The sequence below is a fragment of the Candidatus Fukatsuia endosymbiont of Tuberolachnus salignus genome, assembly GCF_964030845.1.
Taxonomy (GTDB): Bacteria; Pseudomonadota; Gammaproteobacteria; order Enterobacterales; family Enterobacteriaceae; genus Fukatsuia; species Fukatsuia symbiotica.
In genome coordinates this window covers 1,153,432-1,210,768 of the sequence record NZ_OZ034983.1, presented here as the reverse complement: position 1 = coordinate 1,210,768, position 57,337 = coordinate 1,153,432, and the positions used below count along the sequence as shown (strand labels likewise).

General features: G+C 45.1%; 59 protein-coding genes, 1 tRNA gene and 6 pseudogenes (1 of these 66 cut by a window edge). 31 read left to right on the top strand and 35 right to left on the bottom strand.

The features are described from left to right. Positions 1-325 precede the first annotated feature (325 nt). Positions 326-1,768, top strand: coding sequence for a hypothetical protein (locus tag AAHH42_RS05920; RefSeq protein WP_342221857.1), 1,443 nt, complete (start codon positions 326-328; stop codon positions 1,766-1,768). 197 nt (positions 1,769-1,965) lie between these two features. On the opposite strand, the gene AAHH42_RS05915 is transcribed toward AAHH42_RS05920, so the two are convergent. The 7 genes from AAHH42_RS05915 to AAHH42_RS05885 form a co-directional block, all read right to left on the bottom strand. Beyond that, positions 1,966-2,454 carry an antiterminator Q family protein gene (locus AAHH42_RS05915; RefSeq protein ID WP_342221856.1) on the bottom strand — a complete coding sequence of 163 codons (489 nt, stop codon included), beginning with the start codon at positions 2,452-2,454 and terminating at the stop codon, positions 1,966-1,968. Continuing rightward, complete coding sequence (locus tag AAHH42_RS05910) at positions 2,451-2,813, bottom strand: RusA family crossover junction endodeoxyribonuclease (protein ID WP_342221125.1); 363 nt, start codon at positions 2,811-2,813, stop codon at positions 2,451-2,453. The genes AAHH42_RS05915 and AAHH42_RS05910 overlap by 4 nt, the downstream gene beginning before the upstream one ends. A 34-nt stretch (positions 2,814-2,847) precedes the next feature. Beyond that, on the bottom strand, positions 2,848-3,813 hold the full coding sequence (locus AAHH42_RS05905; RefSeq protein WP_342221124.1) for an ATP-binding protein: 966 nt from the start codon (positions 3,811-3,813) through the stop codon (positions 2,848-2,850). Further along, positions 3,725-4,603, bottom strand: coding sequence for a helix-turn-helix domain-containing protein (locus AAHH42_RS05900; protein WP_119797011.1), 879 nt, complete (start codon positions 4,601-4,603; stop codon positions 3,725-3,727). The genes AAHH42_RS05905 and AAHH42_RS05900 overlap by 89 nt, the downstream gene beginning before the upstream one ends. Positions 4,604-4,613: 10 nt before the next feature. Next, positions 4,614-5,318, bottom strand: coding sequence for a phage antirepressor KilAC domain-containing protein (locus tag AAHH42_RS05895; protein ID WP_425286325.1), 705 nt, complete (start codon positions 5,316-5,318; stop codon positions 4,614-4,616). 54 nt (positions 5,319-5,372) lie between these two features. Then, entirely contained in the window at positions 5,373-5,816 is a 444-nt protein-coding gene (locus AAHH42_RS05890) for a YmfL family putative regulatory protein (protein ID WP_342221230.1), read from the bottom strand. A gap of 67 nt (positions 5,817-5,883) precedes the next feature. Beyond that, a complete protein-coding gene (locus tag AAHH42_RS05885) occupies positions 5,884-6,111 on the bottom strand; it encodes a helix-turn-helix domain-containing protein (RefSeq protein WP_342221229.1) in 228 nt (75 codons plus the stop codon). Positions 6,112-6,224: 113 nt separating this feature from the next. Here AAHH42_RS05885 and AAHH42_RS05880 point away from each other — a divergent pair, with 113 nt between their 5' ends. From AAHH42_RS05880 to AAHH42_RS05800, 17 genes are all read left to right on the top strand, one after another. Then, a complete protein-coding gene (locus AAHH42_RS05880) occupies positions 6,225-6,911 on the top strand; it encodes an XRE family transcriptional regulator (protein WP_342221228.1) in 687 nt (228 codons plus the stop codon). Between the two features lie 551 nt (positions 6,912-7,462). Beyond that, on the top strand, positions 7,463-7,786 hold the full coding sequence (locus tag AAHH42_RS05875; RefSeq protein ID WP_342221227.1) for a hypothetical protein: 324 nt from the start codon (positions 7,463-7,465) through the stop codon (positions 7,784-7,786). 295 nt (positions 7,787-8,081) lie between these two features. Next, positions 8,082-8,417 carry a hypothetical protein gene (locus AAHH42_RS05870; RefSeq protein ID WP_342221226.1) on the top strand — a complete coding sequence of 112 codons (336 nt, stop codon included), beginning with the start codon at positions 8,082-8,084 and terminating at the stop codon, positions 8,415-8,417. Between the two features lie 21 nt (positions 8,418-8,438). Further along, entirely contained in the window at positions 8,439-9,122 is a 684-nt protein-coding gene (locus tag AAHH42_RS05865) for an ATP-binding protein (protein ID WP_342221225.1), read from the top strand. Then, positions 9,119-9,760, top strand: coding sequence for a DUF669 domain-containing protein (locus tag AAHH42_RS05860; protein ID WP_342221224.1), 642 nt, complete (start codon positions 9,119-9,121; stop codon positions 9,758-9,760). The genes AAHH42_RS05865 and AAHH42_RS05860 overlap by 4 nt, the downstream gene beginning before the upstream one ends. A 562-nt stretch (positions 9,761-10,322) precedes the next feature. Continuing rightward, on the top strand, positions 10,323-11,042 hold the full coding sequence (locus AAHH42_RS05855) for a reverse transcriptase domain-containing protein (RefSeq protein WP_342221855.1): 720 nt from the start codon (positions 10,323-10,325) through the stop codon (positions 11,040-11,042). Positions 11,043-11,348: 306 nt separating this feature from the next. After that, positions 11,349-13,028 carry a recombinase family protein gene (locus tag AAHH42_RS05850; protein WP_342221151.1) on the top strand — a complete coding sequence of 560 codons (1,680 nt, stop codon included), beginning with the start codon at positions 11,349-11,351 and terminating at the stop codon, positions 13,026-13,028. Next, the gene (locus tag AAHH42_RS05845; protein WP_342221150.1) at positions 12,976-13,662 is read left to right on the top strand and encodes a group II intron maturase-specific domain-containing protein; all 687 of its coding nucleotides are present in this window, start codon (positions 12,976-12,978) and stop codon (positions 13,660-13,662) included. The genes AAHH42_RS05850 and AAHH42_RS05845 overlap by 53 nt, the downstream gene beginning before the upstream one ends. A gap of 152 nt (positions 13,663-13,814) precedes the next feature. Further along, positions 13,815-14,435, top strand: a complete 621-nt coding sequence (locus AAHH42_RS05840) for a lambda exonuclease family protein (protein WP_342222025.1) — start codon at positions 13,815-13,817, stop codon at positions 14,433-14,435. A gap of 110 nt (positions 14,436-14,545) precedes the next feature. Further along, positions 14,546-15,493 (top strand): Rpn family recombination-promoting nuclease/putative transposase, encoded by a 948-nt coding sequence (locus tag AAHH42_RS05835; RefSeq protein ID WP_342221853.1) that lies wholly within the window; start codon positions 14,546-14,548, stop codon positions 15,491-15,493. A 356-nt stretch (positions 15,494-15,849) separates the two neighbouring features. Next, positions 15,850-16,566, top strand: coding sequence for a Rha family transcriptional regulator (locus AAHH42_RS05830; RefSeq protein WP_342221852.1), 717 nt, complete (start codon positions 15,850-15,852; stop codon positions 16,564-16,566). A 130-nt stretch (positions 16,567-16,696) separates the two neighbouring features. Next, positions 16,697-16,960, top strand: coding sequence for a transcriptional regulator (locus tag AAHH42_RS05825; RefSeq protein ID WP_342221016.1), 264 nt, complete (start codon positions 16,697-16,699; stop codon positions 16,958-16,960). Between the two features lie 399 nt (positions 16,961-17,359). After that, positions 17,360-17,998, top strand: a complete 639-nt coding sequence (locus tag AAHH42_RS05820; protein ID WP_342221851.1) for a helix-turn-helix transcriptional regulator — start codon at positions 17,360-17,362, stop codon at positions 17,996-17,998. A gap of 11 nt (positions 17,999-18,009) precedes the next feature. Next, the gene (locus tag AAHH42_RS05815; RefSeq protein WP_342221145.1) at positions 18,010-18,153 is read left to right on the top strand and encodes a hypothetical protein; all 144 of its coding nucleotides are present in this window, start codon (positions 18,010-18,012) and stop codon (positions 18,151-18,153) included. Positions 18,154-18,257: 104 nt separating this feature from the next. Continuing rightward, the gene (locus tag AAHH42_RS05810) at positions 18,258-18,455 is read left to right on the top strand and encodes a hypothetical protein (protein WP_119797247.1); all 198 of its coding nucleotides are present in this window, start codon (positions 18,258-18,260) and stop codon (positions 18,453-18,455) included. Between the two features lie 260 nt (positions 18,456-18,715). Beyond that, positions 18,716-18,946 carry an excisionase gene (locus tag AAHH42_RS05805; RefSeq protein ID WP_119797246.1) on the top strand — a complete coding sequence of 77 codons (231 nt, stop codon included), beginning with the start codon at positions 18,716-18,718 and terminating at the stop codon, positions 18,944-18,946. Beyond that, positions 18,921-19,979, top strand: coding sequence for a site-specific integrase (locus tag AAHH42_RS05800; protein WP_119797245.1), 1,059 nt, complete (start codon positions 18,921-18,923; stop codon positions 19,977-19,979). The genes AAHH42_RS05805 and AAHH42_RS05800 overlap by 26 nt, the downstream gene beginning before the upstream one ends. Positions 19,980-20,277: 298 nt before the next feature. Here AAHH42_RS05800 and AAHH42_RS05795 read toward each other — a convergent pair. Next, positions 20,278-20,352 (bottom strand) — tRNA-Arg (locus tag AAHH42_RS05795). A gap of 322 nt (positions 20,353-20,674) precedes the next feature. Here AAHH42_RS05795 and AAHH42_RS05790 point away from each other — a divergent pair. From AAHH42_RS05790 to AAHH42_RS05765, 6 genes and pseudogenes are all read left to right on the top strand, one after another. Next, a pseudogene (locus AAHH42_RS05790) lies at positions 20,675-21,007 on the top strand (helix-turn-helix domain-containing protein); the annotation flags it as partial. Between the two features lie 222 nt (positions 21,008-21,229). Then, positions 21,230-22,204 carry an IS110 family transposase gene (locus tag AAHH42_RS05785; RefSeq protein ID WP_342221038.1) on the top strand — a complete coding sequence of 325 codons (975 nt, stop codon included), beginning with the start codon at positions 21,230-21,232 and terminating at the stop codon, positions 22,202-22,204. Positions 22,205-22,221: 17 nt separating this feature from the next. Then, a pseudogene (locus AAHH42_RS05780) lies at positions 22,222-22,965 on the top strand (integrase core domain-containing protein); the annotation flags it as partial. Between the two features lie 571 nt (positions 22,966-23,536). After that, positions 23,537-23,728 carry a hypothetical protein gene (locus tag AAHH42_RS05775; RefSeq protein ID WP_162860021.1) on the top strand — a complete coding sequence of 64 codons (192 nt, stop codon included), beginning with the start codon at positions 23,537-23,539 and terminating at the stop codon, positions 23,726-23,728. Positions 23,729-23,862: 134 nt separating this feature from the next. Continuing rightward, a complete protein-coding gene (locus AAHH42_RS05770) occupies positions 23,863-24,738 on the top strand; it encodes a hypothetical protein (RefSeq protein ID WP_342221850.1) in 876 nt (291 codons plus the stop codon). Positions 24,739-25,225: 487 nt separating this feature from the next. After that, positions 25,226-26,049, top strand: a protein-coding gene (locus tag AAHH42_RS05765; protein ID WP_240313793.1) for an IS5 family transposase whose coding sequence is annotated in 2 segments (ribosomal slippage) — positions 25,226-25,613 and positions 25,613-26,049 — 825 coding nt in all. Because the reading frame shifts where the segments join, the coding sequence is not laid out codon by codon here. A 377-nt stretch (positions 26,050-26,426) separates the two neighbouring features. Here the strand turns inward: AAHH42_RS05765 and AAHH42_RS05760 are convergent. Further along, positions 26,427-28,400 (bottom strand): recombinase family protein, encoded by a 1,974-nt coding sequence (locus tag AAHH42_RS05760; protein ID WP_342221849.1) that lies wholly within the window; start codon positions 28,398-28,400, stop codon positions 26,427-26,429. A 306-nt stretch (positions 28,401-28,706) separates the two neighbouring features. Next, positions 28,707-28,895, bottom strand: a complete 189-nt coding sequence (locus tag AAHH42_RS05755) for a hypothetical protein (protein ID WP_342221848.1) — start codon at positions 28,893-28,895, stop codon at positions 28,707-28,709. On the opposite strand from AAHH42_RS05755, the pseudogene AAHH42_RS05750 reads away from it, so the two are divergent. Continuing rightward, a pseudogene (locus AAHH42_RS05750) lies at positions 28,896-29,337 on the top strand (recombinase family protein); the annotation flags it as partial. It abuts the gene before it with no gap. 35 nt (positions 29,338-29,372) lie between these two features. Here AAHH42_RS05750 and AAHH42_RS05745 read toward each other — a convergent pair. From AAHH42_RS05745 to AAHH42_RS05725, 5 genes and pseudogenes are all read right to left on the bottom strand, one after another. Then, positions 29,373-30,116 (bottom strand): annotated as a pseudogene (locus AAHH42_RS05745) (integrase core domain-containing protein); the annotation flags it as partial. Between the two features lie 17 nt (positions 30,117-30,133). Next, the gene (locus AAHH42_RS05740) at positions 30,134-31,108 is read right to left on the bottom strand and encodes an IS110 family transposase (RefSeq protein WP_342221038.1); all 975 of its coding nucleotides are present in this window, start codon (positions 31,106-31,108) and stop codon (positions 30,134-30,136) included. A 232-nt stretch (positions 31,109-31,340) separates the two neighbouring features. After that, complete coding sequence (locus AAHH42_RS05735; protein ID WP_342221038.1) at positions 31,341-32,315, bottom strand: IS110 family transposase; 975 nt, start codon at positions 32,313-32,315, stop codon at positions 31,341-31,343. Positions 32,316-32,521: 206 nt separating this feature from the next. Further along, positions 32,522-35,305 (bottom strand): phage tail tape measure protein, encoded by a 2,784-nt coding sequence (locus tag AAHH42_RS05730; RefSeq protein ID WP_342221039.1) that lies wholly within the window; start codon positions 35,303-35,305, stop codon positions 32,522-32,524. Then, a complete protein-coding gene (locus AAHH42_RS05725; RefSeq protein ID WP_342222024.1) occupies positions 35,302-35,502 on the bottom strand; it encodes a DUF1799 domain-containing protein in 201 nt (66 codons plus the stop codon). The genes AAHH42_RS05730 and AAHH42_RS05725 overlap by 4 nt, the downstream gene beginning before the upstream one ends. Between AAHH42_RS05725 and AAHH42_RS05720 the strand changes: the two genes are divergently transcribed. After that, a complete protein-coding gene (locus AAHH42_RS05720) occupies positions 35,453-35,593 on the top strand; it encodes a hypothetical protein (RefSeq protein WP_342221040.1) in 141 nt (46 codons plus the stop codon). The two genes, AAHH42_RS05725 and AAHH42_RS05720, sit on opposite strands and share 50 nt — an antisense overlap. A 19-nt stretch (positions 35,594-35,612) precedes the next feature. On the opposite strand, the gene AAHH42_RS05715 is transcribed toward AAHH42_RS05720, so the two are convergent. From AAHH42_RS05715 to AAHH42_RS05660, 12 genes and pseudogenes are all read right to left on the bottom strand, one after another. Then, positions 35,613-35,924: a phage tail assembly chaperone gene (locus AAHH42_RS05715; RefSeq protein ID WP_072551181.1), complete on the bottom strand. Its 312-nt coding sequence runs from the start codon at positions 35,922-35,924 to the stop codon at positions 35,613-35,615. Positions 35,925-35,933: 9 nt separating this feature from the next. After that, on the bottom strand, positions 35,934-36,500 hold the full coding sequence (locus tag AAHH42_RS05710; RefSeq protein WP_342221847.1) for a phage tail protein: 567 nt from the start codon (positions 36,498-36,500) through the stop codon (positions 35,934-35,936). A gap of 202 nt (positions 36,501-36,702) precedes the next feature. Further along, a complete protein-coding gene (locus tag AAHH42_RS05705) occupies positions 36,703-37,053 on the bottom strand; it encodes a type II toxin-antitoxin system ChpB family toxin (RefSeq protein ID WP_162860101.1) in 351 nt (116 codons plus the stop codon). Beyond that, complete coding sequence (locus tag AAHH42_RS05700; protein WP_119797406.1) at positions 37,050-37,304, bottom strand: AbrB/MazE/SpoVT family DNA-binding domain-containing protein; 255 nt, start codon at positions 37,302-37,304, stop codon at positions 37,050-37,052. Before AAHH42_RS05700 ends, AAHH42_RS05705 begins: the two co-directional genes overlap by 4 nt. A 143-nt stretch (positions 37,305-37,447) precedes the next feature. Then, positions 37,448-37,855, bottom strand: coding sequence for a phage tail terminator-like protein (locus tag AAHH42_RS05695; RefSeq protein ID WP_342221846.1), 408 nt, complete (start codon positions 37,853-37,855; stop codon positions 37,448-37,450). After that, complete coding sequence (locus AAHH42_RS05690) at positions 37,852-38,307, bottom strand: hypothetical protein (RefSeq protein WP_119797405.1); 456 nt, start codon at positions 38,305-38,307, stop codon at positions 37,852-37,854. Before AAHH42_RS05690 ends, AAHH42_RS05695 begins: the two co-directional genes overlap by 4 nt. Before the next feature lie 144 nt (positions 38,308-38,451). Then, positions 38,452-38,802 carry a hypothetical protein gene (locus tag AAHH42_RS05685; RefSeq protein WP_342221845.1) on the bottom strand — a complete coding sequence of 117 codons (351 nt, stop codon included), beginning with the start codon at positions 38,800-38,802 and terminating at the stop codon, positions 38,452-38,454. A 4-nt stretch (positions 38,803-38,806) separates the two neighbouring features. Beyond that, a complete protein-coding gene (locus AAHH42_RS05680; RefSeq protein ID WP_342221843.1) occupies positions 38,807-39,286 on the bottom strand; it encodes a DnaT-like ssDNA-binding protein in 480 nt (159 codons plus the stop codon). 1 nt (position 39,287) lies between these two features. Further along, the gene (locus tag AAHH42_RS05675; RefSeq protein WP_342221842.1) at positions 39,288-39,458 is read right to left on the bottom strand and encodes a hypothetical protein; all 171 of its coding nucleotides are present in this window, start codon (positions 39,456-39,458) and stop codon (positions 39,288-39,290) included. Positions 39,459-39,632: 174 nt separating this feature from the next. Next, the gene (locus tag AAHH42_RS05670; protein WP_072551134.1) at positions 39,633-40,583 is read right to left on the bottom strand and encodes a hypothetical protein; all 951 of its coding nucleotides are present in this window, start codon (positions 40,581-40,583) and stop codon (positions 39,633-39,635) included. A gap of 229 nt (positions 40,584-40,812) precedes the next feature. Further along, positions 40,813-41,960, bottom strand: a pseudogene (locus AAHH42_RS05665) (P22 phage major capsid protein family protein). 34 nt (positions 41,961-41,994) lie between these two features. Further along, positions 41,995-42,747: a DUF6651 domain-containing protein gene (locus tag AAHH42_RS05660; RefSeq protein WP_119797167.1), complete on the bottom strand. Its 753-nt coding sequence runs from the start codon at positions 42,745-42,747 to the stop codon at positions 41,995-41,997. Between the two features lie 318 nt (positions 42,748-43,065). Between AAHH42_RS05660 and AAHH42_RS05655 the strand changes: the two genes are divergently transcribed. After that, the gene (locus AAHH42_RS05655) at positions 43,066-43,596 is read left to right on the top strand and encodes a glycoside hydrolase family 3 N-terminal domain-containing protein (protein WP_342221841.1); all 531 of its coding nucleotides are present in this window, start codon (positions 43,066-43,068) and stop codon (positions 43,594-43,596) included. Positions 43,597-43,715: 119 nt separating this feature from the next. Here the strand turns inward: AAHH42_RS05655 and AAHH42_RS05650 are convergent, their stop codons facing one another. From AAHH42_RS05650 to AAHH42_RS05625, 6 genes and pseudogenes are all read right to left on the bottom strand, one after another. Further along, positions 43,716-45,224: an IS4 family transposase gene (locus AAHH42_RS05650; RefSeq protein ID WP_342221840.1), complete on the bottom strand. Its 1,509-nt coding sequence runs from the start codon at positions 45,222-45,224 to the stop codon at positions 43,716-43,718. Beyond that, positions 45,225-45,350: a transposase gene (locus tag AAHH42_RS05645; RefSeq protein ID WP_342222023.1), complete on the bottom strand. Its 126-nt coding sequence runs from the start codon at positions 45,348-45,350 to the stop codon at positions 45,225-45,227. Positions 45,351-45,615: 265 nt separating this feature from the next. Next, the gene (locus tag AAHH42_RS05640; protein WP_342222022.1) at positions 45,616-45,984 is read right to left on the bottom strand and encodes an IS630 transposase-related protein; all 369 of its coding nucleotides are present in this window, start codon (positions 45,982-45,984) and stop codon (positions 45,616-45,618) included. A 638-nt stretch (positions 45,985-46,622) separates the two neighbouring features. Further along, complete coding sequence (locus AAHH42_RS05635; RefSeq protein ID WP_072550862.1) at positions 46,623-46,847, bottom strand: hypothetical protein; 225 nt, start codon at positions 46,845-46,847, stop codon at positions 46,623-46,625. 809 nt (positions 46,848-47,656) lie between these two features. Next, positions 47,657-47,806 carry a hypothetical protein gene (locus AAHH42_RS05630; protein WP_162859968.1) on the bottom strand — a complete coding sequence of 50 codons (150 nt, stop codon included), beginning with the start codon at positions 47,804-47,806 and terminating at the stop codon, positions 47,657-47,659. A gap of 274 nt (positions 47,807-48,080) precedes the next feature. Then, positions 48,081-48,418: pseudogene (locus AAHH42_RS05625) on the bottom strand (transposase); the annotation flags it as partial. Between the two features lie 489 nt (positions 48,419-48,907). Here AAHH42_RS05625 and AAHH42_RS14760 point away from each other — a divergent pair. The 4 genes from AAHH42_RS14760 to AAHH42_RS05605 are packed head-to-tail and all read left to right on the top strand — an operon-like array spanning position 48,908 to position 54,073. Next, complete coding sequence (locus AAHH42_RS14760) at positions 48,908-49,810, top strand: type I restriction-modification system subunit M N-terminal domain-containing protein (RefSeq protein ID WP_425286315.1); 903 nt, start codon at positions 48,908-48,910, stop codon at positions 49,808-49,810. 2 nt (positions 49,811-49,812) lie between these two features. Further along, on the top strand, positions 49,813-50,343 hold the full coding sequence (locus tag AAHH42_RS05615) for a hypothetical protein (protein ID WP_072550864.1): 531 nt from the start codon (positions 49,813-49,815) through the stop codon (positions 50,341-50,343). A 45-nt stretch (positions 50,344-50,388) separates the two neighbouring features. Further along, the gene (locus AAHH42_RS05610) at positions 50,389-53,148 is read left to right on the top strand and encodes a DEAD/DEAH box helicase (protein WP_342221839.1); all 2,760 of its coding nucleotides are present in this window, start codon (positions 50,389-50,391) and stop codon (positions 53,146-53,148) included. 37 nt (positions 53,149-53,185) lie between these two features. Next, positions 53,186-54,073 carry a hypothetical protein gene (locus AAHH42_RS05605; protein ID WP_342221838.1) on the top strand — a complete coding sequence of 296 codons (888 nt, stop codon included), beginning with the start codon at positions 53,186-53,188 and terminating at the stop codon, positions 54,071-54,073. 11 nt (positions 54,074-54,084) lie between these two features. On the opposite strand, the gene AAHH42_RS05600 is transcribed toward AAHH42_RS05605, so the two are convergent. Together AAHH42_RS05600 and AAHH42_RS05595 are read right to left on the bottom strand one after the other, a co-directional pair. Next, positions 54,085-54,978: a DMT family transporter gene (locus AAHH42_RS05600; RefSeq protein ID WP_342221837.1), complete on the bottom strand. Its 894-nt coding sequence runs from the start codon at positions 54,976-54,978 to the stop codon at positions 54,085-54,087. A gap of 120 nt (positions 54,979-55,098) precedes the next feature. After that, positions 55,099-57,337: the 3' portion of a hypothetical protein gene (locus tag AAHH42_RS05595; RefSeq protein ID WP_342221836.1), read on the bottom strand. 533 nt of this gene lie beyond the right edge of the window; the window shows 2,239 of its 2,772 coding nt (coding positions 534-2,772); the start codon falls outside the window, past its right edge; the stop codon is at positions 55,099-55,101.

The window sequence follows — 57,337 nt, the reverse complement described above, 5'->3', positions numbered from 1 at the left end:
ATGGGTATTAAATATGAAAATTGAATAAGAATTATTTTGTAAAATTATTAGAAGCTGCTGACGTTTTATCATATAAAATTGAAAAATAAGTGAAATAGCCGATATGATTTTTTTATAAAAAATATCAGCAACCCATAGATAAATATTGCGTATAAGATATTTTATATTTAAATGTAAATAAGGTATTTGAAATAATAATTTTTTCTATTAAAATCGGTCAAATTATTATTGTTCAATCTCTTTAGTCATCATCGTATAAATATGATTAATTTTTAATTTAATTGAACAAAATATTATCATCCATTTAAAAATAGAGAACATCTTCATGCCAGCTGGAATCACAAATTACGGTGCTCCATACATTCAATTTTCGAGTACAGAACAAGCTACCGTCACAGCAAGTACAAAATTTTGGAAAGATTTACAGGATCTTTTCCCAGAAGAGTGTGATCAGATATATCTCGATATTATTAAATCTGATATTGATAATCTACTTAAGAACACGCTCGATTCAAAAAATTTTTACCTAACACAAGACATAGATCTAGATGTCTATAGTTTATCGACTAATAAACTAAAAGATTTCGCATTCGATAAGACTACGATAGAAAAATTCCAACAGCTTTTTTTACAAACACTACGTGATCGTGGCTGGAATGGAACACTCACAGACAGATTACAAAATGGAGAATTGCTAGCCTTATCCTTAGATAGTACTCCCACTTATCATTTTCAAGATACACAGGGTACAGAACATATGGATTGGAGCTCAGTTTTTTGTGACCAGTTTGGTACCCCTAGTCAGACATCTACTCCACAAGGAACCACATCTTATCCCAACCCCTATAGTTCAGGTGCTTTTGAAGCAAGAAGCCTCTTCGCACGAGAAGAGATTGTTGATATGTCATCAGGAGGTTCGTCAGAACCAGGACAGTGTTATAATAGTTTTTCTCAAACACAAAGGTCACCCAGCTTTGTGCCTAGTGTTATTTCGAGTCCACTTCGCCAAGGAACATATCCTCAACAAGCAATGTGTAATGTAAGCAGTGAAGATGCTGCTCGTCATCTCGATACAAAATTTGGAACGCATTCCTATGGTCCTACGAGTCAAATAGAAACCACCTCTGTAGGCAGGCAAACATCTTATTTCAATGATGGACGCGGCGTCTGTTATCCAGTAATCCCTGAAATACCGCATTCTCCCGATGCATTATCAGAGATTCTCTCTGCTTTAAGGATACCATCAACCCAGCATCATGGTAGCAATAGTTCGCAAATACAAGAGCCATCCAACTCTGTATCTAGTGTGATTTCGAATTCACTCAGCCAAGATGCATACCGCAAAGCGAGTAGGAAACATTCTGCTCATTATCGCTATAATACGAGTAGACCGGCTCCCTATAGTTTTACGCGCAAAGCCAGGCTAACGGACTTGACTCCGAACGTTCAAAATCTTATTGAAAGACTGTGTCATATTTCACATGAATCTTCCAGCCTAGACCCATTACTTATTGAAGAACTTAAGCAATTAGATAGAGAACAGCTATTCCTAGTTTTTTCGGCATGGAGTGATAAAATGTTTCCAAAATGGTGGAAACAGCATGTACAGCTTGTTCGTCAACAGAGTAATAATGCGCCTACCCTCGATGAAAAAATGAAAGTATATCCCAGGACGTTCAGAATAGCGCTCGATTATTTTCGACCTGAATTAAAGGAAGCCAGACAATACATAGCAGCTAAGTCTCACGAATATACTGTTAGACAATAGGCACGCGTAGACGAAATATAATAGAATCGTCTCATCTTTAGTCTGTTGTAGTAACTCAAAACTTAATCTGGCAATTATCAGTTATCTATGCAGGTGTTTGTCAGATTAAATCGCAATTAACGGTTTGGTGTAATTAATGCAGATACGGCAAGGTACCCTGCGATACTGGCTCATTGGCTCAAGGATGTCAATATGTTCTATGCAATTTTCTTGATTTTAGCGACAGGTTTACGGCTAATGAAAGCAGATTGCAAGGGGTGATACAACATCCATATCACAGCCTCAAGTATCTCATCCACTTCCCGCCGACAGGTAGCCAACGAAGGTTTCTTGACTCTGTCTCCTGCCCGTCCGCTCATTTTGCGTGGTGGGGCACATTGGTGATAATAATTGGCAATCGCGCGCCTTGATATGCGTTGTACGTAGTAACTGAGCAATATGCCAAAGGCCTTGTTATCTACAGGTATCACCGTATCCACCACCCGAGAAATCAACAACCCGTCATCATCATTACACATTGGCCTGGTAGGATTTTCTTGCTGCTTTTTTGTCGCCATACAGTGGGCGATGAGGCTACTCTGTGGCTTCTCCAATCGACCGCTGTATACCCAGGCTCCCCAGCGTTCCAGCCAGCTGTTAACCCAGTGATACTGCTCATTATTGAGCCTAAGTTGTGTGACGTTCATGCTGCCTCCTGTTCCGTTATGATTATCTCCCTCCTGCCGCCTTGCACCTGTTCACCCCGAATGATGTGCAGGTCATCAATCACACTGTCATCGGCAATCATGCCCGCGTGTACCAAGGCATCCAACGGTGCCTTTAGCAGATTATCTAAATCGCGTTTCCTGCGGTATGGGACATGAACTCGTACCTTGACACGAAGTTTGCTTTTTAGGCACAGGGTAAGCCCCTTACGTGCAATTAACGCAATAACCTCGGTACGGTACTGCCTGCCCTGTTTGCTGATGTAATGTCGGCCTCTGGCATGTCGCCAATAGGTATTCACTGTCGGCGGGTAAGGCAGCACTATTCGATATTCATTCATGTTTCATCTGTCTCTACTGGCGCCGGTTGATGTGTTATGCCGTCCTGACCCGATAGCTCTCCCAGGTAAACGCCAAAGTACAACCGCCACCTTCGTTCATTCTGTCCAGTACTCGCTCACCGAGGTAAGTCGTTAAGTCTTCTTTCGGCAAATTGCTCAGCAGCAGCGTCGGTTTCATGTTTTCATAGCGGGTGTTGATGATTTCAAATAAAATCAGCTTTTCGGCCTCACTGCCAAACTGCACACCGATTTCATCGATAATCAACATGTCGACACCGGTGTAGTGCTTAATCACCTCGGATTCGGTTTGGGTGGCGTCTTTCGCCCAGGTGCTCTTGACCTCTCGAGTAATACGTAGCGCGGATGTCAGAACAACCGAGGCGTGGTGTGTCGTAATGATGTGTTTAGCAATCGCAACCGCCAGATGATTTTTTCCTGTCCCGGGTTTGCCGCACATCACCAACCCACCGCCTTGCGCTAAACGCTCATGCCATTTTTGTGCATAGGCCTGGCATACCTTCTGGCAACGCAAGGATTCAGCATTAATCGGCTGATAAGACTCAAAACTGGCAGTGGTAAAGCGCGCAGGGATACCCGTCTGGCTCAGCAAATTTTTAATCAATTGGGCCTGATTTCGCTGCTGGTCTGAGGCGATATTCTTTTTCAATACGGTGATTTTTTCGTGTAAACACGCCGGACAGTCCGTTTTCTGTTGCACGTTGGCAAAGCCCTGCAGGGTTCGACAGCGTTGTTCAAAAGCCCCGTGTTGTGGGCAGAGGACCTCTGCTACATCAACCCGAACCCCTGCTATTTCCTTCAGCGGGGCACGGGCACTTTTCAACCGGTCTTCAAGAAAAGTGAGGTCTTGCTGCTGACGCGAATTTTCTATTTTTTCAATGACATTCATCACATTACCCTTCCATCCACGCCGGAAATACCGTGGTGCCGTAGTCTTTTTTGGCGAAGCGGTCGCCAGAAACCCGTTTGAAGGTGGTGCCATCCACTGCCCGTTTGTTCTGGTAATTCAGTTTCTGACTGGCGGTGCAAAACCAGCTTTTAGGCGTGTCGTGACGAAACTCTAAATCCAATCGTGTCAGCTCGTAGACCAAGTCCAAATGCGGGAATAGCGTTTGCCAGCTGTCGAAATCTTGCGGGGTCAGGCGGATTATCTTCCCTTCGAAGGCGTAACGGCTCGCTAGGCTGGTCTGAGTGTCAACGTGAGGGGAATTACGCTGAGCAGGAAAACAGTCAGGGTGGGGGATGGGGTCTTCTCGCTTGGCAGGACACTCATCGACTTTGATTGCACAAATTTTGCTCGCAGTTGGGGTGTTAGGTTCTATGACAGGTTCTATGACTGGTTCAAAAGAATGACTGATTCTGGGTGTTCCTGATTCACCCCTTCCTGGTGTTCCAGATGCGCTACCCCGTGTGCCAGATACTCCACCCAGCGTTCTTGATTCACCAGGAGGTGAACCTGTATCCTCCCCGGGTGACTTATTTTCACCCTTCACTTTTGGGGCATTGTTTAACGTCAAATGATAAACATTCGATTTATTCACGCCCTGCTCATTTTTACGATATTCAATCCACAGCAAGCCGTCTACTGCCAACTGGTGAAGATGTTTTTGTACCGAGCGATCTGTCATTTCACACTGATGAGCGATATAGGGCACTGACGGCCAGCATTCGCCTTGGTCGTTGGCATTATCAGCCAATTTGAGTAAAATCAGTTTTCTCAGCGGATTCCCCACTTTGATACTCATGGCGTGTGTCATTAATTTCATACTCATTGTCTATTCCCTATGCCGCGTTTGTGATCGTTTTCAATAAGCCTGCTTCACATAGCTTTTTTGTTAGCCACGCTTGGCCCTTGCCGGTCAGTAGCGGGGTGAAGGTGATTTTCATCCCGTGCTCCGTCTCGATGGGCGTTTCTCTGAAGGTGAAATAGTCCCGCTCCAGGTACTCCTGTCGAGGCACATTTCTGCGAGAAGGAATACCCATTAGCACGTGATTTTTGCGTAACCAAACAAACAATTTGTTGGGACGAAGGCCCATCAGCTTGGCAAAATTGCCCACCAGAATGCCACTGGCTTCGCTCACACGGTCGGCGAAATCTATCTTAGGGGCAGCCCGTGCTAACGGGTTTTCTAGCCGTTGGCGTCGCTCAACCTCTTGCGTTAATGTTTTCAAGGCTGATAAATAATCGACCGGTAAAAACGAGTAGGCCGCTTTCTCTTCCAGTTGCTGCCAACGATCGACTACGCGGGCGGTAAATTCAGGGGAGAGTTGGGCGACCACCACATAGCTATCACGTTTACCTACCCTGTATTCAAAAACGTATTGGTCTGATTGATTTTTAACCTCCTCCATTGGAGGAAGTCTGATAATCCCCTTTTCAACCAAGCGCTCAATGGCTCTTTTCACATTGTCGTGACGAGACTCCACTAAACCGGCTATCTCTCGACTCCCCATGCTGGGGTTGACTGCGTTTGATAATGGGTTCACCATCACTCCGTATGTTTGTGTAGGGCGACTGCCTGGTCCGCCGCCGCAATGTCTTTACTTACCGTAAACCTGCAGCGTGGCACGAACTTCACCGTCTCGTGTTGCGATGTGTTTACGGTGGGCATCCAGAATCTTTTGTTGGGCTTGTTCATTAATCTCCCCGTGCTCCCTAATCGCATCAAGAATTAACTGGTCGACAGCACTGCGTTTGACTGCTGTGTTCAGGCTCATGTGGTGCAGTTCCACGGTGTCCACCTCCGCAGAAGGTGCAGGTACGACGATGGCATTCGATCGTGCAGCAAAATATTCCGCAACCCAGGTTGACTCACTCAGTGTTTGCAGTGCTACCAATTCATCGACGCTGAAAAATCGAGCACCTTTGTTCTCATACAAGTGATTGTTAAATTTAGATTCAGACATCCCTAAATACGCCGTAGCAACGGCGCGTCCGCCTGTCACTCGCTCACACATCCGGTTAATTAATGCGCGTTTGTCCATAATTTATCCTATTCCTTATTGGGTTATACTTTTGTTTGCGTTATGAGAGCATGGCGTCACGATGAGATCAGGCCGCTTCGTCTGGATGTGGAAAAAGGTCGGGCAAATCCGGGCGAATTTGGTAAGCCTGAATGACACCCTGAGTGGCCTCTACCAAAGGTTTAACATTTTTAGGGGCCACTTTTGACTTACCATACAACCACTTCTGTACCGCAGATTGAGTCACACCACAGGCTTTAGCGAGTCTCGTTTGAGTCCCTACAAGGGTAATTGCGGTTTTAATTACTACGTTCATATGAATCACCTTTATTGTTTTCAATGACTAATATAATACCCTGGTTATACAAAAGCAACCTCTTTAGTTGTTTGACGGTTAATGACTGAAGTTGTATTTTTAATGGTATGAAAATGACGTTTGCACAACGAGTTAAACATGCGATGAATGTGGAAGGGTTAACCCAAGCCTCTCTCGCCGTGAAGGCGGGTCTTTCACAAGCCGCCATCCAAAAAATTACATCAGGAAAGAGCCAGCGCTCGAGAAAGCTGCTGGATATTTCGCGTGTGCTTAGAGTTCGCCCTGAATGGTTAGGCGACGGTGTGGAGCCTATGAAGGATAAATGGGTTCAAGAAGGAATAAGGTTTGAAAGGATACACATTGATGACCCAACGAGTCCAGTTAGCGAAAATGAGTATGAATTTCCTCTTTATGGTCGCATGGAGCGGCTGCTGATCCCCAGAGATAAGGGACGAGAGGATATGCTAAAAATGATTCGATTACCTATGGACATCGCTGTAAAAACTAAAACCACCCTGACTAATTCCGTCGCTATACTGGCACCTGATTCAAGTATGTGTCCTACCATTCAAGAAGGCGCAATTGTTGCTGTTGACGAGAGCATCACGGAGATCAAGAACGGCAAAATATATGCCGTATCTGTCGGTGGTCTCTGCATGTTGAGGATACTCTATGCTTTACCCAATAATATGGTGAAGATGCGCGGCCTAAATCAAAATGAATATCCAGATGATACGGTGTTGCTTAGTGACGTTAAAATCTTGGGAAAAGTTTTTTACACTGCCAGCATAATTGATTAATCAGAGGATACCCTGCCTATTTGTGCAGGGTTTTTCATTGGCAGTCTATCAAACATTCACACACTCCGTCGCTAAACCTTTAACACATTGTCGATCGGTTCTTTTCCACTGACGATCTATGAATTCACCCCGACCTTTCCTCGATAGATACTCTTCATTCTACACTTTTATACCTGATTACTCGGTATGATCAGTTATAGCTCAATATTTTTAAAATAAAAAACTACTTTAAAAACAACTACATATTACTTTAATCACTCAAATTAACACTTTGGTGATTGACATTTATATAACCAGGGTATTAAATACTGTATATCAACACGGCAAACACTAACGCGAAGCAGGCAAGGAAAGCCCATGAAGTAGCCGTCCGAGGCGTATGAAAATCGGAATGATTCGCGAAATAGAATACCCGCTTTACCCCGCTCAAGCGGATGCTCTTTAACAATTTGGGATTTGGTAGCACTGACAAAGTGCACCCTGGCGTTTACCCGTTGGTTTCTGAATAGGTTGTGTCACCAGCTTATCCAGAAATCAATCGGAGGTAAGTTATGGCAACGATTATTTACCCGCCATCGAAACGCAAGGCAACGTATGGCGGTAATGCCAAATACCGCAGACATCAACGCCGTAAAGCACAGGCTATCTCTCGCGAAGCGATCGAAAACAGCCTTGGTCGGAGAGTGGGCCATCACGCAAAAATAGCGCGTGCTCAACCTCGCTCAGAGGTAGATCGGGCGATTGCTCTAGCGACGACCTTTCCTTTACGTAAAAAGCCGCAGGACAGCCTGTACAACCGGCTAATGCCAAGAGCCTGGTTATTTTCGGTTCGAGGAACCCGCAGGACAAACAAAGTTATCACCGCTTCTGCTTAGCAGGGGCGTTATTGAATTAACCCACAAAGGTGAACAATGAACGATTTTTTAAGCGAACACCGTATCACCCTATGGCCTTATAGCACGCCTACGGAGAAACACAGACGCAATCGATTAATCGACCTTTTTATTTGGCTAAAAAAAATACTCAACCAACGAGGTGAACCATGATTTTTACCATCAAAGACCACGCATTAATCATCATGATCAACGGTGTGAAGCGAGTTTTCCTTAACAGTGAGCGAGGCTATACACGCATGTCTCAAGCGTATTGTAAAAGCAGAGGGCGACTGGCATGACACCCGATACTCTTATTGAAGCACGAAAAATAATGAACACGTTCAGTGATCAAGATTGGCACAACATTAATGAACAGGCGGAAGAGTGGGATAAATACTTCACTTTTGAGCACATCGCTCAGCTCTTTAAAAAATTGCCCCATTTTGATAGTGAGGCCTTGACACTCGCCTTGGATGAGACCGAACCCGATGACATCGATAAGGCATTTTTCAGCATTTTTATCTCAAAAGCGAAGTGGATATTAGCCAAAGAACGGCTCTACCACGGTGATGAATACAATGAGGTCTATTATGGATACTGCACAAACGACCCTCACGGCGGGTCAGACTGAACAACAACCAAGGAAAAAACCATGGGTACTGCCACATTAATACTGGGGGAATCGGGTACCGGCAAATCCGCCAGTTTGCGCAACCTCAATCCCAAAGCATGCTTACTTATTCAACCCATTAATAAACCCCTGCCTTTTCGTTCTTCAGGGTGGCTGCCCTGGGATAAAAAAAATCCCGACACCGCGCTCTATGTCGTCGACATTTGGCACACCATTATGACCGCGATTGGGAAGGCGCACGCTTACGGCAAAAAAATCGTGATTATCGATGACTTTCAATATGTCATGGCACATGAATTTATGCGCCGGGCGGATGAGAAGTCCTATGATAAGTTTACCGAAATTGGCGGACACGCCTGGAATATTATCTACAGTGCGATCCACAATACCCCGCCTGAGCTGCGTATTTACTTTTTATCGCACACCGAAGAAACCGCATCAGGCAAAACCAAGATTAAAACCATTGGCAAAATGCTGGATGAAAAAATCACCCTAGAAGGCATGTTTACCCTGGTGTTACGGACCTGCGTGAAAGACGGCAGGTACGTGTTTACCACACAAAATGACGGCGCAGACACGGTTAAATCCCCGATGGGGATGTTCGACAGTCATGAAATTGATAACGACCTCGCCGGGGTGGATGCCACAGTTTGCCACTATTACCACCTTGATACGGGTCACAACACAGAAGGACATGCAGCATGAATGAGGTCATCTTTACGTATCATCAAGAAGCGGCGCTCGCCGCCGGCCAAAGCGGGTTTATCAGTGAGTCAGGCGCGTATATTGTCACTCTCACTGAAGCGAAATACATGACCAGTCCCAGTGGGGCCAAATCGATTGAATTTTCTGTCGAAACGGAGGATGGACGCAAAGCCCACTACCTGAACCTGTATTATGAAAAGAAAGACAGCACGCCCAACCCCTACGGCGTCAACCTGATCAACGCCATGATGGGCTGTACCGGCATTAAGCAACTCACCCGTGTCGTGAAAGACATCAACGCCCCTCTGGCTCCCGAATTAATCGGTAAGAAAATTGGACTTGTGTTGCAAAAAACACTGAAGACCAAAAGCGATGGCAAGGACACCTACAGCTTGGATATCCAGTTGCCTTTTTTCGCCCAAACCCGTCAGACATTACAAGAGAAAATGGCAGGCAAACCCGCCACCACCCTGAATAAAATCGTGGCTAACCTGAAGGATAAAGATGAACGCCAACCGAGGGCAAATCTGTCTCCGTCGTCACCCGGTAAGCCGTTATACATGCCCTCTTCACTGCCACAAAGCAACCTGACGCCGTCTACCGATTTTAATGACGACGGGGATGACATCCCGTTTTGAGCGGTTCGCTAAGCTGCTCAGTTTCTTGCAGGTGCGAGTCCTGCTGCAATAATTGGTTAGTTTGATTGCGTAGCTATGGCGTACATGTGGAAGGCGACTGAAACATGGAAGCAACGCCGGATAAACGTTGCCCCTGACCCAGTCCGTGGGCGCGCGCAAGCACACAGCCCGTAACGAAAGTGAACCTGAACAAGCCTCGTAAATGTCAGCCACACGGCAATGCTGGGAGAGTGTGGTGTAGGGTGGTTCCGCCGAGCCTTTGGAATGGGGGCGAAGGTCATCGAGTTCTAGTGGATTAACTAACCACTTGAAGCTAGAACGGGAACTCGGGGTATTGAGGATGGGATGTGCGCATAGAACTGAGCGGAACGAACGAGACCTCTACCCGTCGTGGTTTAACCCACCGCGTAATTGAAGATATAAGGTAACCGCCGAAGTTCGAATAGACGCGGGATAGAGGAGTCGGAGGAGGCCATAGTACTGTTGATGATGAGGACAACATAACCTCGTCGGAGAGAAGGGCCTCTGCTTCTGTCATGCTATTTTTTGTAGGAGGCATTACGTGATTGCGAAAGCTGAAAACACGTCGCTAGAAAGAGTGCGAGTACTGCAACGAAAGTTATACCTAGCAGCCAAGACGAATCCAACACGGAAATTCGGCGTGCTGTATGACAAGGTGTGTCAGATCGATGTGTTATGGATGGCCTACAAGCAAGTCCGAGCCAACAAAGGTGCCCCAGGCATCGACCAGCAGACTTCTGAAGTCATTGAAAAGGAAGTTGGAGTTGGGTCATTCTTGGCTGAAATCCAAACAAAACTCATGGAAAAGAGGTACACGCCTCTGCCGGTCAAACGGGTGTACATCCCCAAGGCTGACGGAACGCAAAGACCTCTAGGCATTCCCGTTATCGCAGATCGTGTTGTTCAGGCAGCGGTGAAAATTGTTATCGAACCTCTTTTTGAGGCTACCTTCAAGGATTGCTCGTATGGCTTCCGGCCTCGGAAGAATGCACAACAAGCATTGCGGGAAATCTACAAGTGGCTGAATTTCAAGTGCCACTGGGTGGTAGATGCGGATTTGAAGTCGTACTTTGACACAATTCCGCACGATAAATTACTGCTGTCCGTTCGAACCAGAGTCATTGATCGCTCGGTTGTAAAGCTGATCGAGATGTGGCTTAAAGCTGGAGCGATGGAAGAGATGAAAATCCGGAAGGAGACGACCGGTACGCCGCAAGGGGGAGTGATTACTCCGCAAACAATAGTGCAAACTTTCGCGTAAGCTGGGGCCTGCGTTTTCACCGGCGCTGCCTCAAGTCTGGTCATCCGGATGGGAGCATCACTGAGTTTTCCCTCGTTATTGAGACTGATAACGGCACACGGAGTGACCCTCAGCAATGAAACCGAAGCCATTTTCACAACACGTACGTATCACTTTCGAGCCCAGCCGGTTTTCTGACGACCAGCTGACGGATGTTTATGAACAGCTGACTCCCGTTAACCACCACGTGCTTACCCCTCACGACCAGGCCCAGGCCAAACCTCACCGGGCTCCTGCCCGCTCAACCGCTAGACGGAGCAAAATGTTATGAACAAGGCACTGGTCGCACTCTACGCCCGCGTTTCTTCCGGGCAACAGGTAAAAAATGGCACCATCGGCAGTCAGCTTGCAGCAATCAAGGACCGCATCCGTGAGGACGGCCACGTGTTGCCTGACGCCATGCTCTTTATCGATGATGGTGTCAGCGGTGCTACACTTATCCGCCCGCAACTAGAGCGCCTGAGGGACTACGCGGCGGCAGGCGATATTGAATGCCTGTACATCCTGTCGCCCGACAGGCTAGCCCGTAAATACGCCTATCAGGCTCTGCTGATGGAAGAGTTCAGCGCCTGCGGCGTGGAGGTTATCTTTATCTGTCACACCCCCGGCGACACGCTGGAAGACATGATGCTTCTGCAGATGCAGGGGATGTTTGCTGAATATGAGCGGGCAAAGATTATGGAGCGCAACCGGCGTGGTAAGCTTCACGGTGCACGCTGTGGTAATGTCGGTGTCCTTTCCGGTGCACCTTACGGTTATCGGTATATCCGCAGGCAGCCGGACGGGACACCCGCACAGTATATTGTCAACCTTCATGAAGCCTCCGTGGTCAGGAAGATATTTAGTTGGGCTGGCATAGAGCGCCTGAGTCTAGGCGGTGTGGTCAGACGTCTGGCTGAGAAAGGCATAGAAAGCGCCACCGGCAAACCCGGCTGGGACCGCAGTACGGTATGGGGCATGTTAAAGAACCCCGCTTACAAAGGACTTGCTGTGTTCGGAAAAACGAAAAACTGCGCCCCCCGTCCCCGGGTGAGAGCAGCGCGCAACAGTGCAGATATCCTCAAGAACGGTTATTCAGTAATACGAAGTAAGCCGGATGACGGCATCGGGATCCCTGTGCCTGCCATCATCAACAGCGCTCTTTTCTTGACGGTCAACGAACAGCTGGAAGAAAACCGCCGACATGCACGACAGGGGCGCCGGGGAGCCGCTTATCTCTTACAGGGGCTGACTGTGTGCGGCCACTGTCGCTATGCGTATTATGGCAAAAAAGTCAGTAAATCTGCGGCAAAAGGGGGGGCGCAGTATTCTTATTACCACTGTACTGGGACGGATGCTTACCGCTTTGGGGGCATTCGGGTGTGTGACAATAAACAGGTCAGGACATCCATGCTGGATGAAACGGTCTGGGCACAGGTCATTGCGCTGCTGTCTGAGCCGGAACGGCTGAAAAAAGAATATGAGCAGCGTCTAACGCAGGCGTCAGAGCACAGTGGACAGACCGCAGATGCTGAGCGTCTGAAAAAGCAAGAAAATCAGCTAAACGTGGGGCGGTCCCGATTGATTGATAGTTTTGCCGAAGGGCTGATTGGCAAAACAGACTTTGAACCACGGATCAGAGTGATGACGCTCAGGCTGGCGGAACTTGCGCGCCAGAGAGTGAAGGTGAAACAGGCCACAGAGAACCAGCATGAGTTGCTGCTACTGGTTAACCGGGTGGAGGATTTTGCTGCTGCGGTCACGGAACGCCTGAGTACGGACGATTTTCTGATGAAGCGAGAAATTCTGCGTGCGCTGGTGAAACGGATAGAAATTTATCGTGATGAAATTGTGGTGGTTTTTCGGGTGAATCCCGGGAATGATACCAGCCTGGAAGCAGGATCAGACAAAACATATGGCAGAAGTTTGCCAGATTGTTTGCGGAGTAAGTTCTCCCTTGCTCGCTAATCTCTACCTGCACTGGCTTGATTCGACGTGGGAGAAAAAGGCGTTCGGTAAACGTCCGCATGATGCTCATATCGTGCGATATGCCGACGATTTTGTGATTTTGTGCAGCAAGCGCCCGGAGTTTTATCTGGATCAGGCCAAGAAAGTCTTAGACCGACTTGGGTTGACGCTTAATGCCAAGAAAACGCGGATAGTTAATGCCATGAAAGAGCCGTTTGACTTTCTAGGTCACAGGTTCGCAGTTCAACCATCGAAAGTGACGGGCGAGTTGAAGACCTTTTACTATCCGACTCCCAAGGCTATGAAGTCTGTTAAGCAGAAAATCCGTGATGTTGTCCGAAAAGGGCAGCACTGGGATTGGCCCACATTGGTGAAAGAAAAGGTAAACCCGATTCTTCGCGGATGGGGGAATTACTTCAAGACAGGTAATTCAAGGAAGCATTTCTTGAGCATAGCGAATTACACGATATGGACACTCTGCATCATGTTGCGGAAGAAGCACAAGAAACGGGGTAAGGGGTGGAGGGACCACCCGCCGTCCTGGTTCTACGATTACCACGGGCTGTTTAAGCTGTACAGCCTGTCCGTAACCGGAGATGAAGGGAGTCGGTATGCCCGACCTGTGCCGTCGTAACGCTGTGGAAAGAAGACAGTCGGAAAGCCGTGTGCGGGAAAACTGCAAGCACGGTTTGACGAGAGGTCGCTGGGGAGATGATGTCAAACCAGAGACCTACTCTACGAGGGGTTCTCCGTTTTGATGACAAGACAATTTATCGAGGTAAAAAAATGGAACAACGAACAGAAGCCTGGTTTGCCGCACGATGTGGCAAAGTGACGGCCAGCAAATTGGCAGAGGTGATGGCAAAAGTCAAAACAGGCGACGCCGCAACGCGAAAAAAATACAGGGCCGAGCTGATTTGCCAGCGTCTGACGGGGAAACGGGAAGACACCTTTGTCACGCTCGACATGAAGCACGGGACAGCACTGGAACCCGTCGCGCGTAAGGCTTACCTATTGCGTGAATTTGCAGTAGAGGTCACGGAAGTGGGGCTCGTCGACCACCCTACCATCAAGGGGTTTGCCGCCAGTCCCGACGGACTGGTTAATGAGGATGGTCTCATCGAAATCAAATGCCCAAAAACCTGGACACATCTGAAAACGATAAGAACAGGTGAACCAGAAAAAAAATACCGCCTGCAAATGCACGCGCAAATGCTGTGTACGGGGCGAAGATGGTGTGACTTTGTCAGCTATGACAATCGACTGCCTGACACATTAGCCTACTTCAAAAAGCACATTCACTTTGATGAGGCACTCGGCAAGGAAATTGAAACCGAAGTGTGCAAATTTCTGCAGGAACTTGAAGATGAAATCGAACAGATTAAAACGTATGGCAAAGTGGCATGAAGATAACGCCACTGAAAAAAGTGGTCGTCAACATCAAAACAGGGGCAAAGATGGTATGATCCAGGGCATGCCTTTCTGAAACGTCGTTATATTAAGCTTAGGATAAAGCGATGAAAGCAATAATTTCTCCTCACGACGCCTTCTGTAAGAAGTTTTTGGGCAATCTTGAGGTGGCACGAGACTTTTTGAAAACACATTTACCGCCCGCTATTTTGGAGAAATGTGACCTTTCTACACTGAAAGTAGAAGATTGCTCCTTTGTTGATGAAAATTTGAGACAATATTTCTCTGATATTGTTTATTCAATGCAGATGAACGACGGCAGCAAGGCGTACATTCAGTGTATTATCGAACATCAAAGCAACCCGAAACTTTTGATGACGTTTCGTGAATTACGCTATTGTGTGGGGATTTGGCAAAAATATTTTGACAAAAACCCGAACGAAAAATTACCTATTGTGGTGCCGATATTGTTTTATCACGGGAAAAGGCGGCCCTATCCTTACAGCAGGGATTTGATGGATTGTTTTGTTGACCCGGAGCTAGCCAGAGAAATCTACACCAAGCCGTTTCCTTTGGTGGATATTAGCGTTATTCCTGATGAGGAAATCATGACACACGGCCATGTGGCGTTGATGGAACTGGTGCAAAAACACATTTACATGCGTGATATGATAAACATTGTCGGACCCATTGCAGAACTATTGAATAAAGGTTATACAAACCGTGAATTGTTCCACGCTTTGCTCTATTATATCACCTACCAAGGGGAAACGAAGAATACTGAAAAGTTCTTCAAAGCGCTCGTGGATCAGACACCCACTTACCGTGAGGACATTATGACAATTACACAACAACTCGAAAAACGGGGCGAAAAACGAGGCATAGAACAAGGTCTGGAACAAGGCATGCAACAAGGCATGCAACAGGGTGAAAAAAAAGCATCCTTAAAAATTGCGAAAGAACTTCTCTCTCGAGGGATAAATCGCGATGTAATTAAAACGGCTACTGGACTTTCTGACCAAGATATTAAAAATATTGAAGTATTGCTACATTAAGGTGTCTTAACACTTGCTATACCCGGACGGGTTGAATGATGATTCAGCCTCGGGGAATATTGCGTTAAAGGTGTTAAATACCCTTAACTAGCGAATACCGCATACGCGAGTAGTGCGGTTTTTTTACGTCCATAGCGTGTCATGGTCAGATAGCGAGCAACTATACGCCTTCAATAAAACTAAATTCACCTTTAGCCTGCCGTCTTTGTGACTGTTTCAAAGATGGGATGGTATTCGTTAATTTTGTTAATAGAAGCAAAGCCCCCCCGCTGACGCAACATCAAAGCTTAATTAATCTTCCGCTTCGGTAACGTACCGGAAGTCATTAATCGCAATTCACTTGCAAGGAATTCTGCATGTCAAATGTCATCACTCTCTATCAACAGGTAAAAATGTCTAGCCGCGAAATTGCTCGACTAACGGGTAAACAGCATAAGGACGTACTTTATGACTGTAGAAAAATGTTTGAAGTGCTCACTATTCAATCGGCGGACTTTTCCGCCGATTACAAAGACGCCAGTCGTCGCACCTATCAGGAATATTTACTTGACCAGGATTTAACCATGACATTGGTCATGGGTTACAGTATTCCACTTCGCCATAAAGTCGCCACTCGCTGGCGGGAGCTAGAAGAGCAAGCAACACGGCCTGTCTGCGTATTGCCTAATTTCGAAGATCCACCGGTTGCGGCTATGGCATGGGCAGAGCAGTTTCGCGAAAAAATGAGACTGGCCTTAGTAAATAAAGAACAGGAAGAGGAATTACACGCGTTAAAAAGTCTCTTTAAAGAAGGGATGACGATCCCTCAATTTTGCAAAATGCTCAACGGTATTAATACACAACAGATTAATCACTGTTTGGCGAAAAGAAATTGGCTTTATAACGAAAGTAAATCCCATACCCGCTGGCGTGCAACCTCTTATGCGCGTGACCGATATTTGACGGAACATCAACATAAAATCAGCATTCATAGCGGTGATGACTTTATCAAGTACCGACCGGTTTTACTGCGCAAAGGGGCAATTCGATTGTTTTATCTCTATCGCAAAAATAAGCTGCCAATAAAAACATAACATTCACAATAAATTGCAAAACAACAACGGCAACGTAATCACCGTTTACATCAATTAACCCTAGCGCTAACAGAAGTGGTCTTCAGCCACCCCTGTCAGCTAACCACCATAACCTCTCTCGGAGGCTACAATGGCTAACATCGATATTACCCAATTTCCTGAATTACGGGAAGTGTTTCCTGAATTAACACCGGTGCAATTTGAAACGGCGATGCTGTTCTCTTTGGGTGTGTCACAAAAAGAAATTTCAGAATTGCGATCAATTTCGTACAAAGTGGTGAAACAGACACTGGAGGCGGCAAAAATCAAATTTGAGCCTCGTTCACTTCATGGTCTACTCACTATCTTCCATGTGCGTCTTGTGCTGTTTGCTTTGCAGCAATGTGTAAGATGAACGGACTCTGGTTCTGTTAAATAGCAACAGCAAACCCGTACTACAAAATAAAAAAGGAGCATAGGTGCCTTTAAGGCACCTACGGCATCCTGTTTATTCCCTTTAGCATTATCTGGCTTAAGTAATTAATACGTTCCAATCTGCATTGGAAAAAAGGCGCATTTTTAACGCAAAAGCCGATGTTACTTCAAAGGAGAAACCGTGATGAAGAATCCCGTGATTGAAAACGTTGTATTCTGGATGACGGTGCCTTTTCTCATCCTATTAGCCCCGCTTATTTTAATATCGGTTATCTATTTTATTCGCGACTCATGTGCACGAAAAAAAACAAAAAAAAACTCATAGAATAATTTATGAATAAGATTAACTTGTCGTTACGTTCATTGTCTCTGACATCAAATGATGGAAAATAGTCAAGATGTTTGGGGAATAAAAAACTGTGACTCACGGTTTATTTATACCAATCGTGCTTTTTTTGACTTTTTCAATTTGCCACAAGGATTTGATGTGATAGGGCGGCGTGATGATGAACTTCCTACGTGTATTGCAGAATTTTCTTTAATAACTCAAAAATTGGAAAGAGAGGTTATAAAAAGCGTGCAAAAAATTACCCTCATTAAAACGCATTTTTTTGGTCGTGAACAGAAACTGCAACCTTATTTATACGAAACCTTTCCGTTGCATAATAAAAGAAAGAAATGCATCGGCACCGTTTTTTATGGCAGAAAACTGGCTATTATTTCACTGCCACACTACGTGGACAAGCTGACTGCCACGCTATTATTGGAACCGCCCTCGAATCTCTTCACACAATCTGAACTGAGGATAGTCTTTTATTTATTACGCACGATGAGTGCCAAGGAAATAGGTAAAAAATTGGCACGTTCTCATCGCACAATAGAAAATAGAATTCGTATTCTATACCAAAAGGCGAAAGTGCATTCATTGCTGGACTTTAAACATTTTTGTCATCAAACCGGCTTTGACCGCACTGTTCCCCACGCGTTTATACGCCCCGGGATACAGTTTATTGAGTAGGAGGTTTTCTTATGAGCAACAGACAGAGCAGAGCGAGAAAACGAGAGTTAAAAGATAAGGTCTTGGAAGCGAAAAGAAATGAAAAGAAAAATTGGTTTAACCGATTAAGAAGCTGGTTCAAGAAGATAAAAAAGCCTAAACATCGATTGCCATAAAACCATTTTATTGATTCTTCGAAAAACAATGCGTTTAGCGAAGGGCTTCTCCTTGTCAATACAAGTGGAGTGCTTACATGTTATCTCTAAAAAAAGGAAGCGTTATGTTACAAGACGTGATGAAAGAACCGTCAGAGATGATTTATATTGGCACGACACTTCACCAAGCACTTGAAACCTTTGCCGCGTCTGTCAGCGCTCATTGTGGATACAGTATAACTGCAGCTCATTTTGCTCAATACCTTATCGACCATTATGGTGAAATAGCCAAAGACACGATTATTGCCACATTGAAAAATTAACAAGGGATCGACCGTCATCATGATATTGTAATAATAGGTTTTCTAAACACAACGACGCGTTATTATTTCTATTATCCGCGTTTATTTATATTTATTATCCCTTCCTTTATTTTCATCACTGACAGCTTTCTCTTAGCAGAGAGAGCCTGTCATTATTTTTTATTTTTGAAATGCATTTATTCAAATTACCTTCTATGACTTTTCCGTCTAAAACACGGACGAAGTGATAACGTTTTAACCTTAATAAAGAGAGAGCCACGATGGAAATCAGCCTCAAGCAATGGAATCAAAATCAGCCTCGCCCACGTTGCATGGAACAAGTACGTCGATGGGTCCGCTCTGGTGCCATCCAACCGCCACCACGGCTCGATGGCAGAGAATACCTTGTTAACGCTAATGCCGTGAAGATTGACCCCACAACCCCCGCCAGTTACGCCGGAAAGCGCTTAATGGAGAGACTGTATCATGGCACGCAAAAGAAAACCGGCTAACCGAGACCTGCCCCCCAATCTGTATGTCCGCAATAACGGCTACTATTGCTACCGAGACCCCCGCACAGGTAAGGAATACGGCCTAGGGAGCGTGAAACGTATCGCGATCAACGAAGCGATTGCCATGAACATGCAGATTTTTGACCAACGCTACAGTTTAGTAGACAGGATCAACGAGGTTAATACACTATCGGTGACGGAATGGGCAGCTAGATTTAAGGAAAAATTGCATCAACGCGGCCTTCGGTCTAACACTATCAGAGACTACCAATCAAGACTAACGGCCATCACTCATGCTTTTCCTGATAGTACATTGAACACCCTTACCACTAAAGAAATTGCTGAATTTTTAAATAGTTACAGTGTTCAAGGGAAAACCTCTAGTGCAAAATTAATCCGCAGCTTGTTGATCGATATGTTTAATGAAGCCATTGCAGAAGGGCATTTGGCAACTAATCCGGCTACAGCGACGAAGAATCCTCGCGTACAGATACAGCGAGAACGTTTATCACTGGAAGAATTTCTTGCGATTAGAGGGGTAGCAAACCAGCAGCAACCGTGGGTGGGATTAGGCATGGATCTAGCGTTACTGACAGGTCAGCGGGTGGGAGATATCCAACGGATGAAATGGCAAGATATTCATGATGGGAAATGGTGGGTAGAGCAACAGAAGACAGGGATGAAATTGGCGATACCTTTAACCTTGAGTTTGGAAATAATTAATAAAAACTTTGAAGGCATTCTCAATAATTGTCGACAACAAATAAAGGGAGAAGAGTATGTCTTTATGGGAAGTAAAAAAATTAACCTCAGTCCTACACGTTTGTCTAAAGGTTTTGCAAGGTCAAGAGAAAAATCAGGCTTAAAATGGCAGGGTACACCACCTTCATTTCACGAAATCAGAAGTTTATCAGCGAGGCTGCACAGTGAAGCCAGAGGTAAGGATTTTGCACAAAAATTATTGGGACACAAATCCTCTGCCATGACAGATAAATACCGTGATAGCAGAGGGAGTGAGTGGGACAAAATTTGATACTAATTATTATCTTTTGAGTTATCGAGTCGGACGTTAAGAGAGAGATTACTTCACTCGGCATTTTGACCTAATTTCGATCGATTGTGACTTTTTGTTTTTAATTTATTGATTTTTATGATAAATAAAATACTTCCACTTATCACCATTAATAGGACTGCCTATTTGGGGGACTAAAAAATAGAGTATAACCGTGCCATACTAGAAGAGAACAGGCAACAAAAAGCCCGCAAACCTAGTCAGAATGCAGGTTTCTTTAAAACTATAGCCAGTAAAAAATACTAGCTAACATTATGTTTGGTGTCCCCAACTGGAATCGAACCAGTAACTAGCCCTTAGGAGGGGCTTGTTATATCCGTTTAACTACAGGGACAGACAGAGCCAATTTCAGCACATCATACCTATTTTATTAAAATCAGGATTTGCGTAAAACGACCATTTTGCAAATCTATTCAAATTCTCACGAACGACGTCATAGATTCAGGGTAAGCTTTACGGCAAGGATATCAGCTTCAATCCCTTTATTGCAAAGAGTTTTCACCGGACCAAGCGGCAAGTCAATACGAGTGATCTGTTTGATTAATTTATCATCAATATCCACAATAGTTGGATTAAATGATGTTGATATATCTGTAAAAGTTTGAATTTAATCTGACATTTCAATATATTTAATATTAAATGAAGGCGTGTTAGAAATGAATCAAACAGCAAAAATAATCAAACCGAAACTCGGCTTACTTGACCTGGCAAAACAGCTGTGTAATGTTCAGTCAGCGTGTAAAGTCATGGGCTACAGCAGAGACAGTTATTAGCGTTTTAAAAAGCTGTATGAGCAGGGAGGTGAGCCAGCCTTGGTGGAAATAAGCCGTAAAAAACCACTCGAAAAAAATCGAGTGGAGCCGCATATAGAACAAGCGGTGGTGAATATGGCTTACGACTATCCTGCTTATGGTCAGCACCGTGTGGCGAATGAACTTAACCGACAGGGGATAATGATTTCCGGCAGTGGTGTTCGCTCGGTTTGGTTGCACCCTTATATCTTGATTATTAACTTTCAAAGGTTGATGATCCCCAACTGATCATTGGGATGTCACCGGAGAGTTTGTTTGCGCCCTTAGGCTTAAAGCTTGTGCAGTCAGATAAAACCCCGGTGACATATTTATCGTCGCCTGTAAGACCGAACGGTATCTTGTGCTAAGAGCACGTATTTATAAGGAAGGTCGGGGCGATCATTTAATTATCTGTTTTTCATGGGAGAATCAGCCATGGACAAGACCGCAGTGGGTATTGATGTTGCCAAATTAAAATTCGATGTTGCAGTGTGGGTAGAGAGAAAAAAGTATAAAACAAAAGCATTCCCGAATACCCCCTCTGGATTTAGCCAACTACTGAAATGGCTTATCCCTTACGGGGATTGTCATATTTGTCTCGAAGCCACAGGGAGTTACAGTGTTCCACTGGCTATGTTCTTAGTTGATAATGGCATTGACGTCAGCCTAGAAAACCCATCACGTATTCATGCCTTTGGTGAGAGTGAACTGAGTCGGAACAAGACGGATCAGGGGGATGCAAAAATGATAGTGCGCTACTGCGCACTGCATACACCTGTCCTCTGGACTCCTCCTCCCTTGAGCGAACGTCAATTAACCGCGCTAGTACGCCATCTAAAGAGTTTAGAGGAAATGAGGCAAATGCAAGAAAATCGGCAATCAGTGGCTGACGATGTCGTTCAATCCTCACTGCTTGAAATCATTTCTGCACTTAAACAACAAATCCAGGCCACCAAAGAAAAAATAAAAAACCATATCGATAACGATCCTGACTTAAAGAAAAATAAAGCGTTGCTGGAGAGTATTCCTGGTATCGGTGAAATACTAAGTGCCAGTTTGCTGGCGTATGTGGGTAATGTGTCAAAATTCACTAACAGTAAGGCAGTGGTGGCCTATGCCGGGCTTAACCCAAAACTTTGTGAATCAGGTTTATTTAAAGGACGGAGCCGCCTATCAAAACGGGGTCATACCGAGCTCAGGAAAGCGTTGTATATGCCCGCTCTGGCTGCCCTTTCTTGTAATCCGATAGTGAAAGCACAGTGGCAACGACTCGTATCACGCCATAAAGGGGGTAAAATGGGCGTCTGTGCGGCAATGCGCAAATTACTCCAACTGGCGTATGGTGTGCTGAAATCAGGCATCCCATTCGATACAAAAATAGCACTTGCATCATGATGGGCAAGACGGTATCTGACCTGGAAAATATCAAGAAACGCCTTTCTGCCTTGGAAGCCAAAGTAGCGCAGGAGGGGTACTTACTGACGGAAGCCCAACTGCAAGCATTAGAAAAAGTGCAGGATAAACGAGAAGCTCATGGACAAATTGAAACGCAACATCCGGGCTATCTCGGCTCTCAGGATACTTACTACGTGGGGCACATTAAAGGTGTGGGTAAAATTTATCAGCAGACCTTTGTTGATACCTATTCCAAAGTCGCTTTTGCCAAGGTCTATACAGAGAAAAATGCCTTGGTTGCCGCAGATATGTTAAACGATCAGGTGCTGCCATTATATGATGAGCAAGCGGTTCCCTTATTGCGTATCCTGACCGACAGAGGGTCAGAATACTCGGGGAAAAAGGAAACCCATGCGTATCAGCTTTACCTGGAGCTAGAAGATATCGAGCATACGCGGACCAAGGCATACAGCCCGCAGACTAATGGTATCTGTGAGCGGTTTCATAAGACGATGAAAAATGAAGGCTATGACGTGATGTTTCGGCGTAAAATTTATTCATCATTGGAAGACATTCAGCAAGACATCGATAAATGGCTCGCATTCTACAACAGAGAGCGACCTCATTCAGGCTGGTATTGTTATGGCAAAACCCCCTGGGAAACTTGGATTGCATCAAAAGAGTTAGTAAAAGAAAAACAACTCGATAATTTATTTGAACCATCGCACAGTCAGACTACTCTGACAAATTCGATGGCTTAGCTTGTGTCTGTCAGGTTAAGTTTGAGCTACTACAATACATAATGACTGTATTTGGCAGTACACATTGGCGTGCAAAATAACTACCTCAATACTTTCCCAACCTGTTGACTAACATAACCTTGCATATCCTGTTAGTAATTTACCGTATCAAGCATTCAAAAGGCTCGTAGTCTATGTAACCACACCCAATTATTCCATGGATGGGGGTAAGCGTCGTCTTGCGAGGCGTATCGTACAACCCCCCCCCCTTTTTTTTGTTATTTCAAATAAGTGCGTAGAACCCCCTTTGCACAACGCGGCAGTAGCTAAATACAACGTGAATAAGAGTTGAAAACTCTGTTCTTCAAAATATGTCGGCTAAATTTCAATATTTCCTCGTACTGTATCAAAAAAGATCATTTTATATTAAAAATATTAATAATATTTAAATAATATGTTTACTTATTTATAACAAAAATGCTACAAATTAGTTGGCGGTTGCTTAAGAAAGATCTGTTCAGTGTTATTTGTCATGTTCATCGTATGGAAACAGATTTATAGAAAAATCAACAACCTATTTGGGATAAATATTATGCTCAATAACACAAGAGGCGCAAGGCTACCTCCAACGGAAGCGGCTACACAAGAAAGAAATATACGTACTGATGAAGTTTGGTTCAGCGTGTCGGCCATCTGGTGCTGGAATATCAATAGCAAAATTTATAATTTTTTAAATGAATATACCTTGCAAGGGATCAGAAAAATGACGATGAGCTGGGGATGATAAGGCCTTTCTTGTGTTAAGCAAGCCGTGATTAGTTTGTTGACATCCTCCCCAGAGTTATCGAAAAAGAGACCATTATTACAATGAGCTCCCTGTAGCTAAATTATTGTAAAAGATATTAAGGAGTAGTGAAAATGCTGCGACTCACCGTTCCAGAACTCAGTACCGTCGACCCTTCTATTGTAGGCCCTACTGAGCACAATAGAGAGACAAGTGTTGTAGGTAACAGGCTTATTGCACGGATAAGAACACCATCAAAAACAGAACGTCTATTATCATCAATGGTGAGCAAGCAAAACGTAGCGACGCCCTCGGCAGGAAAGAAAGTGAGGGTCTTTCAGCCATCAACATTATCATCATTCTTTTTAAAAAGGCTATTTCCTTCCTCATTTCGTGATTCAAGTGTAGAACACATCGATCGTCGTATGGATAATCTAGCAACAATATTCACTAGACTCAAACAGGCGGCAAATGATAAAACTTCAGGATTAATAAGAGAGTCTGGGAATTCGACTAATATAAAAAAATTGGAATTGAATATAGATAAAAAGGAGCTAGCGATTGGTGCTTATAGTGTCCATGACTATTCTTCATACGTGAAAGGATTACTGAAATCATGTTCTCCTATTACCGATGCTGTTTTTGATAAAATGAAAGATAGTGTTTTGAGCCTCAAAGAATCTCATGATCCAGACTATTACAAAGAAATTAACACGCTATTCTGTCAGTCGATAGAAGCAATGGATCAACAAGAAAAAACTGAATTCATGCTTTGCTTAGATACCCTTGCTTATTGTTATCAACAGGCGAGTGAAAATATCAGTGATAAATTTAATAAAACATCGGTGATAAACATCGTTGCAGCTTGTCTTTTTAATAAAGTCGAGGATCAAGAAAAAGTATATGGTAAGCAGGGTGCAGCTAAAGAAATATTAAAGCAACATCAAATATTTCGTGAAGAAACTGTAAAAGAAATTTTTACAACAAAGATAAATGCCGAAAATCCTTAAAGTTAATATGATGTAGACTGTGATTCTCGATACTCGAAAAAATACAATAAGCAAGCTGATAGGAAAAGCGGATAAAAATATAGTAAAGTAAGTGCACTACGAGGAGGAAAATAATACTATGCGACATATTCATTTAATTTCGAAATGCTGGTTTTTATTAAAAGAACCATAATATTCTGTGGATATTAATAATATAATTTTCAGTGTTTTGAATGGTGATGAGGAGTGTTCATAATTCTGTATCAGCATAAATGGCTAGATCATAATTTTACCATCGGGCCTGTACTAGATTCTGTGTAACTGCTCATCACTCATCAATAGACCTCTTCGGAAACTATAGCAGGCGCCATGTAACGTGATCACTTTTGTTAATAAATATTAATTAATATCAATATGTTATTTCTAATTTTCATAATCAACTGATACGGCGCCTGCTATAGCATTCATGTAGGAATGTTGGTAAAAATCTCCTGAACAAGGAGCCCCCATGAAATATGAACAAATAAAGGTATTGGAAGAGGAAAAATTTCGGCGCTTAACCGGAGTTAAACGCAGTACATTTGAAAAGATGATAAAGATATTGAATGAAGCAGATAAATGTAAGCAAGGGAAAGGAGGTCGGAAACCCAAGCTGGGTTTAGAAGATCGCTTATTAATGGCCCTTGAGTATCTACGGGAATATCGCACTTATTTTCATGTTAGCCGAAGCGATGGGGTGAGTGAGAGCACCTGCTATGAAACGATTAAATGGATAGAAAATACGCTAATAAAGCATCCTGATTTTGCACTCCCTGGACGCAAAGCTTTATTAAAAAGTGATAGGGAGTATGAGCTCGTTCTTATTGATGCCACAGAAACGCCGATTGAACGTCCCCAAAAAAACAAAAGCAGTTTTACTCAGGAAAAAAGAAACGACCCACCTTAAAAACCCAAGTGATCGTCGATAAAAAAAGCAAAGCAGTCATCTGTACAAGCTTTACTCATGGGAGGCGTCATGATTTTAGGTTGTTCAAAGAGTCTGGCGTGCGAATACATCCTGAAATCAAAACAGTGACAGATACAGGTTACCAAGGGCTTGGCAAGATCCATTCAAACTCGGCGTTGCCTAAGAAAAAGACAAAGAAAAATCCCTTAACAAAAGAAGATAAACGCAACAATCGTGAGTTATCAAGCCAGCGTGTATTAAACGAAAATGTCATTGGTATGATTAAACGATTTAAAATCGTATCAGATCGTTATCGAAACAGGCGAAAACGTTTTGGATTACGATTTAATCTGATTGCAGCAATTTATAACATGGAAATTAGATAAATCAGAGTTTCCGAAGAGGTCTAATGGAAAAATTGGCAAAAGCTGCTGAGTTAGCCATGCATAAAAAACATTGCCGTCAAATAACCCGATATTTAATAGAGCATTAAAGCGCAAAATATTTGCACATGATAGGTCAGCATTGAAAGTGATTTACCTGGCGATAGAATGTGCATCAGAAAAGTGGACGATGCCAGTACAAAACTGGCGTCAGACTCTAAACCGCTTTATGATTGAATACCCAGAACGGTTATCCGAATATTTATGAGCGATGGGCAGTTAGTCGGATAAGAGAGCAGCATTTCCGCTGCCCCCTCTCCTCAGATCCGTGCATGCATCTTTCGATGCACCCGGCTCAAGCTCTCATACAGCCTAATTCATTAGACCTGGCAATCTTTAGCAGTGATGGATACCTGCGTACCCGTTTTGTGATTGCGCACATTAAATCCTAGAAAGTCAAACCCATGAGTGATCGAGGTGATCGCTGTCTTTTCTTTCGATAAAGTGAGTCCTCTTTCGAACAAGAATGCCGTTACTGCCGGTTTGATGGTATTTTCCAGTTGTTCTTTCGAGCTTCCGGTAATAATAAAATCATCGGCGTACCTGATCATATGCACCTTATCAGCGGGTTTCGTGATAGATTTCAGCATCGATTCCATACCGTCCAGTACACCATGGCCAGACAAGGAGAACTTACTCCGCAAACAATCTGGCAAACTTCTGCCATATGTTTTGTCTGATCCTGCTTCCAGGCTGGTATCATTCCCGGGATTCACCCGAAAAACCACCACAATTTCATCACGATAAATTTCTATCCGTTTCACCAGCGCACGCAGAATTTCTCGCTTCATCAGAAAATCGTCCGTACTCAGGCGTTCCGTGACCGCAGCAGCAAAATCCTCCACCCGGTTAACCAGTAGCAGCAACTCATGCTGGTTCTCTGTGGCCTGTTTCACCTTCACTCTCTGGCGCGCAAGTTCCGCCAGCCTGAGCGTCATCACTCTGATCCGTGGTTCAAAGTCTGTTTTGCCAATCAGCCCTTCGGCAAAACTATCAATCAATCGGGACCGCCCCACGTTTAGCTGATTTTCTTGCTTTTTCAGACGCTCAGCATCTGCGGTCTGTCCACTGTGCTCTGACGCCTGCGTTAGACGCTGCTCATATTCTTTTTTCAGCCGTTCCGGCTCAGACAGCAGCGCAATGACCTGTGCCCAGACCGTTTCATCCAGCATGGATGTCCTGACCTGTTTATTGTCACACACCCGAATGCCCCCAAAGCGGTAAGCATCCGTCCCAGTACAGTGGTAATAAGAATACTGCGCCCCCCCTTTTGCCGCAGATTTACTGACTTTTTTGCCATAATACGCATAGCGACAGTGGCCGCACACAGTCAGCCCCTGTAAGAGATAAGCGGCTCCCCGGCGCCCCTGTCGTGCATGTCGGCGGTTTTCTTCCAGCTGTTCGTTGACCGTCAAGAAAAGAGCGCTGTTGATGATGGCAGGCACAGGGATCCCGATGCCGTCATCCGGCTTACTTCGTATTACTGAATAACCGTTCTTGAGGATATCTGCACTGTTGCGCGCTGCTCTCACCCGGGGACGGGGGGCGCAGTTTTTCGTTTTTCCGAACACAGCAAGTCCTTTGTAAGCGGGGTTCTTTAACATGCCCCATACCGTACTGCGGTCCCAGCCGGGTTTGCCGGTGGCGCTTTCTATGCCTTTCTCAGCCAGACGTCTGACCACACCGCCTAGACTCAGGCGCTCTATGCCAGCCCAACTAAATATCTTCCTGACCACGGAGGCTTCATGAAGGTTGACAATATACTGTGCGGGTGTCCCGTCCGGCTGCCTGCGGATATACCGATAACCGTAAGGTGCACCGGAAAGGACACCGACATTACCACAGCGTGCACCGTGAAGCTTACCACGCCGGTTGCGCTCCATAATCTTTGCCCGCTCATATTCAGCAAACATCCCCTGCATCTGCAGAAGCATCATGTCTTCCAGCGTGTCGCCGGGGGTGTGACAGATAAAGATAACCTCCACGCCGCAGGCGCTGAACTCTTCCATCAGCAGAGCCTGATAGGCGTATTTACGGGCTAGCCTGTCGGGCGACAGGATGTACAGGCATTCAATATCGCCTGCCGCCGCGTAGTCCCTCAGGCGCTCTAGTTGCGGGCGGATAAGTGTAGCACCGCTGACACCATCATCGATAAAGAGCATGGCGTCAGGCAACACGTGGCCGTCCTCACGGATGCGGTCCTTGATTGCTGCAAGCTGACTGCCGATGGTGCCATTTTTTACCTGTTGCCCGGAAGAAACGCGGGCGTAGAGTGCGACCAGTGCCTTGTTCATAACATTTTGCTCCGTCTAGCGGTTGAGCGGGCAGGAGCCCGGTGAGGTTTGGCCTGGGCCTGGTCGTGAGGGGTAAGCACGTGGTGGTTAACGGGAGTCAGCTGTTCATAAACATCCGTCAGCTGGTCGTCAGAAAACCGGCTGGGCTCGAAAGTGATACGTACGTGTTGTGAAAATGGCTTCGGTTTCATTGCTGAGGGTCACTCCGTGTGCCGTTATCAGTCTCAATAACGAGGGAAAACTCAGTGATGCTCCCATCCGGATGACCAGACTTGAGGCAGCGCCGGTGAAAACGCAGGCCCCAGCTTACGCGAAAGTTTGCACTATTGTTTGCGGAGTAATAATTCCTCCCTGTGGTGTTCCTGCTGAGGTAAAGAACAGTCGCCATTTTTCTATAAACCCTGCCTTCAACCACTGCACTAATATCTTGCGTTCGATGCACAACAGATTAAGTTTAATCAATGAAATGGTACGATCGTCTTCTGAAAATGACACCTGAGTAACAGTGACTGGATGACTCTGAAAAAGCAGATTGAGCAGCACGAGTCGCGGATTGTCAGCTTGGATGTTACGACTTCATGGCAGGTGTTGTCAGATAAGGACCCCTCTCAGGCAGATCCTGTCACTCGTTCTATCATTACTGCCATCAACAATATGTTGATAGACTTGATGGCTGCGATGTCGCACAAAGACTGGCTGAGCGGCCGCCAGCGTCAGAAACAGGGGGATCGAGCGGGCACATTCACTGGGCAAATATCGGGGTAAACAGGCTGACCATGAACGCCACCAGAAAGTACTGTACTACCGGAATGTGCAAAAACTGAGTATTCGTGAAACTACGAAAGCTACCAAGTGTAGTGTCTCTCAGGTATGCCGTATCCAAGCAATTTACAGAGTTAGCCGTAATACAGATAAAGACAGTCTTAATGTGTATTAGTTGTAGTAGCTCAAACTTAACCTGACAGACACAAGCTAAGCCATCGAATTTGTCAGAGTAGTCTGACTGTGCGATGGTTCAAATAAATTATCGAGTTGTTTTTCTTTTACTAACTCTTTTGATGCAATCCAAGTTTCCCAGGGGGTTTTGCCATAACAATACCAGCCTGAATGAGGTCGCTCTCTGTTGTAGAATGCGAGCCATTTATCGATGTCTTGCTGAATGTCTTCCAATGATGAATAAATTTTACGCCGAAACATCACGTCATAGCCTTCATTTTTCATCGTCTTATGAAACCGCTCACAGATACCATTAGTCTGCGGGCTGTATGCCTTGGTCCGCGTATGCTCGATATCTTCTAGCTCCAGGTAAAGCTGATACGCATGGGTTTCCTTTTTCCCCGAGTATTCTGACCCTCTGTCGGTCAGGATACGCAATAAGGGAACCGCTTGCTCATCATATAATGGCAGCACCTGATCGTTTAACATATCTGCGGCAACCAAGGCATTTTTCTCTGTATAGACCTTGGCAAAAGCGACTTTGGAATAGGTATCAACAAAGGTCTGCTGATAAATTTTACCCACACCTTTAATGTGCCCCACGTAGTAAGTATCCTGAGAGCCGAGATAGCCCGGATGTTGCGTTTCAATTTGTCCATGAGCTTCTCGTTTATCCTGCACTTTTTCTAATGCTTGCAGTTGGGCTTCCGTCAGTAAGTACCCCTCCTGCGCTACTTTGGCTTCCAAGGCAGAAAGGCGTTTCTTGATATTTTCCAGGTCAGATACCGTCTTGCCCATCATGATGCAAGTGCTATTTTTGTATCGAATGGGATGCCTGATTTCAGCACACCATACGCCAGTTGGAGTAATTTGCGCATTGCCGCACAGACGCCCATTTTACCCCCTTTATGGCGTGATACGAGTCGTTGCCACTGTGCTTTCACTATCGGATTACAAGAAAGGGCAGCCAGAGCGGGCATATACAACGCTTTCCTGAGCTCGGTATGACCCCGTTTTGATAGGCGGCTCCGTCCTTTAAATAAACCTGATTCACAAAGTTTTGGGTTAAGCCCGGCATAGGCCACCACTGCCTTACTGTTAGTGAATTTTGACACATTACCCACATACGCCAGCAAACTGGCACTTAGTATTTCACCGATACCAGGAATACTCTCCAGCAACGCTTTATTTTTCTTTAAGTCAGGATCGTTATCGATATGGTTTTTTATTTTTTCTTTGGTGGCCTGGATTTGTTGTTTAAGTGCAGAAATGATTTCAAGCAGTGAGGATTGAACGACATCGTCAGCCACTGATTGCCGATTTTCTTGCATTTGCCTCATTTCCTCTAAACTCTTTAGATGGCGTACTAGCGCGGTTAATTGACGTTCGCTCAAGGGAGGAGGAGTCCAGAGGACAGGTGTATGCAGTGCGCAGTAGCGCACTATCATTTTTGCATCCCCCTGATCCGTCTTGTTCCGACTCAGTTCACTCTCACCAAAGGCATGAATACGTGATGGGTTTTCTAGGCTGACGTCAATGCCATTATCAACTAAGAACATAGCCAGTGGAACACTGTAACTCCCTGTGGCTTCGAGACAAATATGACAATCCCCGTAAGGGATAAGCCATTTCAGTAGTTGGCTAAATCCAGAGGGGGTATTCGGGAATGCTTTTGTTTTATACTTTTTTCTCTCTACCCACACTGCAACATCGAATTTTAATTTGGCAACATCAATACCCACTGCGGTCTTGTCCATGGCTGATTCTCCCATGAAAAACAGATAATTAAATGATCGCCCCGACCTTCCTTATAAATACGTGCTCTTAGCACAAGATACCGTTCGGTCTTACAGGCGACGATAAATATGTCACCGGGGTTTTATCTGACTGCACAAGCTTTAAGCCTAAGGGCGCAAACAAACTCTCCGGTGACATCCCAATGATCAGTTGGGGATCATCAACCTTTGAAAGTTAATAATCAAGATATAGATACCGTCTTGCCCATCATGATGCAAGTGCTATTTTTGTATCGAATGGGATGCCTGATTTCAGCACACCATACGCCAGTTGGAGTAATTTGCGCATTGCTGCACAGACGCCCATTTTACCCCCTTTATGGCGTGATACGAGTCGTTGCCACTGTGCTTTCACTATCGGATTACAAGAAAGGGCAGCCAGAGCGGGCATATACAACGCTTTCCTGAGCTCGGTATGACCCCGTTTTGATAGGCGGCTCCGTCCTTTAAATAAACCTGATTCACAAAGTTTTGGGTTAAGCCCGGCATAGGCCACCACTGCCTTACTGTTAGTGAATTTTGACACATTACCCACATACGCCAGCAAACTGGCACTTAGTATTTCACCGATACCAGGAATACTCTCCAGCAACGCTTTATTTTTCTTTAAGTCAGGATCGTTATCGATATGGTTTTTTATTTTTTCTTTGGTGGCCTGGATTTGTTGTTTAAGTGCAGAAATGATTTCAAGCAGTGAGGATTGAACGACATCGTCAGCCACTGATTGCCGATTTTCTTGCATTTGCCTCATTTCCTCTAAACTCTTTAGATGGCGTACTAGCGCGGTTAATTGACGTTCGCTCAAGGGAGGAGGAGTCCAGAGGACAGGTGTATGCAGTGCGCAGTAGCGCACTATCATTTTTGCATCCCCCTGATCCGTCTTGTTCCGACTCAGTTCACTCTCACCAAAGGCATGAATACGTGATGGGTTTTCTAGGCTGACGTCAATGCCATTATCAACTAAGAACATAGCCAGTGGAACACTGTAACTCCCTGTGGCTTCGAGACAAATATGACAATCCCCGTAAGGGATAAGCCATTTCAGTAGTTGGCTAAATCCAGAGGGGGTATTCGGGAATGCTTTTGTTTTATACTTTTTTCTCTCTACCCACACTGCAACATCGAATTTTAATTTGGCAACATCAATACCCACTGCGGTCTTGTCCATGGCTGATTCTCCCATGAAAAACAGATAATTAAATGATCGCCCCGACCTTCCTTATAAATACGTGCTCTTAGCACAAGATACCGTTCGGTCTTACAGGCGACGATAAATATGTCACCGGGGTTTTATCTGACTGCACAAGCTTTAAGCCTAAGGGCGCAAACAAACTCTCCGGTGACATCCCAATGATCAGTTGGGGATCATCAACCTTTGAAAGTTAATAATCAAGATATAAGGGCATAAAGATTATCGACGCCAATACGCTCGGTGGCGTCTTTAGTCATCACAAATTCGCCTTTGTGGACGATACCCGCAGGCTGGTATTTGTCGCCTTCCCCGGTGTAGCCACCGCTCGCATGGCTGGGCACGGTGCTTTGCCAGCGGGTGTTCATGCCCATTACACCGGTTCCCATGGCGCTGTGACTGGTTGCATTTACAGGGTTCGTGGTAAACGACCCCCCTATCCAGCCCATGGCTGCCTGTATTGCTTGAGCAATCAGTAATCGATTAATGATATCGACGATATTTGTCAAAAATGCCGTGGCAAAGCTTTTCAGATTCGCCTGACCGGTGGTGGTCAATTCGGTCATCATCGAGGACAGGTTGCCCAGGGTGGTGCTAGCCAGTGTTTGCGTCGCAGCGAAGACATGATGGGCGGTTTCACCGTATTCGGTTATTCCTTGTTTCATGCCCGCGAGCCAGTTTCCTTCGTTTCGCTTTTCCTGATGAAAACCCGCCTGTAACGTGTGTTTTGCTCTGAGATAGGCGGCGGTGATTTTTTCTAATTGTTCGGCATCGGTGATGCCTTCTTTTTGTTTCTGATAGGTATTATCCAGCTGAAAGGTCTGGTCAACGCACCTGGCCTGTTTATCGGTGAGGCCAAACCTGGCCTGCTGCTGAGCGTTACGACGGGCAAGAGACTGGCTGGTGTCTTCCATCTGTTTGAGTGCGGCGAGTGCTTTTTGCCGCTGACTATTCTCACGGGATAGCTGAGCTTCCAGTTGCAGGCTGGCATTGATTTCTTTGGCACGAGCTAGTAGCGATTGTTGGTCAGCAGTCAATAACGATTTGGTTTTTAAATCCGCTATCTGCTGCGTGAATCTCACCTGCTGCTTTTCCTGCTCGCTCATCGAGGTGGTGAGCGTGGCTTGTTCACGTAACATCGCGACCCGCTGGCGGCTTTCCAGTAAGGCGCGGGTAGCGGCATCATCACGGTAGACTGCGGCTGGACGGCCTGTTGCCTGGCGGATAGGGGGTGATTTTTTGCGCTTCTCGTCGGGAAATCGTGCTTCGATAGCCGCACGGATACGCGCTTGTTCCTGCGGGCTGAATCGGGTAGCAATCTCGTTAAATTTTTTCAGCTCTTTGCTGCGCTGCTGGGCTTGGTTGGCATAGCGTTCACGCCAGTGGTCTTGGCGTTGCAGCGACGCTTTTTCGATGGCTTCGGCCTGGCGCTCGGCGGTTTGGCGGGCAGCTGCAAGGTCTGCCTGAAATTTCTTCTCCGTTAGCAGTGCTTTTTGCTGTTCTAGCCCCTGAATCATCGTGCGGTTAAAGTAACCTTTTTTGAGGTCATTTAACTGAGCATCCACCCGAACGATTTGATTGCTCAGGCTTTGCTCTCTGCCGATATCCAGCATCGCATTCCAGGCGCTTTTGGCGGTGTTTTTCAGGCTGTACCAGGCTTTTTCCATCGTACCCAGATTGGCGACGATGTCATCCGCCCGGGTTTTCAGGGCATTGGCATAGGCCTCCATCGCCAGGCGTGCTGCACCTAGAGTATTGCCCGCACGTTCCAGCGCGGCTATCTGTTCATACTCGGAAGCCGTCAGAAAATGTAATTGCTTGTCTAATGCTTTGACCGCAGTAAGCGGTTCCTCCTGTAAGCGGGTAAAATGTTTGACGGTGTCATCGACGGATTGCCCCGTTGCCGCGGCCATTTTGGCGGCCGCCACGCTGACCTGTTCAATTTGTGTGCTGTCAAACGCGCCGCTGCCCACCACCTGTGCCAGAGCTGCCGATAACGCCGATTGGGTTAACCCGTCACCGGAGAGTCGTTTAGCCAACTGTTGTAATTGAGTGGCGGTTTTGCCCGCATACTGGCCGGTCAAAATCAGCTGCTTATTGAAGGTGCTGCTTTCTTGTGCACCCCGGTAGTAGGCCAGTCCGACGCTTGCCAGCGCGGTCGCGGCGCCCCCGAGCAGGATTTTGGTCGGTGTCAGCCACTGTCCCATGGCTTTGAGTGCATTGGCGATGCCACCAAAGCTGTCCCGGATTTGTCCTCCTTGCTGAATGGCAATCAGGTACAGCGGCATCCCCCCGGCAATCGAGGTCGCAATGTCGGTAAACTGCATCGGCAATTGACGTAATGCCATCCGGTATTGACCCGCCGATATCGTGCCTTTTTTCCAGCTGTTTTCTTGTTCCCTGAGTGTGGCAATGAAAGGTGCAGCCTGTTGGGTGACGCCCAATTGTGCGGCTTTGTAGGCCAAAATCTCCGCAGTGGTTTTCCCCTGACATTCACTTTGTTCACGCAGTTTAGCAATAAAGGCGTTTTTTGCCTGAGCGGCGACTTTGTCTGCAGCGGCTTGCGCCGCCGCGGCACGACCTTCAGCGGTTCTCGCTTGGGCAGCTTGAGCGAGTTCATCACGCGCCTGATGAATTGCCCGGGCGGCTTGGTCAAAGGTGTCCTTGTCAAGGAACGGCAAGTTTTTATACCGCCTGAGCTGCGCTTCCCTCTCATCAAGCTTGCCAAAGGCCGCGGTGACCGGATGAATTTTACCCAATAAGCGGTGCAGCTCATCACGCTGTTGTTGCAGGCTAAGATTGGCCTGGGTTGTTTGATGGCCGAACGCATTGAGCGTACGGGTAGCCGGTGTAAACGATGAATTGAAATCCTCGGCTCGGGTGGCAGTACGCGCCGCCGTGTCGCCAAAGTGTTCGAGTGCCCTGTCCCCTTTTTCCAGGTTTGAGGTGTCGACACGTAGCGAAATCGTTGCAATCTCTGTCATGTTGAATGCCTCTTGTGAATAAGGGACAAGGCGATACTTTTCAGGGTGCGGATATCGTCAAAAACGGTTGCGCGGGGTTCTACGCCTAGTAGAGTCATCACGTGGAGTAGGCAGCCATAATCCAGGCCAGTCGGACCCGCCATCCCCGTGCGCCATTGGGTCGACATCGCCCGCATGACGAGGAAAGACGGCCAGATGTCAGGCCAGACTTCAATGCACTGTGCGTTAAAATCCTCAGGGCGTAAGCCTGCGCTGGCTAATTCTTCCGCACAAGGCGCTGGGGTGTAGAGCGCCGTCGCAACCGCCCTCAGTTTTTTTCGCGTTGACCCAAGAGCTCACGGTAAAAGGTGTGAATGATGGCTTCAATGGCTTGGGGATAGTTATTCGCCAATTTGGTCAAATTGTCACGATTTAACTCATCGGGCAGCGCCCAGGCGGCGGTAATGTGTTCAACAAAATCCAATCCCGTTTGGTTTTTGCGTTTTTCCCGCTCCGCCATCTCGTTGAGTGGCACATGTTTGAAGGTAAAGGTCACGATACCGGCCTCCAGGCCCGCGCGTGGAATAGCCACATCGGCTTTAAAGCGTGGCTGGGGTTGTAAGGTAAATTCAATCGACATGGGGTATCCTTAGGCGGGTTCTTTGTAAAACGTCATCGCGGGACTCTGCAGATTCAGGACCAGCGAGACGGTTTCAACGGCATTGACTTCGGTATGGGGGACGTCGTTAAAGGCCACCGTGGCTGACCAGTAGCGTTTTTCTTTCGGGCCCGGGACGAACATCGAGAAGGCGACGATTGCTTGACCCTGATCGACGGCCCGTAATAGCGGATAAATCGCCAAAGCAGGATCATGTCCCAAGGTATAGGTCAAGGTGCGCGGGGCTTTCACGGTGTTAACATTACGTTGCACTGTATCCGATAAAAATTGCAGGCTGACCGTTTGTTGCTCGCCACCAGAACTGGACACCTCTTTGATTTGCGGAATTTCTGTCCAAGTTTTTATTTTGCGGATGCTGCCCATTCCACCACCGGCAACAAATTGCGTGGTCTGGCGGGTGTCGATATTTTCCAAGGTGATGCTGGTTGCCGTCGCCGCCGACACGCGAGCAACCCGTTCATTGAGTCCCGTCCAGCCGGAAGAAATGTGAACAAGGTCATCCTTTTTAATTTTATCGTTGCCGACTACTGTGAGCATCGCATGGGCAGCATTCGTGATAGCCGTAAACGGTAGCGCGGTTTCGTAGTCTGAGGCCAGGTAAACCTGGGCACCATTTGGTAAGGCAAAGCCCATAAGCTGTCTCCGAGTGTTGAGAGAATAAGAGGATGTTTAGAAATAAATTGATAACGAAATAATTTTCGAGGGCAGTTGATCAAGATAAGGTCGCTGTCCGACTTTTTTATTCGATGAGGGTGTGTAGTTTAATGAGCGCTTCTTCAATCACGATGTGATCAGCTTTTTCAATGAATTCACCGTCTCGGGCAGTGATATCAACCATTCTGCTTTGATTTAATAACACGACGCCTTGGGTTTGCGCGCCACTCCCTGATAATGTTACCGTGAAACCCTGATACCTTGAGAAAGCACCGCCTTGTGTGATCGGGGCAATCAAAACCATGCCAAGATCATTGAAGTTTTTAGGAGAGAGTACCAATACTGGTCGTCTGTCACCTTGCTGTTCTTTTCCTCGAGTCGGGTTGAGTGTTAACAATACGATATCACCGCGCGAAAATCCTTTTCTACGTGTCACCATATTTCTTCCCCTACGGGGGAGTGATCGTCACCCCATACACTTTCTTCCGTTTCAAGTGGGGCACTGGCATCACATTGTTTAATCAGTTCGGCCAGGGTGTAACGCTTAGGTTTGGGCGTCAGAACCAAGGTGCCGTCTTTGATTTCCAGATCCAGTTCTTGACCTACAGAGACCCCAATTTTTTTCAGAAAGAGCGCCGGTATGACGATACCGTTGCTATTGCCCCATTTTTTGATGGCTACTGTCATAAGACCTCCGAACATTGATGTTTATACAGCGTATAATAGTGACAGAAGAAGTCAATAATTATATTTAGTCTATACATTATATGTGAAGATACCCTCTGACAAATGTGAAGCACTCTAACAATTCACTACGGGGTAGTCGCCGATCAAATCATATGCGCCCGATAGCGCAGACTGAGGGGCAGACTGTAGGTGTGACAGTGCGTGATACCCGCAAATACTGTGAGGACACTAATGATTGCACAGCGGATAAGGCCATCGGTTAACGTGGTGCCCAAATCAAACAGATTGATGAGGTCATCAGCGACAGCTTGAACTTGAGCCTGGCCGCTACCCGTCGGGACACAGAGGGTCATTTGATAGACCCCGTGATAAACCCGGGAAACTTGCGCTAAATCCAGGCATTCTGTGGTGGCAGGCAAGAGATACGATTGCAGATACAGGCTGCCGGTGTCACTAAACTGCACGTTTTGACTGGCGACGGGAACCCCTTTTTTTGCTGCCCAGGTGCCCAGATGGTGCTCAAGTAGCGCCATGATACGTCCCGTGCTCATTTTTTCATCTCCTTAACCGCCTGGTTAAACAGCGTCTGGAATGCTTCCGCGGTGACACGAACCATACCGTTGGGCGCCTGTTTCGAGTGACCGAACTCCAGCCGATAGGCATAGGGCACGGTGTTGCTGAAATAGATGGCCTGCGTACCCGGCGTAAACTGCGTTAATTGCTGCATTCCCTCCGTTAGCGTCAGATTGCCACGGGGGTCAATGCGTCCGGTTTCTGTTTCTGCGGGCACATCAAAGGTCACCTGCCAATTGCCGCGAAATCGACCACCGGTATAGCCGGGTGGCGCTTTGCCTTGCCAGGTGTCCGCGTTACCCACTGGCGACATTGTCACCAATCTTGCCAATATTTTCATGCCCAGCACCTGGGGGAGTGCCTGATGCGCCTGTTTACTCTGGTTAATAAAGGCAGTCATGGAGGCCATAAAAGGTTTGTTATCCGTCATCTTAGAGCCTGTTCCAAATCTTCTTGAGCGACGCTCAGACGAGGAAAAAACGTGTGAAAAAGCGCAGTTTACAGAGAGCAAATGAGCATTTTGAGCGCGTTTTTGACGAAGTATCAGCAAGCACAAGAGATTTAGAACAGGTTCTTAGGCTCTCAGTTGCAATTGATAACACAGCAGCAATGCAGCAGGTTTCACGGGAGTGACCTGTATCACCCGATGGGCTTTGCCCTCGATAAGAAGGCGATCGCCCTGATAAATTTCCGTCTCAGCGGTTGCCATCATTTTACTGTCACCTTGTTGGATAAGCGTGCCATCAATTTCACCGGTGGTGTAACGCGCCATGACACCCGTCAGCCTGTGATTTTCTAGCGGAACAGCGATTTCAACGCCTTTGATGACCTGAACACCCCCGCCTCGCTGTAGGGTATAAGGGACACCATTGTCACGCAATAAACGGTCGGCAGCACGGCGTAAGCCTGCATCATTGATCGCCATGTCATCACCCCCTGACGAGCTGGATTTGGCAGCTGCTGATGAGCAGGCCGTGCAGTAAGCCAGGCAACCAGCTAAAATGAGGTGACGAAGCAGACCCCGACGCATAGGTCACACTGATTGCCCCTGAAACACTTTCCTGAATAACTTCCTTGCCACCTGAAAACGACGGCGTCAAATCGATAGCCTGTGCGGCCAACGCCAGACGGCATTGCGCCTGAAGGACTTGTGATGGAATGCACTCTTTGGGCAATAAATAGCCATCGAAGATAACCCCTGAGCGCGGCCAGGCCAGGGGCTGAGAAGCGGTGGTCCGTTCGCCTTGCCAGTTCAGTCCCGCCAGGTAATCCAGAGCTTTTATCAACAAGGTTTCACAGGCAATGTCCTCCTCGGGGAGCGGCTCACCTCGTTTGCTGGCGAGCCGTCGCAAATCGGCGACACGGGCATAACTTTCCCTTTCGGGTAAATTGATATCCGTGATGAGCATGTTATTTTTCCTGTTCGCCAAGCTGCCAACCCTCATCCTGCCAACGGGTGACTTCATCGGGATGTACATTGGCGGTTATCGTATCATCAGGGTGAAGCGGGGAAGAATGCATCATCGGGATAAGTGCTGAAAGCGGCGTTACTGCTGTATTGTCTTTTTTGTTTTTCGTCATTCTTTTTTCCTAACATAACCTTAGAGTCCCTTTCTTATAGCGGGCTATCGGATAAATTGATTATGAAATTTAATAATAATATATTGATACTCATTAGCATTTATTAACACAAACGATCACGTTACATGGCGCTTGTTACGCAATGCTCCTGCCATGTATTACGTAGAAATGAAATTAGCTAGCCTCTTTAGCTGAGTGGGTTATAGTTTTTTTTATTGGTAAATCAAGATGATAAACTTGGATACTGTCGTCTTTCCCGTTAAGGGAACCTAGAAATTTTTCTGCTTCACGGGATGCGGAGATGGAAATACCTTTTCGTAGATCCAATGACCACAGTTTTTTCTTTTGTGGATCCATCAAATAAAGATGTGAATCGATTCTAGCAAAAGCAATCGCATGTGCTCCCACCAAACCATACCGTTTATACCATTCCGGGCGTTGGAGGGTAATAATGCCACAGTCATTAACTCCAGGAGGGGTCGTTATTTTATTTCTAAAATGCTTTAAAAAACGTTTAATAGGAACATTATCAGGATCCCTTGTCCCAACACAGGGGAACTGTGCGATATCTGCTCCTTCCAAATCAGGGATTGCACGATGTAGTATTCCTGTTTGTAAAGTCTCTACCAGCGCTGTGGCAGTAGATGTGCAGTTAGTTTGAAATACTCCATGAAATCTAAAACAACTACAAATCCAGGCAACTGCTCGCCGTAGCCCTAGTAAACCAGAGGGGGCTTTGCCCTTGGAATTAATCTCTTTTGTTAATTGTAATAAAAAATTTTCCAGAGATTTCTGGTCCATGCTGCTCTCTTTCAAACCATTATAACACTCAAGTATTGGATAATTATGCTCAACTGGGTTTTCTAATGAAGTGAACTTAACAGTTACTGCTGGTATCTCTACTATATTAACTCCATCAGTAGGATCATCGAAACCCTCTTCAACTTGAAATGTTTGCGAAGTCACTACCCTAGAGAAAGATACAAGAGCCCTCTTACTACCCTCTTTTTCGGGTTTACCCGTGTTGTTGCCTACATCAATAAGATTATCGCTAATAATAGTAGGTTTACCATCAACAGCAACTATACTCCCTATTAAATGAGTTGCCTTCACCGTCAAAGTCATATCGTCGCTCCAATATAAAGAAGAATTGTTTTTATAGAATAACGGATAAAAAAGCAGATAAAGGCAGATAAAACAACTTTCGTTTAATGAAAAACAGTATAAAAAGAAAAATAATAGTAGGCACCGTATAAATTGATTATAAGAATTTATAATCACATATTGATATTAAATAGTGTTTATTAAAAAAATATTTACGTTACAGGGTGCCTGTTATATCAGGTTAACATCATCAGCCTAAAATCAGCGCACTGTGCTCCGGTTTCACTGCCGCGACACCCCACAGGCTAGCCCGACTTCATAGCGTATCTGATGATACTGACGGTAAAGCGCCACTTGGAAAGTCATGCCGGAGACCGGATCGGTGACATTCATCACATCATCGGCGATATCCCCGCCTTGAGGCATCGCCGGTGTCCGCGACGCCAGCAGAAACGCATTGCGATCGAATGCCATGTTAGCGGTGTAGTGACCAACCAGCGTGACAGCGGTGTTGTCCGCCAGGTCTTGCAACAAGCCCGGTGCAGACAAGGTGATAGTCGAGGCGCTGGCTGCTGCCACCACGTATTGATGCGTATCGCCGGTAAAGGTGACAATATCCCCTCGGTTTATCGTGCCGCTTCCACTGTCTACGGCAATGAGCTGATTGCCGACGTGATAACCGCCCGCTTTGTTGACCAGAAACCCGCTACCCGTCCCTGCTGTGACCCGTTTGATGCCCGCGGAATTGTGCAAATTAAAGCCTTCAATACGCCCGATGGTGCCTTCACGTAACAGGGCTTCGCTGCCCGCTTCGTTGACTTTAAACAAGACGGATTGTTTGCCACGAATGTTGGAAATAGCCGCTGACCCCAAGACCATTTGTAAATCGGTAGTCGGGGCCCCGTTATCTTCCAGCACGCGACGCGCATCGGCAAAATCGGCCAGGTCTTCTTTGACGCCAAAGGGAGTGCTCCCTGCCTTTCCGACAGCCCGCGCTGAGCCGGTGTACAGTGCCCCTAAATCGCGATCGACTTCGTTCGCCAGGGCACGAAAGGCTTGTTTGAACTGGTCAGCCAGCAGCAAGTTATAGGTGCCTGCCGACCCGACAGCCAGTTGTTCTTCCCCGTTCCATTGCACGGGCGCCATTTTGGATTTGCTGATTTTAACTTCCACCGTACTGAGTGTTTGTTCCGCACTGCCTGCCGCCGTGGGGCCTGGCACGATGTCCACCGTTTTAGCGATGGGGGCCACCGGTGCGGTGATATTTTGATCGAGGGCAGCGGCTTCCGCTTTGCTATTACGGGCAACGGCGGGAATAAAACCGACTTGCTCACGGGAAACGCTGTCTAATGCGGTATAAATCGTGGGGATCAACCCCGTTAAGGTATTACCTGCCATGCTGTTGCTCCAGGGTTAAGGGTAAGGTGTGTAATTAATCGACGATCGAGATACCGTCTTTGAGTGCGGCTTGTTTACTGCCGATGTCCAAGGCATCAAAGGCGCTGCGTTTGAGTGTTTTTTGTCCGTTCTGCTGGGGTGTGGGTTGTGAACCGCCGCCACGGTGGCCGGAGGCTTTCAGAATGTGGTCTTTGTGCGGATACTGTTCGATGAGGTATTCTAAGGCTTCCTCAAACTCCGCGATTTCCCCGGGCTGACGGCGTGAGAACACCTTGTTGCCTGCCGCATCCGTGGCGACCACCTTGCCCGCGTCGATGTTGAACGCCTGACCGAACCGGGCTTGCACCAAATCCGCTGGAATAGCCAGGTTATCCTGGATAAACGCCGAACTGCTGAAACGTCCGCCAATCATCTCTTGATACAACTGGGCTTCCAGGGTTTTATTTTTGCTGCTGGCCTCGTCAAGCTGAGTTTGAAAAGCTTGAGTGATTTGTGCTTTCACCTGGTCGACCGCACCGGCCTCGATTAATTTCTTTTGATCGATGTGGGTGAGCGTTTGCAGTGCTTCACGGGCTTTCGCCGGGTCGTCAATGCCGGCAAACGCCTTGAGTTTGGCTTCGAGTGCTTCCTTGGCCTCACGGTGGTTTTTAGCCTCGCCATTGAGGGCGTTAATTTTGTTCAAGGCCGCCACCGCATCAAAGGGGATCGCTTTGCCGTCCTCATGCAAATACACCAGCATGCCGTTTTCCAGTACCGCTTTTCCTTCTGTATCGAGGTGTAATTTCATTGCTATTGTCTCCGCCCATAGGCTGGGTTAACCGGTCATCCGACCCGGGCGCTGTGGCGCCTCCGCTCACAGCTGTTCATAAAAAAAGCCACCCTGGGGTGGCCTGTGTGAAGTTGAGTGACTTGTATCTTGATCATTAGCTTTTAAAAGTTAATGATTAAGGAATAAGATTATATAAAATATGAGAGGGGAACCGAACAAAAAAATTAGCAAAAATTGGGTATTTAAAATTAGAACTGGCAGCTTGCTTCAATCACATAAGTATGTTCAAAAAATTGTTACGAGATAAAAATAATTCGGCCCCCTGGGAGACGTAGTATGATCCTATTCTTTAATGGTTATCGCATTGCAGTATTCTGGACGTTTCTCCTGTTTGCTCTCTCTGGTTGTTCATCCCCATCGAAGCAACAGGGAGAGTTACTGGATGAAACTCTGTTGAAAGAAAAAATAGGGCAAATGCTGATTGTGGGTTTTGACGGTTTTAAGGTAGAAACTAATAGTCCGATTGCTCGTGCGATTCAACATAGACAGCTTGGCGGTGTCATTTTATTTGATTATGATCTCAAAAAGAAAACCTATCGACGAAATATTGAAAGTCCCGCTCAATTAAAAAAATTAACAGCAGAATTGCAAAATTTGGCAGCAGAAGCTGACCGATATAGAGCCAATACAGCAGTATCCTCGTATCCCTTAATCATTGAGGTTGATTACGAAGGTGGAGAGGTCAATCGGCTAAACAGCCGTTATGGTTTTCCAGAAACTTATTCTGCTCAACAGTTTGCTAAACTGCCTATTCAGCAAAAACAGCAACAAACTCAAAGTATGGCTAAAACGTTGGTATGGCTGTAGCCGTATAAATTGATTCAAAACAAAGGGTCAGAAAAGAGAGTGTCGATATCGCATTGTCGTTTCCTACGAAGGGCTTTAGCCTGAGCCCATTTGTGCTCAATTGGGTTGAGGTCTCACTTTTACCCACAATTTTTGTTATTAAGAATAATGAACAATCTCACATTTTCTTGCAGGATCTCATACCCTCGCCAAAGCGACATGATTCCCGGTAAACCCTCGGCACGTCGGTTAAGAAATCCTCCCAATTGACCCAGCCATGTTATTGCCTGAAGCACTGTGGGGGGATGCTCGGGAAGGCGGCTTGTTGTCTGTATTCTACAATACAACGTTTGCCATTCTATCTTTGACAACACATCGGTGCAGGTAGCCTCAGGACACAACGCTGCCATTTTGGTCATATGCATCAGTTTGAAGGCGATAATGCTTTTGAGTGTGATCATTTTCGTTAATTGGGTTGCCGTATTTAAACGACATTGTTCAACACAACATCCTGATTTCAGTGTGTTGAAGAACTCTTCTATCTTCCATCTCAGTCTATACCCATTCACTTTCTCTTCTGCTTCAAAGGCGTCAGTGACCGTCAAATTGGTCAATAATACCCATTCGACAGGCGCTACTCCTTCTGGAGGAGGCTGTTCTTTAACACTGATGGCAGATACGTGAACCTTTTCATGGATATGCCGTGAAGCGTCTTTATTGGTAGGCCCATAAACTAGATTATTTCTAATGGGGAGCCAGCCTGAAATGGAGCGAATATCCACATAAGCCGTTCTTGCTACCCTTTGCTGATTTTTGGGCAGGGTGAGTGCTATGGTTTTTAAAATCGGCGTCTTTGACAAGGCGGTTTGCACCGTTGTTTTTTTTCCCTTTTCATCGATAAATTTTCTGTCTTTCCGGTTGCGGATAATAAAAAATGTTTTTAGTGAGCTTGCAACCCGAAAAAGTTCGAAAATATCCGCTTCTCTGTCTCCCAGCGTGATTAAGCAGGTATCTTTGGGTATCAGCGCCGCTGTCTCGTAGAGGGTCTCTATCCACTTAATACTTTCTTTCTCTTTCATTGTCGATTGATAAAGCCGCCGCTGTTTTTCCTGAGGGGGTTCCTCTCGGGAAACACGTGACCAGCATTTAAGCGAGGATAACCCAAGCGGCAAGCCCTCCTGAGTTACCATCAAACTTGCATGAAGCATCAACCCCATTTTATGTTTGTGATAGGCTTTAGATATACTTCCCAACCCCTCTGTCTTTTTATGTGAGTCAAAGTTCAACTCTGATGTGTCCTGAAGAGAAAAAACCAGTGAATGCCCCTCCAGACGTTTTTGTGTTTGCACACAATGTGTACGGAATAGCGCGCTCTCGCTCACTCTCTCATTGCTAAAAAATCGATAAGCTCCTTTGGCCTGTGACCAGGAGCCATGACAGCTTGGGTAAATTGAACCTGACGCTTTTGATGATAATAAGCCCGCTGTTTCAAAAAAACGCTCTTTAAGGCGTTTATCTCCGAAATCAATTTGATGAAATTCTTCCCGGATCCACTCATTTCCATTACCCGTTACTGTTTTCATGTGCCTGTTTCCTGATTTAACTATTGACTCTACCAATAATCCAATTTCACCTGAATCATTTTTCATTCAACGTTGTGGGTAAAAGTGAGGATGAAGGTCCGGAGAATAAGCGGGAAGGTACTCAAGGGTCAAGCCAGTTTTTTGTATTGCATGGTGAATATCCTGGCGTTTATGGAAACACACATTATCCATCACGATGACAGCCCCTTGAGGGATTTTTGGCAGTCAGTCTTGGGTTACCCACGCATAACAAATATCGCTATTGATATTATATTCAAAGGCACAAACGGTGGTTAATTTTCCGTTAAGCTGAGCGCCGATGACATTGGTACGCGCTTTAGCGTGCCAATCATGTTGACCGTAACACCGCTTACCTTTAGCTCAATAGCCGTAGAGGCGGGGCATCTCATGAGCAAAACCGCTTTCATCCACGTAAATAATGGGGGGCTCGCTGGCTTCATAGGCCTGGATCTTGACCTGAAAATCTTCTCGGGATTGGACGTTGGCTTTTGGATGATAAAATGTTTTTTTTATAGCTAAACCCTGCCCGTTTTAACGCATGGCAGATACCTCTAGCGCTCACTCCCATACGTTGGGCTCGCTCGTATTGAGACGCGTCAGGGTAGGTTTCCACATCAAGAATCAACGCCGCTCGAGCTATTTTACTGGCGGGTTTATCACGTGTCAGACAAGGTTCTATTCGTTTAGCCCAGCGCATTAGACTTGCGGTTCCAATACAAAAACGTGTGGCCGTTTGGGCATATGTAAGCTTTTCTTCCTCTTTAATAGCCAATACATGTTGGCGAAATTTTAATGGATAAGTCATCTCGAAATTATACATCAATTTATAAAGCCTACGCTATATTGACTCTACCAATAATCCAATTTCACCTGAATCATTTTTCATTCAACTTTGTGGGTAAAAGTGAGACCTCAATCCCATTGAACATAAATGGGTACAGGCTAAAAGTAAGAGAAGAGACCTCAATTGTGACATCGATACCTTATTTTTAGAATATATGATGTGATTATTATTATGTCGTTCATATATATAGCAATTTAATTTTGATTAGCATACAAAATATGAGCTACTCCGTAGATTTATTCCTCAATGTATCCGTTAAGCAATCAAAATTAAATTGTGCAGCTATATCAACGATTATTTCCGTCTCCGAAACGGTATCACAATAGTCACTCGTAAAATCAATAGTTTGCAGTACTACATTACACAGATTTGTTTGGTGCAGTAGATAATCGAAAAGGTGGCACAGTAACCAAAGTGAGTCACTTTAACCTCACCGAAACATTAGCAAAGTGGGAATAACATGAAATTAATGCATTCCTTCAGCGTAGCCACGGCCGAGGTTCCTCTGTAGAATTAGTCTGTCTCTTGAGTCCTATTTGTGACTAAGAGACAGAGGTTAACCTAAAGCACTTTTCAGCCCCCCTCTTTCTCCTGATTACTTATTTGGGAAACCAAAGAGGAGCAGGTCTCCATTTGTTGATTTCATCTTTTTTTTGCTCTGGAGGTTTGGTTTCTTGTACGGTAGGTTTCTGTTTAGTACACACTTTAATGAGACCCCTAAACGTTGGGACCCCTACCAATATTTTGCAAACATCAGCAGCAAAAATGGGCATCGGCAGCAGTAAAACAAGCAATACTTTCAAAAACGTTTTTATCCTTTTCATCTTGTACTCCAAAATTTTATTTAATGTGATGTATGCTTACTGCCTAGTGATAATATAAATGGCTTGTAGTGTATTTTGAATTACTATTTAGGAAACCAAAGAGGAAGGGGTCCTCATTTATCTAATAAGACTACCAGTAGCAGAAGTCCAAATAGGTGTTGGCAATAATAAAATGAGTAATATCTTAAAAAAAATATTTATCTTTTTCATTTAGTTACCCTATATTTCAAATCGATGTTACTTGATACGTACTCACTTTTTGTCACCCGTTGAGTCTAGTCAAAATAATAATTATTTTCCTTTTTAATTTTTATTGTCAGTTATTACTCTTTATTTCACAAGCTACACATCGTGTTATATCGCTCCCTGCTATAGCATTTGAAATCCGATCCTTGGGCGTCTTCGTCACTTCCAGATGTGCAATCCGTAAATTAGAGAGAGGTCAGTCGTCTGCATTATGAAGACAACTGACCTCTTTAATGTTGAGAAGGTGGATTGCATTGATGGCATGGTGAGATGTCACTAAAATGTGAAAAAACACCTTGAAATAAAATCATAGGGCTATGTAAAAGAATTTCTGGCCCCCATTTTAAATAAACCTGCGGACCCGCATTCAAGCAGCACAATTTTGTGCCCACTGATTTTATTGATGAGAATGGTAATATTCGACCGATGGTAAATATGTATGAACAAGAGCGGCTACACCTCTGCCTGATGATAGCCAGTCTAGCCCACCATTTTAACATTGGTCACTCGTCAAGTAGCTGACGAATCAAGTAACATGATGTCCATTTACATTAGACGATACATTACTCACAACGGAGATAGCCGCATCTTTTTCGATCTGAACTGTCATACAATTGATTGTCTATTTTATTATCGTTCACCACAACTTTAGCACTGAGGCCGAGTGAAGTGAGCGCTAAACTTGCAATAAGAACCAAACGTAACAGCTTCATGGATTATCCCCTAGCAATTAAATTTACGTATTAAATATAGATCATACATCACCATTGTCAATTAAATATCCCCTTTTCATGTTTGCTTTATTCACTTTTATCGACATACGACATGACATGTCGATCACATCTACACAGGAGTCAACCATGTACACCATCAAAGTGAATTTCGACAACGGTCAAGGCGAAGTCGGTTATCCGAGCATCAATTGTAATAGGCCAAATAATCCAGCCCCTCAACTGAGCATCATTGCGGGTTTTAAGTATTTCATAATTCAAGTAATTCATATTTCAAGCTCCGAAAAAAACGTTCTGTTGGTACGTTATCCCAACATTGCCCTTTACCATTCATACTGGCTTGCACACCCATCACTTGCAAATGGGCACAATACTGATGACTGATATATTGACTGCCTCTATCTGAGTGACGGAGCAACCCTTTTGGGGATTTTCTGCGCCAGTAAGCCATCTGGAGAGCTTGTACACAAAGTGCTGTCTTCATGGGATCTGCCAAGGCCCAACCGATTATTTGGCGCGAGTATAAATCCATCACCCCCGCCAAATACATCCCCCGCCTTCATAAGTCCAAACAGAGGTGATATCCATCGTCCATACCGGGTCTCTCTGGCTATAGCGGTGCGGTGTAGTTTTGATTACATAATGAATACCATTCGATATGAATATATGGCACGATTCATCTTTGATGGTGTAATCAGAAGAGAGTCGTTCTGCTATACAAATAAAATATTTGAACTAACCGTAATTTAGTATTACAACGTCCGATGAGGCTGAGTTATTCGGTTAATTCTAGTCGCGTGTTGGTAATAAAAAATGGCAGTGTTATCCGTGATTGTTTACCATAGAAATTACTGGCTTAAAATTTTTAAATATTAAAATAACTTAATGAAACACGAAATATCTCTCGTAATTGGACATTTTTAATATATAAGCGGCTATTTATATTGATTGTGTAAATGTATCTGTAAGATTTTTGCAAAATTCTTTCGTTTTATAACCGCTCACCGTTTTACTCAAAACTGGGTTGATTTGTCATACAGGAATGGTAAGTTGCTCTATGCAAAAAATGCTTGGAGGATAATAATGACAAACTTGGCGGGCTTAGCAGCATCCTTGGCAAGTTTCATCTGGAAAAACGCCGAAGATCTTTGGGAAGATTTCAAATACATAGATTTTGGAAAAATCATCTTGCCCTTTACTTTCTTACGGTGCTTAGAGTGTGTTTTAGAACCTACTCGCAAGGTGGTTTTTGAAGCCTATGAAGATTTCAAGGATGGCGGATTTGATCTGGATTTGATCCTTGCCAATCTCAATCTGACAGATTATGAAAACGTTCCACTTATGGAGAATATTCGTGATTACTTTACCCGTGAAGTATTACTCTATCTACCCGATGCCTACTGTGACGAAACTTACTGTGATGATAAAGATAAACAAGTGGGAGGAGTCAGGTTCGAAATTAATTTTAACCGTTGCTTCTGTAAGTATGTTACACCACGCAAACTGGCTGAAAAGGATATTGAAGACGTCGACGGAGCCTACCCTGTAATGAGTTTTGGTGGCGAGTCTGCAAAAGCATCTGCGTGTATTTTTAATGGGGAATCTGTCTTACTCGAAGGGAAGGGAACTATCGACAAACCTCTATACATCAACGGACCATCCCGGACTGTCGATACTCTATTCTACACAAAGATCACTGACAATGCTTTTCCAAAATTCGTCTATTACAGTACGCAGACCATTCCTTTTGGACACTATTCAACAAACACGGTTTTGCCAAGCATGACAGGTGAAGACCTTTCTTCTCACCTCATTGCTGTGCCTGAATTTTTTGAACAACGGGCGATAACAAATACACTCAACCGCGAAGCCACCCACATCGTTCAACTAACAGAAAAGTCTCAACACAGCATTAATCTTCTCAAAGAGCGCAGCTCTGCTCCAATCACCGCCTCCGTCACTGGCCAAATTGATCTCAGGGAGTAAATATGATCGATACCGCACACCAGGAAAAGCGTTTTGCGGCTTATGTCATTGCCAAACTAGAGGCTCAGGGTCAGGGCTGGAAGGTTGGCAATACGTTTCACGACGACACCTCGTGTGCCTTGTATCCGGATGATCTGATTGCTTGGCAAGAAGAAACTCAATCTACAAAGTGGGCAAGGCTCTGTAAAGACAGTGCTGAACATGCCAGTGAGGTACTGATGGATCGTCTGGTTAAAGCACTTGAACAGCATGGCACTCTCCAGGTACTCAAACGCGGTTTCTCCATTTCCGGTTGTGGTCATATCGATCTCTCTGCAATGAAAGCGGCAAATCGTCAAAAGTGCACCTATGCTGATCAGCTCAAAACGCTATTAGCATTCAAAACAGGGCTTGGGCATTTTTACCGAACTTATTCTTACGTTACACAGCTCATTGATTTTGGTGATCCCTCACTGGAAAATTTTGCAGCATCCGCTAGCCTACTGCAAAAACGGCTAGAAAATAGCACAAGGGAGCCGGTATGGGTGCTCTAATCTCAGTTTGCAAATAGCTAAAATGAAATATTTTCGTACAACTTTATGACAAATAAACCTGATTTCAACAACGTATTCTCACCACCGGATGAGGTAGAAGCTGTAGTTCTTGACCTGCAAATATCACCGACGGGACATATCCATCTGGGGCATATTGCTGGCCACTCTTCTCTCTCTCCACTAGAAGTCACTGGCATCACTAAAGCATTCGAACGTGGCAGTGGCGACGGTCTACTGCATTTGCTGACAGTAAAACGGGCGAGTGAATTGCTACCACCTTCGCTGGTGTTTGGCTATCAGTTGGCACATCTTTTCATGAGAGGTTTGTGTGCGGTGCCAAATCTGGCGAGTCAATGGGATCATGTTGAAATCGCCTTACCTGTCTTAGAATTACAACAGCGGGTGGTGACGGCTCCACCGATGGTTGGCGCAGAATATCTGGATATTCCACGGCTGACCATGATTTGGCTTGATCTGCAAACAGCTGCCCGTACAGAAATTGCGGCAACACAAGGCGATGTGCAAGCCTGGCTTCAGTGTAAACATCCAAGTTGGAATCTAATAGGTCGTGTCTGTTTCCATCTCGCCGAAAATAAAAATCATGAACAAGCGCCGTTCGCATTTCTTGCCACCTATGCTGCCGGCGTGTCACAACAGTCACGTGTGCAGTATCAACCCCTGCGGCAAGCACTACAAGAATATGCCGGTGCTGGAAACCATGACATGTTGCTCAGGCTGTTACAGCCAGTGAATAAAGCAGCGGAGCAAAGTCCATGGATAAAATCTCTACTAGATTCCGGCACCCTCTTTCACCCGATCGCCTGGACTCCAGCAAAAGCCCATCAATTTTTACGCCACATTCCGATATTTGAATCCTGCGGCATAGTGGTGCGTATCCCTGATTGGTGGCAAGTGCGCCAACCACCACGACCGCAAGTGAAAGTGAACATAGGTAACAGTGTCGCCGGTTTAGGCTTGAATGCGATGCTTGACTTTGATGTATCGCTTTCCCTCGACGGTGAAGAAATTTCACTCGCCGAATGGAAACAACTGTTGACCATGAGTGATGGTTTAGTTCAGCTTAAAGGTCGTTGGATCGAACTGGATCGCAAAAAACTTGAAAGCGTGTTGGAGCATTGGAAAAAAGTACAACGCGATGCTGCCAACGGCAACATATCCTTTATTGATGGTATGCGACTGTTGGCAGGTGCGGCGGTAGAAGGCAAGAGCGAAGTAGCTCTATTACCTGATGCTGCCGATTGGTCTAACGTAGTGGCAGGCAACGGATTACAACAAGCATTGGAAGGATTGCGTGATCCACATAACATCGCTGACGATCTGCATTTGGGAGATGAACTCCAGGTGCAATTGCGTCCCTATCAAAAAGAAGGAGTACGCTGGTTGTGGTTGTTGAATCGCCTTGGCTTAGGGGGTTGTTTGGCAGATGACATGGGGCTAGGGAAAACGGTGCAAATTTTAGCGTTACTTTTGCTGGCCAAACGCGAGGGTGATGTTAAACCGCATCTGCTGGTACTGCCCACTTCGTTGATAGGCAACTGGCAATCAGAAATCACCCGTTTTGCGCCTGGCCTCTCGATATTGATTGCACATCCCTCTGCAATACCTAGTGAAGCGCTGAATACACTTCCTGCCGAGTGTTTGGAGAACGTCGATGTCGTCATCACCAGTTACGGCAGCTTGATCCGTCTTCCATGGTTACTGCAAACATCTTGGTCCTTGGTGGTGCTTGATGAAGCACAGGCGATTAAAAACCCGACGGCATACCAGACAAAAGCCGCTAAAGCACTAAAAAGCCGTGTACGCTTTGTGTTAACCGGTACCCCGGTGGAAAATCGTCTGGGCGATCTATGGTCACTATTCGATTTCATTTGTCCAGGCCTATTAGGTTCTAGCAAGGCTTTCAGCCTGTTTATTCGGCGGCTGGCACAAGATAAGCAACAAGGCTATGCACCTCTACGTAATCTGGTAAAACCCTACATCCTACGCCGTATGAAAAGCGATAAACGTATCATTGCTGATTTACCAGACAAAACGGAAGTCAAAACTTATTGTGTGCTTAGTCGATTGCAAGCAAGTTTATATGGGCAAGCGATAGCTACACTTGTGCAACAAATCGATAAAGTAGAAGGGATCGCGCGGCGCGGCTTGGTACTGGCGTTTTTAATGCGTTTTAAACAAATCTGCAATCATCCGTCTCAATGGTTGGGCGATGAGGCTTACTTAGAGAATAATAGCGGTAAATTCGTCCGTTTGCGGGAGTTAGCGCAAGATATTGCGGCACGTCAAGAAAAGGTGCTGGTATTCACCCAATTTAAAGAAATGACTGCACCTTTGGCTGCATTCTTGCAAGATATATTTGGTTGTGCCGGATTGCAACTACACGGTGGAATAGCAGTCAAAACCCGCAAAGCACTGGTCGATAAATTTCAACAGGAAACCGGCCCACCGTTTTTTGTACTCTCAATAAAGGCAGGCGGCACTGGTCTTAATTTAACAGCAGCGTCGCACGTCATCCATTTTGACCGCTGGTGGAATCCTGCCGTAGAGAATCAGGCGACCGACCGTGCTTATCGTATCGGACAGAAAAAAAATGTACTAGTACATAAATTTATCTGTCGTGGCACCATTGAAGAAAGAATCGATACGATGATAGAGAATAAAATCGGGCTGTCCAATGATCTGCTTGCCGGAGGAGGTGAAACGCTCTTGACAGAAATGAGTAATGAAGCATTACTCAAACTGGTTTCGCTTGATATCAACAGCACAGTAGCAGAAGAGAAATAAATTAATTTTATTAGTCAGCGAGTGAGGGAAAACAAATATGAATTATTTTAACGGTGGTTGGCCGCGTTATGTGCCAGTTGCGGAACTACACGCCAGTGCGATGCGCAAAATCAAAGAACTTAAAAAGAAAGGGAAGATTTGCCATCCGGTAGAAGTTGGGAGACGCTGTATTGTCGATACTTTCTGGGGCAAAAAATGGTGTCAACACCTTGAGGCTTACAGCGATTATGCTAACCGGTTACCGCGTGGCCGTTCCTATGTGCGCCACGGTTCTGTGATTGATCTAAAAATCGCCGCAGGCAAGATCACCGCTTTGGTGGTCGGCGCCACTACGTACCGCGTGAGTATTGAAGTGAGTTCACTGGATCCCAAACTTTGGCAAATAATCATTGATGAATGTGCTGGCAAAGTTGCCTCTTTGGTTGAATTGTTGCAAGGACGTCTTTCCAGTGCAGTAATGGAAGTGGTTACTCGTCCCAAAAGTGGTTTATTTCCTTCTCCAGAACAAATTTCCTTTCACTGTAGCTGCCCTGATTCAGCTTTTCTATGTAAACATATTGCTGCGACGCTCTATGGTGTTGGCGTCCGTTTTGATCGTCAACCAGAGTTGCTCTTTCTGCTACGCGATGTCGAGCCGCAGGAATTGATCTTACAAGCCGGCCGTATGCCAGTTGCAAATACGCCGACGGTGCTTGATCAACAATTGGATACTTCCGACTTGTCTACACTCTTTGGTATCGAGCTGAATACAGTACCGCTTGATAGTCATCCATCAATGCCCACACTCAAGACACAGCACAAAACAAACATTGAACCACCCTTTGACACCCCTCAGGTGATCAGATCACAATCGGTAACTAAGGGTAAGGACAAAGCCAAATCAGCGAAGAAAAAAAACCACTCGAACCTAGACCATAACTGTTAGTGAATTTGTTGTTAGTGACTATTAGTGACTCGTTGTTTAGACAGTGGAATGGATAAATGTTGAGCTAAAATAACTCCAATTAAAGTAATGCCACCACCAATCAAATGATAAGCATAGAGCTGTTCGTGTAAAAAGCTGACGGCAATAATTGCAGTGAACACAGGTGTTAAGTTCATCAATATAGATGCTGTATTAGCACCTAAACGTATCACACCCAAGATCCATAAATAGGGTGCGATTACCGAAGCTGGCAAACCAGCAAAGAGTACCAGTGGGAGATTTTGTGCATTCAGTCGTATATCACTAGCCAGCAAAAAAGGAGGTAACAATAATAGGACACCGAAAGCAATTTGCATATAAAGAAACTGCCAATTGGGCAGTTTTATTACCCAATACTTGATCAATACACCGTACAAAGCATAAGAAAAAGAAGCACAGAACATCATCAGCTCACCTTTACCGACACCCTGCCGTAATAGTTGTGCTGGATCGCCAGCGCTGACTAACCACACTAATCCGCCGAAAGACAATATACCTCCCAAGACAATACCGACAGTAGGAGCCACACGTAATACCACAATACTGATCAATAGGGTCAACAAGGGAATAATTGAACTGAATATACCGATAAATAAAGCGCTAATACTATGCGCGGCATAGTAAACCAGACTTTGGTACAGCACCATGCCCAGCAAACCCAATACCATTAATTTCCACCAATATTTTCGTATGCTGTGCCAATTACGTACGACGCTTAGGAATACAAAAGGTGTCAAGATAACTAGCGCCAAGAACCAACGGTAGAAAGAAATGGCTGCAGGATCGATAGCATTGGCCGATATTTTGCTGACAACGGCGTTACCCGACCAAATGATGACTGCTAACGAAGGATACACTATACGCATATTTTTTATTCTTATATAAATAAAAATGATGTTTACTATAATTTCTATTACCTATAACAGAAAGTAAATTTTTTTCCAATAGACTTCCTGTAAAACCATATCGTTATGCGAAATCGAAGGCTAATCATGGGTGTTTAACGGCGTATTAATGGCAGGTAAAGCCGCTATCTGATTTGTCTGCTGCACAACGGCAATCGGTAAAATACCTTTCCGCCAATATTTTATTGCATCCGACCAGGAAACGTCGTGGCTTTCCAATTTACCGAAATCCTGGTTTATGATCTTTTTCACGCTGTCAGACAATATCTTGCTTATCTGACTCGGTTCTATTTTGGGTTTACATTTAGTAATAAGGTAAGCCAAACCAAAAATACCACCGATAACGCTTAAGGGAAGTACAACAATGATTGCCAAAGATGATAGGGTAGCCAGTGATAAAATTGTCCCTGTGATAATTCCGGCTAAGACCCACTTACCTTTGTTAAGAAAGGTATTAAGATTGATTGATTTCAACTCATGTTTTAGCTGAATAATATCGGCTGCTATTGCATGTCGCAGAGCGGTATCTATATTTTCCGTGATATCGTTAGCAATACTGCCTTTTAACGACTTCCACTTACCCGCCATAACCGCGATATGTTTCAATCTTGCGTTCATTTTTTTGTATTGATCACTATTAATAATTGAAGCTGAATTCGATTTTCTCAGTGTTTTTTCTTTAACCCGATCGATAAGTGTATTCACGGTAGCATGTATGTCATGGGTTTTATCACCAAAATCTGTATTACTCTTTCCCACCACAGTGCGCAAGACACCATAAGCCCATTTTTTTGCTCCATTGCTTTGTCTCATCGCCTTACCAGAAAAAATCTGGGTCATACGATAATAAGTCAGTTGTGCATTCTGTCCATCATCATGATTCGCTTGATTAAGGTTAGCCAACTCACTATTAATATGAGGAATAGCATTACCCATAAATCGCATTAACGAGGTTAATTCCTCAATGCGTTTATTAACTGATTTCAAATCGTCCTCTAAGGGTACTATCTGTAAATGCTTCTCATTTTGTAACGGTTCGATCTTCATAAAAGCCGCTAATTCAGATTCTTCAAGAAATACAGCTAAATCCCTGGCCCATGTTCTACGTGCAGTGTGATGTTGCGATAGTATATTCAGTAAATTGCATATGTCTCTATTATTTTCAGGAAAAGTTCTGACAATAACATTTGTTTTATTTTCTAATTCAATCACTGCATATTTTTGAATTTCCCCTTCTTTCAAGATTTTCTTGAAAGGTGGTAAATGTCTGTCACTATTATTATTGATATATCCTTTCAAAAATTCAGTGAATAATAGCTGATGTTTACTTACCTGTTTTGCTTCTTCAAGTGGGTACAGGTGGTACGGAAAATCAGACATAACGCCAAAAGGATTAATGGGTTTTTTGGTTATTTCTTGCACAAAATCTTCAATTAGTACCCTAAGAGTACTCTTCTTTATTTTCCGTATTTTATCAATGTGCTTATTGATTTCTTGACATAATTCATTGAGGGATGTAATGCCATCATTAAGCTTAATATCTTTATCTCCTTTATATTTACTGACTACTCTTTCGTTATATTCGTCAATCAGTGTATTAATCTGTTGTTGTTCATTTGTTACTGGAGCGATCTTTATTACGGCAGTTTCTGTCGAGATAACCTCTGTTAAAGCGACCTTGTTCACCGAAGTGCTTGTTGATGGTGGAAGATCTTTAATTCTCGATTTTGTCTCGCTTTCTCGTTCCTGTATTTTTGGTTCCTGTGTTTTTGCGACGAGTTGCCACCCTTTCTTTCCGCACGTTAATTGATAGTAACGTGCAAGTTCAGAGTTTGATGTATTCATCACATTGCTTAACGCCTTTAATATCGAATTTTTTTTCAATGTTTTTTTTATTTGTTTACTTTGCAATTGCTCTAATATGTTGATTGATAAGTATTTTTTGAACGATTTTTTATTTTTATTTTTATTATCCAGATAAGCATTTATTTTATTTACTAGCTCTTCAGCATTGTTAACAGAGCCAGAAAATTTTTCTTGCTGTTTTTTGGGCAATTGGTGAAAGAAATCTAAAAATTCTTTACTTAATTTATTAAGATCCGCGCCATAATTATCGCAGCTGTCTATAGTTTGCTCCGTATCAAAGGTCGCTGACTTTCGATATGAAGGGGCCGCAGTTAATAGATTAGATGCAATTTGAGGGAAGGCCTCAGCAACATCAGATTCTTCCATATCCGCAGCAAATGGATTGAAGTCCTCAGCAACATCAGATTCTTCCATATCTGCAGCAAATGGATTGGAATCCTCAGCAACATCAGAT

Bases quoted from the DNA above. Each gene is read 5' to 3' on its own strand.
- AAHH42_RS05645 (WP_342222023.1), bottom strand. From the start codon at position 45,350: ATGGATAATGTGTGTTTCCATAAACGCCAGGATATTCACCATGCAATA.
- AAHH42_RS05915 (WP_342221856.1), bottom strand. From the start codon at position 2,454: ATGAACGTCACACAACTTAGGCTCAATAATGAGCAGTATCACTGGGTT.
- AAHH42_RS05675 (WP_342221842.1), bottom strand. From the start codon at position 39,458: ATGACGAAAAACAAAAAAGACAATACAGCAGTAACGCCGCTTTCAGCA.
- AAHH42_RS05870 (WP_342221226.1), top strand. From the start codon at position 8,082: ATGACACCCGATACTCTTATTGAAGCACGAAAAATAATGAACACGTTC.
- AAHH42_RS05700 (WP_119797406.1), bottom strand. From the start codon at position 37,304: ATGACAGTAGCCATCAAAAAATGGGGCAATAGCAACGGTATCGTCATA.
- AAHH42_RS05785 (WP_342221038.1), top strand. From the start codon at position 21,230: ATGGGAGAATCAGCCATGGACAAGACCGCAGTGGGTATTGATGTTGCC.
- AAHH42_RS14760 (WP_425286315.1), top strand. From the start codon at position 48,908: ATGACAAACTTGGCGGGCTTAGCAGCATCCTTGGCAAGTTTCATCTGG.
- AAHH42_RS05805 (WP_119797246.1), top strand. From the start codon at position 18,716: ATGGAAATCAGCCTCAAGCAATGGAATCAAAATCAGCCTCGCCCACGT.
- AAHH42_RS05845 (WP_342221150.1), top strand. From the start codon at position 12,976: ATGGCAGAAGTTTGCCAGATTGTTTGCGGAGTAAGTTCTCCCTTGCTC.
- AAHH42_RS05660 (WP_119797167.1), bottom strand. From the start codon at position 42,747: ATGAAATTACACCTCGATACAGAAGGAAAAGCGGTACTGGAAAACGGC.
- AAHH42_RS05710 (WP_342221847.1), bottom strand. From the start codon at position 36,500: ATGCTCACAGTAGTCGGCAACGATAAAATTAAAAAGGATGACCTTGTT.
- AAHH42_RS05880 (WP_342221228.1), top strand. From the start codon at position 6,225: ATGACGTTTGCACAACGAGTTAAACATGCGATGAATGTGGAAGGGTTA.
- AAHH42_RS05635 (WP_072550862.1), bottom strand. From the start codon at position 46,847: ATGAAAAGGATAAAAACGTTTTTGAAAGTATTGCTTGTTTTACTGCTG.
- AAHH42_RS05640 (WP_342222022.1), bottom strand. From the start codon at position 45,984: ATGACTTATCCATTAAAATTTCGCCAACATGTATTGGCTATTAAAGAG.
- AAHH42_RS05685 (WP_342221845.1), bottom strand. From the start codon at position 38,802: ATGGCGATCAATGATGCAGGCTTACGCCGTGCTGCCGACCGTTTATTG.
- AAHH42_RS05735 (WP_342221038.1), bottom strand. From the start codon at position 32,315: ATGGGAGAATCAGCCATGGACAAGACCGCAGTGGGTATTGATGTTGCC.
- AAHH42_RS05900 (WP_119797011.1), bottom strand. From the start codon at position 4,603: ATGAGTATGAAATTAATGACACACGCCATGAGTATCAAAGTGGGGAAT.
- AAHH42_RS05825 (WP_342221016.1), top strand. From the start codon at position 16,697: ATGGCTAACATCGATATTACCCAATTTCCTGAATTACGGGAAGTGTTT.
- AAHH42_RS05875 (WP_342221227.1), top strand. From the start codon at position 7,463: ATGGCAACGATTATTTACCCGCCATCGAAACGCAAGGCAACGTATGGC.
- AAHH42_RS05850 (WP_342221151.1), top strand. From the start codon at position 11,349: ATGAACAAGGCACTGGTCGCACTCTACGCCCGCGTTTCTTCCGGGCAA.
- AAHH42_RS05600 (WP_342221837.1), bottom strand. From the start codon at position 54,978: ATGCGTATAGTGTATCCTTCGTTAGCAGTCATCATTTGGTCGGGTAAC.
- AAHH42_RS05610 (WP_342221839.1), top strand. From the start codon at position 50,389: ATGACAAATAAACCTGATTTCAACAACGTATTCTCACCACCGGATGAG.
- AAHH42_RS05920 (WP_342221857.1), top strand. From the start codon at position 326: ATGCCAGCTGGAATCACAAATTACGGTGCTCCATACATTCAATTTTCG.
- AAHH42_RS05885 (WP_342221229.1), bottom strand. From the start codon at position 6,111: ATGAACGTAGTAATTAAAACCGCAATTACCCTTGTAGGGACTCAAACG.
- AAHH42_RS05630 (WP_162859968.1), bottom strand. From the start codon at position 47,806: ATGAAGCTGTTACGTTTGGTTCTTATTGCAAGTTTAGCGCTCACTTCA.
- AAHH42_RS05760 (WP_342221849.1), bottom strand. From the start codon at position 28,400: ATGAACAAGGCACTGGTCGCACTCTACGCCCGCGTTTCTTCCGGGCAA.
- AAHH42_RS05865 (WP_342221225.1), top strand. From the start codon at position 8,439: ATGGGTACTGCCACATTAATACTGGGGGAATCGGGTACCGGCAAATCC.
- AAHH42_RS05815 (WP_342221145.1), top strand. From the start codon at position 18,010: ATGAGCAACAGACAGAGCAGAGCGAGAAAACGAGAGTTAAAAGATAAG.
- AAHH42_RS05670 (WP_072551134.1), bottom strand. From the start codon at position 40,583: ATGACTTTGACGGTGAAGGCAACTCATTTAATAGGGAGTATAGTTGCT.
- AAHH42_RS05775 (WP_162860021.1), top strand. From the start codon at position 23,537: ATGCTCAATAACACAAGAGGCGCAAGGCTACCTCCAACGGAAGCGGCT.
- AAHH42_RS05890 (WP_342221230.1), bottom strand. From the start codon at position 5,816: ATGGACAAACGCGCATTAATTAACCGGATGTGTGAGCGAGTGACAGGC.
- AAHH42_RS05840 (WP_342222025.1), top strand. From the start codon at position 13,815: ATGGAACAACGAACAGAAGCCTGGTTTGCCGCACGATGTGGCAAAGTG.
- AAHH42_RS05740 (WP_342221038.1), bottom strand. From the start codon at position 31,108: ATGGGAGAATCAGCCATGGACAAGACCGCAGTGGGTATTGATGTTGCC.
- AAHH42_RS05680 (WP_342221843.1), bottom strand. From the start codon at position 39,286: ATGCTCATCACGGATATCAATTTACCCGAAAGGGAAAGTTATGCCCGT.
- AAHH42_RS05615 (WP_072550864.1), top strand. From the start codon at position 49,813: ATGATCGATACCGCACACCAGGAAAAGCGTTTTGCGGCTTATGTCATT.
- AAHH42_RS05830 (WP_342221852.1), top strand. From the start codon at position 15,850: ATGTCAAATGTCATCACTCTCTATCAACAGGTAAAAATGTCTAGCCGC.
- AAHH42_RS05770 (WP_342221850.1), top strand. From the start codon at position 23,863: ATGCTGCGACTCACCGTTCCAGAACTCAGTACCGTCGACCCTTCTATT.
- AAHH42_RS05715 (WP_072551181.1), bottom strand. From the start codon at position 35,924: ATGTCGATTGAATTTACCTTACAACCCCAGCCACGCTTTAAAGCCGAT.
- AAHH42_RS05860 (WP_342221224.1), top strand. From the start codon at position 9,119: ATGAATGAGGTCATCTTTACGTATCATCAAGAAGCGGCGCTCGCCGCC.
- AAHH42_RS05800 (WP_119797245.1), top strand. From the start codon at position 18,921: ATGGCACGCAAAAGAAAACCGGCTAACCGAGACCTGCCCCCCAATCTG.
- AAHH42_RS05910 (WP_342221125.1), bottom strand. From the start codon at position 2,813: ATGAATGAATATCGAATAGTGCTGCCTTACCCGCCGACAGTGAATACC.
- AAHH42_RS05730 (WP_342221039.1), bottom strand. From the start codon at position 35,305: ATGACAGAGATTGCAACGATTTCGCTACGTGTCGACACCTCAAACCTG.
- AAHH42_RS05820 (WP_342221851.1), top strand. From the start codon at position 17,360: ATGATGGAAAATAGTCAAGATGTTTGGGGAATAAAAAACTGTGACTCA.
- AAHH42_RS05810 (WP_119797247.1), top strand. From the start codon at position 18,258: ATGTTACAAGACGTGATGAAAGAACCGTCAGAGATGATTTATATTGGC.
- AAHH42_RS05655 (WP_342221841.1), top strand. From the start codon at position 43,066: ATGATCCTATTCTTTAATGGTTATCGCATTGCAGTATTCTGGACGTTT.
- AAHH42_RS05695 (WP_342221846.1), bottom strand. From the start codon at position 37,855: ATGAGCACGGGACGTATCATGGCGCTACTTGAGCACCATCTGGGCACC.
- AAHH42_RS05835 (WP_342221853.1), top strand. From the start codon at position 14,546: ATGAAAGCAATAATTTCTCCTCACGACGCCTTCTGTAAGAAGTTTTTG.
- AAHH42_RS05690 (WP_119797405.1), bottom strand. From the start codon at position 38,307: ATGACGGATAACAAACCTTTTATGGCCTCCATGACTGCCTTTATTAAC.
- AAHH42_RS05605 (WP_342221838.1), top strand. From the start codon at position 53,186: ATGAATTATTTTAACGGTGGTTGGCCGCGTTATGTGCCAGTTGCGGAA.
- AAHH42_RS05905 (WP_342221124.1), bottom strand. From the start codon at position 3,813: ATGGCACCACCTTCAAACGGGTTTCTGGCGACCGCTTCGCCAAAAAAG.
- AAHH42_RS05650 (WP_342221840.1), bottom strand. From the start codon at position 45,224: ATGAAAAATGATTCAGGTGAAATTGGATTATTGGTAGAGTCAATAGTT.